The sequence below is a fragment of the Providencia sp. PROV201 genome (genome assembly GCF_028479545.1).
In the GTDB taxonomy this organism is placed as follows: Bacteria; Pseudomonadota; Gammaproteobacteria; order Enterobacterales; family Enterobacteriaceae; genus Providencia; species Providencia huaxiensis.
The window spans coordinates 1-57,671 of sequence record NZ_JAMPNW010000009.1 but is presented as its reverse complement, the minus strand read 5'-3'; the positions used below and the strand labels follow the sequence as shown (position 1 = coordinate 57,671).

At 40.6% G+C, this 57,671-nt stretch carries 46 protein-coding genes (1 of these 46 running past the window's edge); 22 read left to right on the top strand and 24 right to left on the bottom strand.

Annotation, left to right across the window (positions count from 1 at the left end; translation table 11 throughout):
* The 6 genes from artM to PR809_RS09405 form a co-directional block, all read right to left on the bottom strand.
* Positions 1-221 carry the start of an arginine ABC transporter permease ArtM gene (artM, locus tag PR809_RS09430; protein WP_102138433.1) on the bottom strand. Its footprint begins 448 nt before the window's first position, so only the first 221 of its 669 coding nucleotides appear in the window; its start codon is at positions 219-221; its stop codon lies off the left edge, out of view.
* A complete protein-coding gene (gene artQ / locus PR809_RS09425) occupies positions 218-958 on the bottom strand; it encodes an arginine ABC transporter permease ArtQ (RefSeq protein ID WP_102138434.1) in 741 nt (246 codons plus the stop codon). The genes artM and artQ overlap by 4 nt, the downstream gene beginning before the upstream one ends.
* Positions 959-970: 12 nt before the next feature.
* A complete protein-coding gene (gene artJ / locus PR809_RS09420; RefSeq protein ID WP_102138435.1) occupies positions 971-1,714 on the bottom strand; it encodes an arginine ABC transporter substrate-binding protein in 744 nt (247 codons plus the stop codon).
* Positions 1,715-1,732: 18 nt separating this feature from the next.
* Entirely contained in the window at positions 1,733-2,461 is a 729-nt protein-coding gene (gene artP / locus PR809_RS09415; RefSeq protein WP_004256404.1) for an arginine ABC transporter ATP-binding protein ArtP, read from the bottom strand.
* Positions 2,462-2,559: 98 nt separating this feature from the next.
* The gene (locus PR809_RS09410) at positions 2,560-4,041 is read right to left on the bottom strand and encodes a DUF2867 domain-containing protein (protein WP_102138437.1); all 1,482 of its coding nucleotides are present in this window, start codon (positions 4,039-4,041) and stop codon (positions 2,560-2,562) included.
* A 51-nt stretch (positions 4,042-4,092) separates the two neighbouring features.
* Positions 4,093-4,992: a lysine exporter LysO family protein gene (locus PR809_RS09405; RefSeq protein WP_166266492.1), complete on the bottom strand. Its 900-nt coding sequence runs from the start codon at positions 4,990-4,992 to the stop codon at positions 4,093-4,095.
* A 405-nt stretch (positions 4,993-5,397) separates the two neighbouring features.
* Between PR809_RS09405 and PR809_RS09400 the strand changes: the two genes are divergently transcribed.
* The 3 genes from PR809_RS09400 (at position 5,398) to macB (ending at position 10,318) form a co-directional block, all read left to right on the top strand.
* On the top strand, positions 5,398-7,062 hold the full coding sequence (locus tag PR809_RS09400) for an ATP-dependent nuclease (RefSeq protein WP_166266494.1): 1,665 nt from the start codon (positions 5,398-5,400) through the stop codon (positions 7,060-7,062).
* 203 nt (positions 7,063-7,265) lie between these two features.
* Complete coding sequence (macA, locus tag PR809_RS09395; protein ID WP_166266496.1) at positions 7,266-8,372, top strand: macrolide transporter subunit MacA; 1,107 nt, start codon at positions 7,266-7,268, stop codon at positions 8,370-8,372.
* 2 nt (positions 8,373-8,374) lie between these two features.
* Complete coding sequence (gene macB / locus PR809_RS09390) at positions 8,375-10,318, top strand: macrolide ABC transporter ATP-binding protein/permease MacB (RefSeq protein WP_166266498.1); 1,944 nt, start codon at positions 8,375-8,377, stop codon at positions 10,316-10,318.
* 63 nt (positions 10,319-10,381) lie between these two features.
* Here the strand turns inward: macB and PR809_RS09385 are convergent, their stop codons facing one another.
* The 3 genes from PR809_RS09385 to PR809_RS09375 all read right to left on the bottom strand — a co-directional run bounded on the left by PR809_RS09385 (position 10,382) and on the right by PR809_RS09375 (position 13,489).
* A complete protein-coding gene (locus PR809_RS09385; protein ID WP_272524514.1) occupies positions 10,382-11,446 on the bottom strand; it encodes a mannonate dehydratase in 1,065 nt (354 codons plus the stop codon).
* 29 nt (positions 11,447-11,475) lie between these two features.
* Positions 11,476-12,738 (bottom strand): MFS transporter, encoded by a 1,263-nt coding sequence (locus PR809_RS09380; protein WP_166266502.1) that lies wholly within the window; start codon positions 12,736-12,738, stop codon positions 11,476-11,478.
* Positions 12,739-12,805: 67 nt separating this feature from the next.
* On the bottom strand, positions 12,806-13,489 hold the full coding sequence (locus PR809_RS09375) for an RraA family protein (protein WP_166266504.1): 684 nt from the start codon (positions 13,487-13,489) through the stop codon (positions 12,806-12,808).
* Between the two features lie 199 nt (positions 13,490-13,688).
* Here PR809_RS09375 and PR809_RS09370 point away from each other — a divergent pair, with 199 nt between their 5' ends.
* The 5 genes from PR809_RS09370 (at position 13,689) to PR809_RS09350 (ending at position 18,939) form a co-directional block, all read left to right on the top strand.
* Positions 13,689-14,384, top strand: a complete 696-nt coding sequence (locus PR809_RS09370) for a FadR/GntR family transcriptional regulator (RefSeq protein WP_166266506.1) — start codon at positions 13,689-13,691, stop codon at positions 14,382-14,384.
* Positions 14,385-14,818: 434 nt separating this feature from the next.
* Entirely contained in the window at positions 14,819-16,165 is a 1,347-nt protein-coding gene (locus PR809_RS09365; RefSeq protein ID WP_102138442.1) for a purine-cytosine permease family protein, read from the top strand.
* A 10-nt stretch (positions 16,166-16,175) separates the two neighbouring features.
* Positions 16,176-17,009, top strand: coding sequence for a nitrilase-related carbon-nitrogen hydrolase (locus PR809_RS09360; protein ID WP_102138443.1), 834 nt, complete (start codon positions 16,176-16,178; stop codon positions 17,007-17,009).
* A complete protein-coding gene (locus tag PR809_RS09355; protein ID WP_102138444.1) occupies positions 17,006-17,764 on the top strand; it encodes an IclR family transcriptional regulator in 759 nt (252 codons plus the stop codon). The genes PR809_RS09360 and PR809_RS09355 overlap by 4 nt, the downstream gene beginning before the upstream one ends.
* 236 nt (positions 17,765-18,000) lie before the next feature.
* Positions 18,001-18,939: a DUF1177 domain-containing protein gene (locus PR809_RS09350; protein ID WP_166266508.1), complete on the top strand. Its 939-nt coding sequence runs from the start codon at positions 18,001-18,003 to the stop codon at positions 18,937-18,939.
* An 82-nt stretch (positions 18,940-19,021) separates the two neighbouring features.
* Here PR809_RS09350 and cspD read toward each other — a convergent pair whose 3' ends face one another.
* Positions 19,022-19,264, bottom strand: coding sequence for a cold shock domain-containing protein CspD (gene cspD, locus PR809_RS09345; RefSeq protein ID WP_102138446.1), 243 nt, complete (start codon positions 19,262-19,264; stop codon positions 19,022-19,024).
* A gap of 393 nt (positions 19,265-19,657) precedes the next feature.
* Here cspD and clpS point away from each other — a divergent pair, with 393 nt between their 5' ends.
* Positions 19,658-19,978, top strand: a complete 321-nt coding sequence (gene clpS / locus PR809_RS09340; RefSeq protein WP_102138447.1) for an ATP-dependent Clp protease adapter ClpS — start codon at positions 19,658-19,660, stop codon at positions 19,976-19,978.
* 31 nt (positions 19,979-20,009) lie between these two features.
* A complete protein-coding gene (gene clpA / locus PR809_RS09335) occupies positions 20,010-22,292 on the top strand; it encodes an ATP-dependent Clp protease ATP-binding subunit ClpA (protein ID WP_102138448.1) in 2,283 nt (760 codons plus the stop codon).
* Between the two features lie 60 nt (positions 22,293-22,352).
* Here the strand turns inward: clpA and infA are convergent, their stop codons facing one another.
* The 6 genes from infA to trxB form a co-directional block, all read right to left on the bottom strand.
* Positions 22,353-22,571, bottom strand: a complete 219-nt coding sequence (gene infA, locus PR809_RS09330) for a translation initiation factor IF-1 (RefSeq protein ID WP_004244560.1) — start codon at positions 22,569-22,571, stop codon at positions 22,353-22,355.
* 140 nt (positions 22,572-22,711) lie between these two features.
* Positions 22,712-23,413, bottom strand: coding sequence for a leucyl/phenylalanyl-tRNA--protein transferase (gene aat, locus PR809_RS09325; RefSeq protein WP_195698392.1), 702 nt, complete (start codon positions 23,411-23,413; stop codon positions 22,712-22,714).
* A 7-nt stretch (positions 23,414-23,420) separates the two neighbouring features.
* The gene (gene cydC / locus PR809_RS09320; protein WP_206276145.1) at positions 23,421-25,163 is read right to left on the bottom strand and encodes a heme ABC transporter ATP-binding protein/permease CydC; all 1,743 of its coding nucleotides are present in this window, start codon (positions 25,161-25,163) and stop codon (positions 23,421-23,423) included.
* A gap of 2 nt (positions 25,164-25,165) precedes the next feature.
* Positions 25,166-26,932 carry a heme ABC transporter permease/ATP-binding protein CydD gene (cydD, locus tag PR809_RS09315; protein ID WP_206276146.1) on the bottom strand — a complete coding sequence of 589 codons (1,767 nt, stop codon included), beginning with the start codon at positions 26,930-26,932 and terminating at the stop codon, positions 25,166-25,168.
* A gap of 414 nt (positions 26,933-27,346) precedes the next feature.
* Positions 27,347-29,026 carry a DUF7057 domain-containing protein gene (locus PR809_RS09310; protein WP_166266516.1) on the bottom strand — a complete coding sequence of 560 codons (1,680 nt, stop codon included), beginning with the start codon at positions 29,024-29,026 and terminating at the stop codon, positions 27,347-27,349.
* Between the two features lie 182 nt (positions 29,027-29,208).
* The gene (gene trxB, locus PR809_RS09305) at positions 29,209-30,168 is read right to left on the bottom strand and encodes a thioredoxin-disulfide reductase (protein ID WP_004909448.1); all 960 of its coding nucleotides are present in this window, start codon (positions 30,166-30,168) and stop codon (positions 29,209-29,211) included.
* A gap of 536 nt (positions 30,169-30,704) precedes the next feature.
* On the opposite strand from trxB, the gene lrp reads away from it, so the two are divergent.
* From lrp to PR809_RS09275, 6 genes are all read left to right on the top strand, one after another.
* Positions 30,705-31,199 (top strand): leucine-responsive transcriptional regulator Lrp, encoded by a 495-nt coding sequence (gene lrp, locus PR809_RS09300; RefSeq protein ID WP_004256338.1) that lies wholly within the window; start codon positions 30,705-30,707, stop codon positions 31,197-31,199.
* A 424-nt stretch (positions 31,200-31,623) separates the two neighbouring features.
* Entirely contained in the window at positions 31,624-35,277 is a 3,654-nt protein-coding gene (locus tag PR809_RS09295) for a DNA translocase FtsK 4TM domain-containing protein (protein WP_272524513.1), read from the top strand.
* An 88-nt stretch (positions 35,278-35,365) separates the two neighbouring features.
* The gene (lolA, locus tag PR809_RS09290) at positions 35,366-35,986 is read left to right on the top strand and encodes an outer membrane lipoprotein chaperone LolA (RefSeq protein ID WP_102138454.1); all 621 of its coding nucleotides are present in this window, start codon (positions 35,366-35,368) and stop codon (positions 35,984-35,986) included.
* Between the two features lie 86 nt (positions 35,987-36,072).
* Positions 36,073-37,416 (top strand): replication-associated recombination protein A, encoded by a 1,344-nt coding sequence (locus PR809_RS09285; protein ID WP_102138455.1) that lies wholly within the window; start codon positions 36,073-36,075, stop codon positions 37,414-37,416.
* A gap of 108 nt (positions 37,417-37,524) precedes the next feature.
* Entirely contained in the window at positions 37,525-38,817 is a 1,293-nt protein-coding gene (serS, locus tag PR809_RS09280) for a serine--tRNA ligase (RefSeq protein ID WP_004256329.1), read from the top strand.
* Positions 38,818-38,999: 182 nt separating this feature from the next.
* A complete protein-coding gene (locus tag PR809_RS09275; RefSeq protein WP_102138456.1) occupies positions 39,000-39,728 on the top strand; it encodes a sulfite exporter TauE/SafE family protein in 729 nt (242 codons plus the stop codon).
* Here PR809_RS09275 and PR809_RS09270 read toward each other — a convergent pair.
* The 3 genes from PR809_RS09270 to PR809_RS09260 form a co-directional block, all read right to left on the bottom strand.
* A complete protein-coding gene (locus PR809_RS09270; RefSeq protein ID WP_206276148.1) occupies positions 39,714-40,607 on the bottom strand; it encodes a LysR substrate-binding domain-containing protein in 894 nt (297 codons plus the stop codon). The two genes, PR809_RS09275 and PR809_RS09270, sit on opposite strands and share 15 nt — an antisense overlap.
* A gap of 151 nt (positions 40,608-40,758) precedes the next feature.
* Complete coding sequence (locus PR809_RS09265; protein ID WP_102138458.1) at positions 40,759-41,565, bottom strand: BPSS1780 family membrane protein; 807 nt, start codon at positions 41,563-41,565, stop codon at positions 40,759-40,761.
* A gap of 345 nt (positions 41,566-41,910) precedes the next feature.
* Positions 41,911-42,378 (bottom strand): Lrp/AsnC family transcriptional regulator, encoded by a 468-nt coding sequence (locus PR809_RS09260; RefSeq protein ID WP_166184659.1) that lies wholly within the window; start codon positions 42,376-42,378, stop codon positions 41,911-41,913.
* Between the two features lie 149 nt (positions 42,379-42,527).
* On the opposite strand from PR809_RS09260, the gene PR809_RS09255 reads away from it, so the two are divergent.
* Positions 42,528-42,950 (top strand): DUF2000 domain-containing protein, encoded by a 423-nt coding sequence (locus tag PR809_RS09255; RefSeq protein ID WP_102138460.1) that lies wholly within the window; start codon positions 42,528-42,530, stop codon positions 42,948-42,950.
* Positions 42,951-42,997: 47 nt separating this feature from the next.
* On the opposite strand, the gene pflA is transcribed toward PR809_RS09255, so the two are convergent.
* The 4 genes from pflA to PR809_RS09235 form a co-directional block, all read right to left on the bottom strand.
* Complete coding sequence (gene pflA, locus PR809_RS09250) at positions 42,998-43,795, bottom strand: pyruvate formate lyase 1-activating protein (protein ID WP_241098635.1); 798 nt, start codon at positions 43,793-43,795, stop codon at positions 42,998-43,000.
* 121 nt (positions 43,796-43,916) lie between these two features.
* A complete protein-coding gene (pflB, locus tag PR809_RS09245) occupies positions 43,917-46,199 on the bottom strand; it encodes a formate C-acetyltransferase (protein WP_102138461.1) in 2,283 nt (760 codons plus the stop codon).
* 70 nt (positions 46,200-46,269) lie between these two features.
* Entirely contained in the window at positions 46,270-47,127 is an 858-nt protein-coding gene (gene focA / locus PR809_RS09240; protein WP_166184656.1) for a formate transporter FocA, read from the bottom strand.
* A 462-nt stretch (positions 47,128-47,589) separates the two neighbouring features.
* Complete coding sequence (locus PR809_RS09235; protein ID WP_102138463.1) at positions 47,590-48,363, bottom strand: IclR family transcriptional regulator; 774 nt, start codon at positions 48,361-48,363, stop codon at positions 47,590-47,592.
* A 345-nt stretch (positions 48,364-48,708) separates the two neighbouring features.
* On the opposite strand from PR809_RS09235, the gene PR809_RS09230 reads away from it, so the two are divergent.
* Genes PR809_RS09230 through PR809_RS09220 form a run of 3 tightly spaced genes read left to right on the top strand, consistent with a single transcriptional unit; the run spans position 48,709 to position 52,588 of the window.
* A complete protein-coding gene (locus PR809_RS09230) occupies positions 48,709-49,602 on the top strand; it encodes a dihydrodipicolinate synthase family protein (protein ID WP_166184650.1) in 894 nt (297 codons plus the stop codon).
* 51 nt (positions 49,603-49,653) lie between these two features.
* Positions 49,654-50,967 (top strand): MFS transporter, encoded by a 1,314-nt coding sequence (locus PR809_RS09225; RefSeq protein ID WP_102138465.1) that lies wholly within the window; start codon positions 49,654-49,656, stop codon positions 50,965-50,967.
* A gap of 25 nt (positions 50,968-50,992) precedes the next feature.
* Entirely contained in the window at positions 50,993-52,588 is a 1,596-nt protein-coding gene (locus PR809_RS09220) for a UxaA family hydrolase (protein WP_206276908.1), read from the top strand.
* Positions 52,589-52,655: 67 nt separating this feature from the next.
* Here PR809_RS09220 and ycaO read toward each other — a convergent pair whose 3' ends face one another.
* Complete coding sequence (gene ycaO / locus PR809_RS09215; RefSeq protein WP_206276909.1) at positions 52,656-54,410, bottom strand: 30S ribosomal protein S12 methylthiotransferase accessory factor YcaO; 1,755 nt, start codon at positions 54,408-54,410, stop codon at positions 52,656-52,658.
* A 194-nt stretch (positions 54,411-54,604) separates the two neighbouring features.
* Between ycaO and ansB the strand changes: the two genes are divergently transcribed.
* Both ansB and chiP read left to right on the top strand, forming a co-directional pair.
* Positions 54,605-55,648, top strand: coding sequence for an L-asparaginase 2 (ansB, locus tag PR809_RS09210; protein WP_206276910.1), 1,044 nt, complete (start codon positions 54,605-54,607; stop codon positions 55,646-55,648).
* Between the two features lie 535 nt (positions 55,649-56,183).
* Positions 56,184-57,581: a chitoporin ChiP gene (gene chiP, locus PR809_RS09205; RefSeq protein WP_102138469.1), complete on the top strand. Its 1,398-nt coding sequence runs from the start codon at positions 56,184-56,186 to the stop codon at positions 57,579-57,581.
* Positions 57,582-57,671: the final 90 nt, after the last annotated feature.

Below are 57,671 nucleotides of genomic sequence, written 5' to 3'. Positions count from 1 at the left end.
AATTGGCTTGGGCCGTTATAAATTAAGAAAAATTGTACCAATAACGGCGTACCAGTAAACAGTGTAATGTAGACCTTCACTGCTTGAGAGATCACTGGCGTTTTTAGCGACAAAATTAGGGTGAATAATATGGCTAACAGAAAAGCCACAATGAGTGCGCTAAACGTCAGAGACAAACTGGTTGGAAGTCCCGGTAATATTTTTAATATTAAATCTATCATTTTGATTCACCTCGCTCAAAGCGGGTGGTACGTAGCTCAATACGCTTTAGGACTAGCTGGCTGACTAACGTAATTGCAAGGTAAATCAAACCGACAATGGCATACCAAGTAAACGGTTCCTGAGTACGGTTAACGATGGTTTTAGTTTGTAACATCAAATCATTGACGCTGATGAGTGAAACTAATGCGGTGTCTTTCAATAATACCAGCCATTGGTTACCTAGTCCTGGAAGGGCATGGCGCCACATCTGTGGCATGATAAACCGAAAGAAGATCGTGCGCTTTGTTAAACCTAATGCAAAACCTGCTTCCCACTGACCATAAGGGACGGCTTTCAATGCGCCCCTAAGCGTTTGAGATGCATAGGATGCATATAATAAGGCTAGCGCAATAACGCCACAAACAAATGGGGTATAGTCAAATTCGCCGCTATTAGCAAAGAAAATACTTGGGTCGATTTGGATGGTGGTTTGCCAAAAACCGAGGTTCAGTTCAAAACCATCACCGAGTAGATTGATGAATTGCAATGTACCGAAGTAGACAAATAAAACCACTAACAATTCAGGTAAACCGCGGATCAAAGTGACCCAGCAGGTCCCTAAAAAGGCAATTGGTTTAAAGCGGACAGACTCCCATGCAGTAAACAGCATGGCCAGAACCAAACCCAAAATCAGCGCAGAAACAGCAAGGCCGACGGTGATACCGGCGGCACTTGTTAAAAATAGAAAGTTGCTCATTAATTATATCGATTACTGTTGAAACCATTTTTTGTGGATAGCATCATAAGTGCCGTCTGCTTTAACTTCTGCTAAGGCTTTATTCATTTTATCCAGCAGCTCTTTATTTCCCTTACGAACGGCAATACCTAAACCAATACCGAAGTATTGTGGATCAGTGACTTTCTCGCCAACTGCACCTAAGTTTTCATTACCTTTCCCTTTTAACCACTCGTCAGCGACTGCGGTATCACCGAAAACGGCATCGATACGGCCATTTTGTAAGTCTAAAATAGCAGATTGGTAGTTATCATAAGGAACGGTTGTCATCCCTTTATGTTGTTCCATGATGTATTTTTGGTGAGTGGTTCCGTTTTGTACGCCAATTTTTTTATCTTTTAATTGGTCTATTGAGCTGATTTTTTCTTTAACGGCAATAAATTCCGCTGAGTTAGGGTAGTAAGTCTCAGTGAAATCTACTTGCTGTTGGCGCTCAGGGGTAATATCGATACCTGCCATTAATGCTTCAAAGCGACGGAATTTTAAGCTAGGAATTAAGCTGTCAAAAGATTGGTGAGTAAATGTACAGGTTGCATTCATTTTTTCACACATTGCATTGGCTAAATCAACGTCAAAGCCAACGATTTGGTTATTCTTATCGAACATTTCAAAAGGCGCGTAAGTCGCTTCTGTTGCAAAACGAATAGTTTCTTTTTCCGCAGCAGTTGCAGATAGGGTTACAGCGCCCAGCAGTGCAGCTAATATAATTTTTTTCATTGCTTAATCCTATATCTATTAGTGTGACAGATAATTTGCAAATGCTTCTGTTTGAGGTGCAGTGAAATGGCTTGCATCCCCTTGTTCTACTATATGGCCGTTTTCCATATACACGACACGGCTAGCGGTTTTTCGCGCAATTTCCACTTCGTGAGTGACGATGACTTGTGTAATCCCAGTTGCAGATAGTTCACGTATGATATCAACAACTTGAGCGGTGATTTCTGGGTCAAGTGCAGCGGTTGGTTCATCAAATAATAAAACTTTTGGTTCCATCATTAGCGCTCTTGCAATCGCAACACGCTGTTGCTGCCCACCTGATAAGTGTAATGGGTAGCGGTCAGCAAATTGCGACAACCGTAAGCGTTCTAATAGTTTAGAGGCTTTTGCTTGCGCTTCTTGTTTTGACAATTTTAATACGCGACAAGGTGCTTCAATTAAGTTGTCCATGACACTCAAATGAGGCCATAGATTATATTGTTGAAATACCATCCCCACATTTTGACGCAGCTCACGGATCGCTTTCGCATCTGGAGCGGAAGAAAAGTCAAATTGCTGACCCACAATGTTTAAGTGGCCTGAACGTGGCATTTCTAATAAATTGAGGACACGTAACAACGAGCTTTTACCTGCTCCGCTTGGCCCGAGTAATACCATAGTCTCACCAGCAGAACACTCTAGATTGATATCAAAGAGTGCCTGATGGGAACCATAGAAACAGTTGATGTTTTTTAATTGAATGCTCATGTGTACCAATAATATCTTTTTTCACTACCTGCGATATTAATCCTATGAGCATATTTATGCAATAATTTCTGCATAAAAATTTGGTTTTTACGCTAAAATTAGTCTGATTTAACGGTCAGTTGCTCTGCTTGCTGTTCTTTAGCGAGTTGTTTATCTCGTTCAAAAGCCAGTTCACTGATGCGTTTTGCCATGCCTTTAAAAATAAATAAATGGGCAGGCATCATGGCAAACCAATAGAGTAGGCCGCAAAAGCCAGCTGGATGCCACCATGCCCGAACATCGATTGAACGGCGGTTCCCGCTATCATGAATAGTAAAAGTTAAGCGGCCAAGCCCTGGGGCTTTCATACCAAATAACAAGCTAAGTTGTTTATTTGGTTCAAGATTAATCACGCGCCAGCCATCAATTTCATCACCGAGTTGGAGCTCTTCACGGTCGGGGCGGCCGTACTTCACTTTATTCAGCATCATATCATCCATGATGGCACGGGTTTTCCACAGACCATTGGCATAGAAATAGCCGTTTTTTCCACCGATTTGTTGCACCGTATACCAGAGCGATTCTGAACTGGCTGTTGTTCCAAGGGTTGCTCCCGCTTGTTTTGGGTAATAGCCATAACCGGGGCGCCAGCGTTTTCTGACTTCTGGGTCATACCCCCAATCTGCGTTATCAACGGCATCGGCTTCTTCTGCTAAAGTCGTTCTAACGGCATCATCAAAAGAGACTAAGGTTTGTGGGATCAGCTCTCGTAACGCTTTATCATCTGCCGGAAGGTCGTGCTGCAAGCCTTGGATTAGCTCCTTAGCAATTGATGGGGGGACGGAGGTGATCAAGCTGATGAAATGCACCGAGATCATACTAATCGGGATCGGGATAGGAATAAGTAAACGACGTTTACCACTGACCTTAATAAAGCGCTTAAATAGCTCTTGATAGCTAATAAACTCAGGGCCACCCGCATCGAAAATTCGGTTCTCGGTTGTTGGTATTTTCGCCAATTGCGTTAAATAATATAAAATATTCGACAGGGCGATGGGGGATGATTTAGAACGAACCCAACGTGGCGGGGTTAAAATGGCTAAGTTGTAGACCATATCGCGCATAATTTCGAATGCGGCAGAACCAGAGCCAACGATAATAGATGAACGAATTTCGGTAACTGGGATTTGGCTTTCACGTAAAATATCGCCAGTTAAACGTCGTGCAATTAGATGTGGTGAATAGGTATGCCCATGTTGTAATGCACTAAGATAAATAACATGTTTAACGCTTGAACCTTCAAGGACTTGTTGCACGTTACGAGCGGCGGTGCGTTCACGCTCGACCAAATTGGCTTGGTCGGCCATGCTATGAACGAGGAAATAAACAATATCAATGTCTTGCATGACATCTTTTAATGTTTCAGGGTCATGGAGATCCACATAAATGCATTGGGTATCTTGCCAGCCTTGGGATAACATCCAATCAACACGGCGTGCGCCTGCTGTTACGTCATATCCTTGTTCAATAAGTTTAGGGATCAGATTTTGACCAATATAACCACTAGCGCCCAACACTAAAACACGTTGTTTATCTGTCATGTTAATTTCCTGTTTCACGCAAATTAACGGCTATTGTGACTGAAATTTTACCTATGTAAAGAAGGCCATGAGAATTGGCGTAATAAGACTAAGTACGAAGCCATGAACAATGGCCGCAGGGACAATTGAAACCCCACCGCTGCGTTGTAAAACAGGCAGTGTAAAATCCATTGACGTTGAACCACAAATGCCAAGAGCGGTTGAACGGTAACGATTAATAATAATTGGAATGAGCATGATTGCAGCAAGTTCCCTTGCTAAGTCATTGAAAAAAGCGGCGCTCCCCATGACTGGGCCATAAGCATCGGTGATGACAATTCCTGTTAATGAGTACCAGCCAAAGCCTGAGGCGACTGCTAACCCCATTTTAACTGGGAGACCGAGTAATAACGCGGCTAACGCACCGCCCGCGAGCGCACTGACCCCCATGACAAATGCAATGGTTGTTCCGCGTCGATTGATTAAGATCTGTTTAATACTCATTCCACTATTGCGTAATTGAATGCCAACAAGTAGCAACAGCAGCATTAATGCAGCCTGACTGCCTTTATCGGCATAGTGTAAGAAATTAAAACCCGTTAACCCAACGACAAAACCCAACAGTAACACCCCACAAAGTTGCAGAGACTCTAAAACCATTTTGATCCTAGATGGCGGCTTTTCTTGTTTGTGTTGTGGGATTTTCCAAGGGTCCAATTTATCAAGTAATAACAAAGAGATAACATTTAATGAAAATATACAGCCAAAAAAGGTAATGGCATAAATTAAAATAGAAATTAAGTGAATACTTAAGTTTTCAAGCAGTGCGAGAGTTATTCCCATTAGAAATAAAATAACATATACCATCGAGTTAAGTGATTGGTGTACTCGATGGAGAATTTGTTTATTTCTAATAGTAATAAGGTAACCAAGTGTTAATGGTAGCAGTATAATCAAAAGTCCTGAATACATGGCCGGATCCTTAAAGGTTAACCCATAGACTAGGTAACTATAAACAAAGAGTTATGCTTATCTTTTTTATTTAGGTTATCGAAGCATAAACCTGATATAGCGCCGAGTAAGAAAAGAATTTTTTGTGATAAAATTTTTTTATTGGCGTCTCAATGAAAAATAGGTCAAAAACACTAAAAATGAAAGTTTTCCTATTTTATAACACTGCCATTGGATGCTCAATATAGTTCTCTGTTTTGTTATGAATAATTTTTATTTAGCATATATTGTGATAGTAATGAATGTGGTTAATCGGTAAGCTTTGGTTATTATTCTTTTATATTTTCACTTGGCATAATCATTCAGTACGTAATGGTAACTGATGAAATTGAAGGGGGAATATAAATACTTCAAGGAGAGAGTAATATGTACCTGGAACGTGTGGAAATATACGGATTTAGAGGGATTAACCGGCTTTCTTTAGAACTAAATAATAGTACGGTTTTAGTCGGTGAGAATTCCTGGGGGAAATCGAGTTTACTTGACGCACTTGATCTTCTTCTTTCCCCTGAACATACAAATTACCAATTCAGCCTTCATGATTTTCACCACCCAGCAGGGAATGATGAATCGCGTTACCGCTCATTACAGATCGTTCTAAAATTTGGTGAGCGTCGAAAAGGGCGTCATCAATCATATCGTTTTCATAATCTTAGCTCTGTTTGGGTCGATAACGGAGATGGGCTTAAACATATTTTCTATCGTGTTAGTGCAGAGCTTAAAGATGATGGCACAATCGCCGTCGATAAAAACTTTTTAAACGCAGGCGGCAATAAGCTTTCTTTGGATAATGTAGGTAAATATATCAAAGAAATTATTCGGTTATATCCGGTTATTCGCCTACGAGATGCTCGATTCTTACACTCGCTTAACCCGGAAACGATTGTTTCAGGGCAAAAAGAGGTACGTGACTTATTTAATGCCCGTATTAAGGAACTAACCAGTGCATTGGTCAACAACCCTGAACGCTTAAGTGATGAAGACCTTGGTGATGGAATTGATGCGATGCAACAATTGCTTAGCCATTACTTTTCAGGGCAAAGTTCCCATATTATTCGTTCAGATAATTCAATTGTTAAAATAGAGCCACGTAAGCGCGGCTGGAAAGCGCTTGATAATATTAGTCGCTTAATTGCTAAACCAAACCAACGCAATATTCGATTAATTATTCTAGGAATGTTTTCTTCGTTATTACAATCAAAAGGTAATATTCACTTAGATAAGCATGCTCGGCCATTGATTATTGTTGAAGATCCAGAAACGCGTTTACATCCGATTATGCTCTCCATCGCATGGGGCTTATTTAGTTTATTTTCTCTGCAGCGGATTACCACAACGAACTCAGGAGAGCTGCTTTCATTAGCACCTCTGGAAGACTTGTGTCGTCTGGTTCGCAATACCAATAAAGTTTCAGCTTATCGTTTGAATGAAAATGATTTAAGTGCTGAAGAGTTACGTAAAATTTCTTTCCATATTCGCTTTAATCGCCCATCAGCCTTATTTGCTCGTTGTTGGTTATTAGTTGAAGGGGAAACGGAAATTTGGTTGATGAATGAGTTCTCACGTCAGTGTAACTATTACTTTGAAAGTGAAGGAATAAAAGTTATTGCATTTGCGCAAAGTGGCTTGAAGCCTTTGCTGAAGTTTGCCAATAAGATGGGAATTGAATGGCATGTTTTAACCGATGGTGATGAGGCTGGGCGTAAATATGCGGCAACTGCGACGCATTATGCTAACAAAATTGATTCCTCAAATAGGGATAGGCTAACGATGCTGCCAGCACCAGATATGGAACATTTCCTATATCGAGAAGGGTTTAGAAGCCTTTATCATGAAATTGCTGATATTCCAGATAATGCAAAGGTTTCAACTAGGCGGGTGATTATCAAGGCAATTTCTCGTACATCGAAACCGGATTTAGCGCTAGCCACTGTTAATAGAGCTGCAGAATTAGGGCCAGATAGTATCCCGCTGCAATTGAAAATTATGTTTTCTCGTGTGGCATGGTTGGCAAGAGGTAAAGCAAACTAATAGAGATATTGATAAATTTTACTCGTTGTTGATTGAGTATTGAAGAATGGCTATCTCATGTTGAATCAATTGATAACTTAAGTGATATATAATTTGATAATTGTTTTTTAGCCGGCAATAAATTGGGGATCCACCTCCTTTAACAAGTTGTCAGCAATTTTAGAGGGCAACGCCCTCTTTTTGTTCATAGGAAGCAAGAAAACATGAAGGCAAAGCCTAAAAAAAAGTGGCCGATTTACTTGGTGATCATTATGTTAGCCCTAGTCACCGCAGGGTTTCTTTTAAATCGTGAAAAAGAAGCGGTTTTCCAAACCGTAGATGTCATACGAGGCGATTTAGATAAACAAGTACTGGCAACGGGAAAACTCGATGCTGTACGTAAAGTCGATGTTGGGGCTCAGGTGAGTGGGCAGTTACAAACACTGTATGTTAAAGAGGGCGATTATGTTAAAAAAGGCGACTTATTAGCGGTTATTGACCCCAAAAAAGCCCAAAATGATGTTATTGAGTCAGAAGCAACAACACGTGAACTCGAAGCCAATTTATCATTAGCTCAAGCGGAGCTTCGCCTTGCTCAAGTGACTTATCAACGTCATTTAAGCCTAGCGAAACAGCAAGCAGTTTCTCAACAAGAACTTGATAAAGCTAGAACAGATGTGGAAGTAAAAAAAGCGCAAGTCGCCACTTATCAAGCTCAAATTAAGCGTAACCAAGCCACCCTTGATTCGGCAAAAACAAATCTAAAATATACGCAAATTACGGCTCCAATGGATGGCATCGTCACCTTTATTAAAACATTACAGGGGCAGACGGTTATTGCGGCTCAGGAAGCACCAACGATTTTAACGCTTGCGGATTTGGACACGATGCTAGTCAAAGCCGAAGTTTCTGAAGCCGATGTGATTTATTTACAACCGGGTCAAGATGCCTCTTTTACTGTTTTAGGGGCTCCAGATAAAAAATTTGCGGGGCAATTAAAAGATATTTTACCGACACCTGAAAAAATCAATGATGCCATTTTTTATTATGCGCGTTTTGAGGTACCCAACCCGCAACATTTATTGAAATTACAAATGACGGCTCAGGTCACTATTGAATTAGAGTCACGTAAAAATGTGCTGTTACTACCGCTATCTGCATTAGGCAATGAGATCTCACCACAAACCTATGAAGTGGATATCCTTCAAGGCAATAAAGTCGAGAAAAAACAAGTTGAAATTGGTGGCCGAAACGATGTGTATGTGGAAATTATCAAGGGCCTAAATGAAGGTGACAAAGTGGTCATTGGGCACAGCGAGACGGAATACTAACTATGTCTGCGTTAATTGATCTTCAAGGGATCACTCGCCGCTATGGGGAAGGTGAAAACCAAGTTACGGTCTTAAAAAACGTTTCACTGCAAATTAATGCAGGTGAGATGGTGGCGATTATTGGCGCTTCGGGGTCAGGGAAATCTACACTCATGAATATTATTGGGTGCTTAGATAAACCAACAGAAGGGAATTATTGTATTGATGGCCAAAGCGTCGCAACGTTAGATAACGACCAATTGGCAGAACTGCGCCGTGAACATTTTGGTTTTATTTTTCAACGTTACCATTTATTAAACCATTTAAGTGCGGAACAAAATGTTGAGGTGCCTGCGGTATATGCAGGGGCCGGTAAAAACCAACGTCGCGAGCGAGCTGCTCAACTATTGCAGCGTTTAGGGCTCGGAGAGCGGGTTGATTACCGCCCAAGCCAGTTGTCTGGTGGGCAACAACAGCGCGTGAGTATTGCCCGGGCTCTAATGAATGGTGGGCAGATAATTCTAGCGGATGAGCCAACAGGAGCACTGGATAGCCATTCGGGAGAAGAGGTCATGAATATTTTAAAAGACCTTTGTGCCCAAGGACATACCGTAATTATTGTCACGCATGACCCTGAAATAGCTCAGCAAGCGGAACGTATCGTAGAAATTAAAGATGGCGAGATCTTGAATGACTCGGGTAGCAAAGCCACGACACGAACAAATTCATTACCAAAAGCTCCGGCAAGAAAACTTACATTAAACCAAATGTATGGTCGGTTTAGCGAAGCTTTGTTAATGGCTTGGCGTGCCATGGTTGTCAATAAAATGCGCACATTACTGACGATGCTTGGGATTATCATTGGTATTGCGTCGGTGGTATCAATAATGGTGATCGGTGATGCGGCGCAAGGTATGGTCCTTAATGATATTAAATCGATCGGAACCAATACCATTTCTATCTATCCAGGGAAAGATTTCGGTAGTGACGATGCGGAAAATAGGCAATCATTGAAATCTTCGGACATTGACGCGATTGCTAAGCAGCCTTATGTCCACGCTGTCTCTGGGGAATTGAATAGCTCAACTCGGTTAAGAAAAGGCAATTTAGATGCATCAGCTCAACTTTTAGGTGTTGGGCGTGAGTATTTTAATGTTTATGCCTCGAAGTTTTCAGAAGGAATGGGGTTTACTCAAGATATGGCGGACAGGCGAGCCCAAGTGGTGGTGATTGATGCCAATACCAAACGCCGGTTTTTCCCTAAACAAGAACATATTATTGGCGAAACTTTGCTCATTGGTAATATGCCTGCAACGGTTATCGGTGTGCTTGAAGAGAAAAAATCTGCTTTTGGCTCTAATAAGTCATTATCCATTTGGTTACCAGATACCACGGTAAATAGTAAAGTGCTTAATCGACCCTATTACGACAGTATTACTGTACGGGTTAAAGACGGTTATGACGCTAAAACTGCGGAGCAGCAACTGATCCGTTTACTGACATTACGCCACGGTAAACAAGATATTTTCACCTATAACCTCGATACCTTTATTAAAACGGCAGAGAAAACAACCCAAACAATGCAGTTATTTCTCACACTAGTGGCCGTTATTTCATTAGTGGTCGGAGGAATTGGTGTGATGAATATTATGTTAGTTTCCGTTACTGAAAGAACGCGAGAAATTGGTATTCGAATGGCAGTAGGTGCTAGAACTAGCGATGTGATGCAGCAATTTCTCATCGAAGCCGTGCTGGTATGTTTGATGGGAGGGCTAATGGGGATTGGACTATCGTATGGGATTAGCTTATTGGCTCAAATGGCGTTACCGGGCTGGACATTTTCTTTTGATCCTGTGGCGTTAGTCAGTGCCTTTGTTTGTTCAACGGCCATTGGTATTATTTTTGGTTTTTTACCTGCTCGAAATGCGGCTCGCTTGAACCCAATTGATGCGTTGGCGAGGGAATAAATTGTACATATAAAGTACTCCATGCACATTTATCAAAATAGTGCATGGAGTATTATTTATATATTATTTCAGTACTTTAAGTAATGCTTGCATATATCCCATCGCATAGGCCATACCTGCGTGCCATGGGGCACCACATGACATTTGTGGCGTATGGTCAGGGATTAATACACCGGTATAATTATTTTCTTTTAATATTGTTAATACCCTCAACATATCAATATCGCCTTCATCAATGAAGGTTTCATGATAGTGTGGCACTTTACCTTTGACGTTCCTAAAATGGACGTATGCCATCGCATCTTGACTTGCATATTGTTGCACGGCTTCGTAAACGTTACCCTCAGACATTTCAGCGATGGTTCCAAGACAAAACTCTAGCGCATTTGATTTGCTTGGTTTTATATCTAATAATTTTTGATATAAGTGGGGTTGATTGACGAGCCTTGGCTGGCCTCTGACAAACTCTAGTGGAGGATCATCTGGGTGAGCAGCTAGGCGAACGCCTGCTTCTTCAGCGACAGGGATAATATGGTTTAAGAACCAAGTTAACCTTTCCCAGAGTTGCTCTGTTGTTGTTTCAGGGCGGTAACCATCACTATGGTTATTGATTTTCATATTCCATGCCATATTATCTGGCATTGGCTCTAGAATGTCTTCGTTGATGCCAGATAAACCAACAGTTTGAGCTCCTCCCCGTGCTTTATTTTCGATAACTCGTCCTGCGACTCCTGCCAAACTGAAATTATATCCAAAGACAGGAATACCTGCTTTCCCTACATTTCTAATAATGTTTTTGACGACTTCAAGCTGTTCTAATTTTTTAGGGCCGTCGAACAAAATATCATCCCAATGGCAAGGGTCAAAATTTTCAATTGCATAAAATGTTAAGCCAAACTTTTGCATCTGATCACGGATTTTTACTAACTCATCTACAGTCCAGACGTCTCCAATAGCTGTTCCCCAGCCATCATTATCACCGATTGGCTGGTCACTGCGTGAAAATCGTTCATTACTGTTAAAGTAGTCGACCATATGAACAACGATATGAGTTGCTCCACATTGTTTTGCAAAAGCATAATGTTCATCATTAAGCATATGTCGATATAAACCAAATCCTAGTTTCATAATTATTAACCTTTTAATTTGAAAGTTTCTTAGTTAGTGAGATTTAGTGGTTTTACATATAATGCGACACTGATTGCGCCAACAATACCTATTCCTCCTGCCACAAAAAATGCGATGCTATACATTCCAGACCATTCAATGATATAACCTGTAATTATTGGACCTAAAATACCGGCGATATTTGCCATTGCGTGCACAAATCCACCAACTGCACCAATATTATTTTTTGCAACGGTATCTTGTAGGATTGCCCAATAGGTTGTAGCAGATAAATATAAGAAGAATATTCCGAATGCCATGAGTGCTACAGCACTTTCAACACTAGTTACATTACCGACAAGAAAGACAAGGATTGCAGATATTCCTAGACAACTAACCAATACAATTTTTCTAGAGAATAATGGTCTATTTGTTTTCTTTAAAACAAAGTCACAAAGTATCCCACCTAAAGCCATTCCAATAGCACCTAATAGCCAAGGTATGATACTCACTATACTCATATCTTTTATACTGAGATTTTGAACGTTAGATAAGTAACTTGGAAACCATGATAGAAAGAAAAACAAAATGTAATTTAGACTAAAGAATGCAAGCGTTGTTGCTAATATAGTCGGGCTCTTTATATAAAAAGATAATGGTTTCGAAATCGTACTTGTATTTTTTGATTCTACATTATTATCGTCAGATAAAATATATTCTAATTCCTCTTTAGATATTTTCTTATGTTGTTCTGGCTTGTCTTTAGCAATTTTTAACCATCCAAGTAGCCATATAAAACCTATTGCAGCCAGTATAAAGAATGCAACTCGCCAACCAGTTGTAATTATTAATATTCCCATTATAGGGCCTGCAATAGCGCCGCCTATCGGGTTACCTGCAGTTGCTACACCTATAGCAGTGGCAACTTCTTTTTTAGGGAACCAGTTATTAACCATTTTATTGAGTGTTGCTGCAAAGGGGCCTTCAGCTGCACCAAATAAAGTACGGATAATAAGCATAGAAATAAAACCAATTGTTACCCCGATCATGCCGCAAAAGATAGACCAAAGAGCCATACTTACGGCAAAAACTTTTTTAGGACCATATTTATCTGATGCATATCCACCAATGAAATTAAATAAAGCATACCCAATAGAAAAACTACTGAAAAGTATGCCCATTTCACTTGGTGTTAAGTTTAAATCTTTAGAAAATACAGGGGCTGCGATAGCAAATGCAGAGCGATCCATATAGTTTATCATCCCTCCAAGAGAAATGAATAAAACTAAATTCCATCTTATTTTTTTAAACATAAATCACCTTTGATATAATGATATGTTTATTATTTAATTTAATAAGACATATCTATTTTTATGTTTATCACATGACACCAAATTTATTATATGCTTCTACAGCACCCATTCCATTTGCTATTTCTTTTTGTACTTTATTCTCCATTTTTTGTTTTTCAAATGCATTCTCAATAACGTAAGACTCTACACTTTTAGGAATAATTAATACGCCTTCTTCATCAGCAACAATTAAATCACCTGGTTCAATTAAAATATTATTAATTTTGATTGGAACTCGATAGTCTAATACTTTCCCTCTTATTTTTTGATCCTGTGCATAGCTACCTAATGAAAATACAGGGAAATCAAGTTCTAGTATTTCTCTTTTATCTCTCGAATAGCCGTAAATAATAGCGCCCGCAGCGTTAAGTTTTTTAGCTCTTGTCGTCATTAATCCACCCCACAGGGCGTAGTTATGCGAGGAACCTGAAGCGATATAAACTTCACCTTCTTTTAAATTATCTAATGCTTCAAACATAATTCCGAAATCTTTATTTCCTAATGGTCCATTAGATGTAACATCAGGTGGCAACATATAGTCCGCTTCTAGTACAGGCATTGCTCGACCTACAATCTTCATATCCTCAGTCAACGGTTTGAGGATAGGAGGCAAAAACTGATGGTGTAATCCAATTTCATCTAGGATATCGCCTAAAAGAGCTACGGGTAATTCTTTCTTAATCTTATTAAACAAATCATTATCTTTATTCATCTTATATTCCTATATTCACGATCCTAATCTTCCTGTTGGGCTGTCAACCTGTCATACAGGCTAACAGTCTAGCCTTAATATTAAAAGAGGGTTAATATAGGAATTGTGATATGACTCTAGTTTTATTATTGCTTCAATCACAGGAAGATTATTTTTTTGATTTTAAATCAAATGGATATTGCTACTTTTGGGGGTTAGATTGCATCCTTTAATTGAAAAACAAACACTTTCAGAACAAGTTAGAAGCTATGTTCTATCTTTAATTTCTCAATCAAATCTAAATCCAGGTGATGAAATACCGAGTGAAAAAGAGATTATTGAACGTTTAGGGGTTAGCAGGGGCGTGGTTCGCGAGGCTTTTCAGAGTCTTTCTATATTAGGTATTTTAGATATCAGTAGCGGTAAAAAACCGAAAATACAAAGGCTTAACTCAAATCCATTAGAAACTATTTTTAATCATGCTATTGTGACTCAACAAGTTAATTACCAGCAAATTTTAGGCCTTCGACGTGCGATTGAAGTTGATTCTGCAGTATTGGCAGCTATGCATGGAAATAAAAATGATTATATCAAGTTAAGACAAATTGCAGATAAAATGCAGAAATCCCTTCTAATTTCTAATGACTGGGATTTATTCATCGAGAGCGATATTGATTTTCACTTAACATTAGCTGAAATGTCGCAAAATCCTCTGTATGCATTGATGTTAAAAGCATTAAGAGGCGCATTAGGAGGCTCTATTTCAGCCGGTTTATTGAACCAAAACAATCAAGATGAACATAAAAAAATTATTGATATTCATTTTGATATTTTAGAATCAATTGAAAAGCAAGATTTTGTGGAGACTGGGTTAAAAATGGATACTCACTTTAAATTAACCATGGACAGTTTTTAGAACAGCCACCCATAATAATTTTTCTCAGTGAGATGTTTGAGTGGCGAAGGATAAACTAAATTCCTTCGCTCTATTTTTTGTGTTAATCAGTTTTGCGAACAACGATAAATGTATATGCATGTATCGTAATAAATTTAGGTTAAATTCAGTCCCATTTTTTGGAACTGAGTTCCTCAATTAAATTCTGCTAATTAAATGCGTTATTTTTAACTCCTTAATTTTCTAATAATATTTTTTTTAATCTATATATTCCCTCGTTTCTTAAAATATTTCATAATAAAAAACTGTCTGAAAAGATAAATTCTGCTTGCGAATTGGTATCGATCATAGATATGATTTGCCCTGTAGAATAAATGAAACCCGGTTCCATATAATGGAACTTATAATAAAGCCAGTAAAAAACTAAGCAAAGACAACCACACAGCAGGTGCGATATGGCGAATAAAGCAGGTGAAGATTATTCTTTGGCTCGAGTACCCCAAAGTGCTCGTAGGCCGTTCTATGAAGTGTTAATTCTACGAATTGGTGCGCTAGCTTGTGTTTCTCAAGTGATGTTAGGTGCGGCTCTTGGTTATGGGTTAACTTTTTGGCAGGCGTTTTGGGCAACAATGCTTGGCTCTGTAATTTTACAGGTTGTCAGCTGGGGGCTTGGAGCAGCTGCATGCCGTGAAGGAATGTCGATTAGCCTACTGTCTCGGTGGGCGGGTTTTGGTAAGTTAGGCTCAGCTCTTATTGGTGGCGCGATTGCCATCTCCTTAATGGGCTGGTTTGGCGTCCAAAATGGTTTCTTTGCGGATGGTATGTATAAAGCGACTAATGTGCTAACACCAGGGACTTGGTCACTTATTACAGGTATTGCGGTGACGGTTATAACAGTATATGGGTATCGATTTTTATCTATTACTGCCAATATCTCAACGCCGCTATTTTTATTTGCGTTAGGCTGGGCGACATATAATTTATTATCAGGTCAAGATATTGGTACGCTTATCAATGACACTGAACCCGCCGGGCCATTAATGACTATGCCTGCGGCCATCACAATGGTTGCTGGTGGTTTTATTATTGCAGCAGTAACAACACCTGATATCAGCCGCTTTATGAAAGGGCCTAAAGATGTGTTTTGGATGACGCTCATCGGCACATTTTTCGGTGAGCTACTGGTCAATATGATAGCGGTACTGATGGCGCTGTCATTACGTACAAGCCAAGTATTTGATTTAATGATGGCGCTGACAGGCCTATTAGGTGCATCGATTGTTATCTTCTCAACAATAAAAATGAATGATATCAATCTGTATTCATCATCGTTAGGTTTTTCAACACTGTTAAATGCCATATTTAATAAGCATTTTGACCGCCGTTATTTAACGTGGGTGATTGGTATTTTTGGGACTATCGCTTCAATGTTAGGGATCTTAGATAACTTTATTGGTTTCTTAATTTACTTAGGAATAGCCATTCCGCCTGTCGCAGGGATCATGGTTGTTGACTATTATTTGTTGAAGCGTGACCGCAAAGAGCTAGATATCACTCGAGAACAAGGCATATTACCACCCAGCTGTGAAGCATATAACCCAGTAACACTTGTGGTATGGGTGATCGCAGTACTGGTTGGGTGGGGGACATCAGAATTAGGTCCGCTGCACGCTGACTATGGCATTCCTGCGCTTAACTCTTTAATTACTGGTGCTGTTGCTTATTGGATCGGAATGCGCTGGCAGGCGAAAGCGAAAGGTGTTGAAACGGTACACTTTCGCAAAGTGTCTCATTTAGATTAAGGATTAAACCATGTCAGGTACAAAAGTTAAAGTTGCTCTGGCTCAGTTTGATTCAGAACTTGGCAATAAAACTAATAACTTACAACGTATGGCACAATTGTGCCAACAAGCCGCGGATTCAGGAGCAAAATTGATTTGTTTCCCTGAACTGGCGACAACGGGTTACCGTGGTGACTTATTGACTACCAAGCTGTGGGATTTAAGCGATTCCATCGGAAGTGAAACTTATACGCTATTTAGCGAACTTGCTACTCGTTTAAATATCACTATTGTTAGCGGTTTTGTTGAACGCGGTGAATATTTAGGTGATATCTATAACTCTGTCGGTGTTTGGAACCCGGGGTGTGATGGTATTAGTGGCGTTTTTCGTAAAGTTCATGCCTTTGGTATAGAGAAACAGTGGTTTGGACGAGGTGATAGTTTTCCGGTGTTTGAAACCCCCATTGGTAAAATCGGTGTCATGATTTGTTATGACATGGGGTTTCCTGAAGTCGCACGAATTTTAACATTACAAGGCGCGGAATTATTATTAGCGCCTTCAGCTTGGTGCGTTCAAGACCGAGATGTCTGGGATATTAACAGCGCCTGTCGAGCATTAGAAAATGGAACTCACTTACTTGCGGTGAACCGTTGGGGCCATGAAGAAGATCTGCATTTATTTGGTGGTAGCAAGGTTTTAGGTCCTCGCGGCCAAGTACTTTGTGAAGCGGGCTGTGAAGGTGAGGAGCTATTAATTGGTGAGGTTGATTTTTTAAACCAAGCCCATACACGCTTAAATGTGCCTTATCTAAGAGACAGAAAGCCACAAAGTTATAGTGTATTAACCCAAGGTTCAGGGTCATGAGTATTTTATCTAGCGTTGTTGATGTTTACCAACTGTTCCTGCGTTCAGGGAACGAACTGACTGTGACAACGTTAGTTAATGAGTTAGGTATGCCTAAAAGTTCAGCCTCCCGTCTTTTAAAGCAAATGGCTGAACTCGGATTGCTTGAAAAGAAAAACAATGCACCTATATATCGACCGGGTTTGTTGATTATGGAATTAGCGCATCGGGCTAGAGGGATGAATCCATTAATCGATATGATGCTTGAAGCACTTGATGAACTTGCGAAAGATAGCGGGTTTACCAGTTATGTATCAGCACTTGATGATGATATGGTTCGTGTCGTTCATGCGCGCTTTGGCAATAGCATGTTACAAGTGATCACTCAGCCGGGTACGCGGTTGCCCATACTGGGGACTTCAACGGGACGTGCGTTATTAGCAAGGTTACCGCTAAATGAGCGGTCAAAAATCATCGGCCGCGAACTAAAAGAAGAGCAAGAGCAGGCTAAATTAGTTGAGCGTTTGGACATAGTGGCTGAGCGTGGCTGGGAATTTTCGATGGATGAATCTGTTGCTGGCGTCGCGTCAATATCAAGTACAGTTTTCGACCCAGCGCAAAATACGTTATATGCCCTGTGCTTAAGTTTACCTGCAACACAAATGAATGATGAGGTTATGGCACAGTTATCCATGAGTCTTTGCCATAAAGCTGCTTATCTTGGTTGTATGGTGGGTGACCCGTATTGGTTACAAAAAAGCATAAATAAGTCATGAGTTTATTTTGTTCATAAAAGTAAACAGTAGTAAGAAGTAGGTAGTAGCAGTAAGTAGTAAATTATAAATATTTATATTGTTAGTATTTTAAGTGCGTGAATACGCCTTCATCAGGAAAAATGAGACCTCAATTACGTGAGGTTTCATCTAGAGCGAAATGAGGTTAACTCGTTATTTTAGGCGAGTTAACCTCAAAGTAGCTCTTCACTCCCATAAAAAAAATTAAAGGAAGTACAATGAGTCTAAAACAAACTCTTTGCGTATATGAGCTAATCGATTGCGCTAGTGTTAAAGGTGAAGACATTGTTGCATTGTTCCAAGATTTCTCACACATTGAAGTTATGTCTAAAACGGTTAAGGATCACAAAGGACAAAGCGATTTTGTTCGCATTCTTATTCCTGGAACACAAGGTAAATCACAGCATAAAGATGCGCCAACACTGGGGATCATCGGGCGTTTAGGTGGAATAGGTGCTAGGCCTTCTCGAATCGGTGTTGTGTCTGATGCAGATGGCGCAATTGCCGCACTTGCAGCAGCGCTTAAACTGGCACAAATGCATGAAAAGGGCGACCGATTACTCGGCGATGTCGTGATCACAACCCATATTTGCCCAAATGCACCAACACGTCCACATACACCTGTTGATTTCATGGACTCCCCCCTTGAAGATGCCACGATGAATCAACATGAGGCGATCCCAGAAGCGGATGCTATTTTGTCCGTAGATACCACAAAGGGAAATCGCTTACTCAATCATAAAGGGTATGCACTGTCTCCTACAGTAAAAAATGGTTGTATTTTACCCGTATCAGAGGATTTAATTCGTTTGATGGAGTGGAGTAGTGGCCAAAAAGCGGTGACATTCCCACTATCAATTCAAGACATCACGCCATATGGCAATGGCCTACATCATATCAACAGTATATTGCAACCTGCGGTATCAACATCTGCACCAGTGGTTGGTGTCGCTATTTGCTCAGAGACTGTGGTGCCAGGTTGCTCTACAGGAGCTAGCCATGAGGTTGATATTGCGGCTACAGTAAAATTTATGATAGAAGTTGCGAAAGAGTTTACAGCGAATCAGTGTGCATTTTATGATGTTGAACAATATGCATTATTAACTGCACTGTATGGTGATATGTGTCATCTGCAAACAGCGGGTAATCGTACTTAGTCATTTCAGAGAATAGCCACAGTTAATTATTAGCCTCATCAATGTAATTGAAATAATTAACTGTGCTCTATTGAGTAAAAGCTTAGCTCGATTCGCTGTTATTAGCGGAATTGTCTTCAGCTTCAATAGGGATGATAAGCTCAGCGTGGTTGCCTTTTGGCCCAATGGTTAAACTGAACTGAACTTTTTGGCCCGCTTTTAGTGTCCTGTAACCGTCCATTTGGATACAGGAATAATGTGCAAAAATATCTTCTCCGCCATCAGCTGGGCAAATAAAGCCAAAGCCTTTTGCGTTATTGAACCACTTAACGATACCTGTCTCCATATTTCATCCTTCAAATTTACCAATATTTGCGTTTAGAGCTATGTATAAAAAACATACACCGAATAAGTATAAATACCGTGTTATTTGTTTACAAAATATACTGTAATAAATTGCCTTCTAAGGTCAAGAGGTGAGGCTCAGGAATTAGTGGAAAGTGTTCAGAATTCGCTAATCAATCGCGCTCATTTTTTGTAATATTTGATATGGTTCACAGATTGCTAACCATGGAAGCAAAGATGATTCCCATGCTACACTGTCATTTAATGCAATATAAACAAAAAATATCATAGTGACTAAATGGTATAGTTTTATGACGTTATCAATATGATTGATAGAAATCGTTGATAATAAAGACTATGCTTAAATTGAAGTTAAACACTGAGCAAGCAAGTAATGAGTGATTTTCTGGGCACATTTAAAACTGACGTCATTTTTAAAGATGAAATAGATCAAACCTTACAGCCACCATCGATGTATAAGGTGCTATTAAATAATGACGATTATACTCCGATGGATTTTGTTGTCGAAGTGTTACAAAAATACTTTTCTTTTGATGAAGAACGCGCTACACAGATAATGTTAGATGTCCATATTCAAGGAAAGGGAGTTTGTGGAATTTTTACTGCAGAGGTTGCTGAAACTAAGGCGGCACAAGTCAATACTTTTGCTCGTGAACATGAGTACCCTTTGCTTTGCACTATAGAGAAAGTCTAATTTGGCTTAATATCAATTTTGGGAGGTGCTTATGCTCAATCAAGAACTGGAGCTTAGTTTAAACGTAGCTTTTACGAAAGCGAAAGACAGTCGCCATGAGTTTATGACTGTAGAGCACCTATTGCTAGCGTTACTGAGTAATATCTCTGCTCGCGAAGCTTTAGATGCTTGTAAGGTTGATCTTGTTGCATTACGTCAAGAACTTGAACACTTCATCGCGCAAACTACACCTTTGTTACCCGAAAATGATAGCAGAGACACCCAGCCTACGTTGAGTTTTCAGCGTGTATTACAGCGTGCTGTTTTTCATGTGCAATCATCTGGGCGCAACGAAGTCAGTGGTGCAAATGTATTAGTGGCGATTTTTAGTGAGCAAGAGTCCCAAGCTGCGTACTTATTACGTAAGCATGATGTTAGCCGCTTAGATGTGGTTAATTATATTTCTCATGGCACGATAAAAGGCGAAGAGTCGTCATCAGAACAAGATATCTCTTCTAATAGCGTGCAAAATGAAGAGCAGCCGGTCTCAGAAGACCATATGGACAACTTTACGAGCAACCTGAACCAACAGGCCAAGAAAGGGAATATCGACCCACTGGTAGGGCGTCAGGCCGAATTAGAGCGTACTATTCAAGTATTGTGTCGCCGTCGTAAAAATAACCCATTATTAGTTGGCGAGTCTGGTGTCGGTAAAACCGCTATTGCTGAAGGGCTAGCGTGGCGTATTGAGCAAGATGATGTACCTGACGTCATGAAAGGCTGCACAATTTATTCATTAGATATTGGTTCATTACTGGCAGGAACCAAATACCGTGGTGACTTTGAGAAACGCTTCAAAGCATTACTGAAAATGTTGGAAAAAGATCCAAAAAGTATTTTATTTATTGATGAAATACACACGATTATCGGTGCAGGAGCAGCATCTGGTGGGCAAGTTGACGCGGCTAACTTAATTAAGCCGTTGCTATCAAGTGGCCGAATTCGTGTTATTGGTTCTACAACATACCAAGAATTTGGCAGTATTTTTGAGAAAGACAGAGCTTTGGCGCGTCGTTTCCAGAAAATTGATATTGTAGAGCCAACTCCAGAAGAAACAATTCGCATCATAAATGGGCTAAAACCTAAATATGAAGCGCATCATGATGTTCGTTATACCGCAAAAGCAATTCAAGCCGCGGTGGATTTATCTATTAAATATATCACTGATAGGCATTTGCCAGATAAAGCCATCGACGTGATTGATGAAGCAGGGGCGCGAACGCGACTGGTTGCACCAAGTAAACGTAAAAAAACCATTGGTGTACCTGAAATTGAAACTGTCGTGGCACGCATTGCCCGCATCCCTGAAAAAACCGTTTCCTCTAGCGATAAAGACAAACTCAAGACACTTGATTCACGTTTGAAAATGTTAGTTTTTGGACAAGATAAAGCGATAAATTCGTTGTCTGAAGCAATCAAAATGAATCGCGCAGGCTTAGGGTTAGAAAATAAACCAGTGGGCTCTTTCTTATTTGCTGGGCCGACGGGGGTGGGTAAAACGGAAGTCACGGTCCAGTTAGCTAAAGCACTGGATATTAAACTATTACGTTTTGATATGTCTGAGTATATGGAACGCCATACTGTTAGCCGTTTAATTGGTGCTCCTCCTGGCTATGTTGGCTTTGATCAAGGTGGCTTACTGACGGATGCAGTTATTAAACATCCGCACTCAGTGGTATTGCTAGATGAAATCGAAAAAGCCCATCCTGATGTGTTTAATATCCTCTTACAGGTCATGGACCATGGTACTCTAACGGATAACAACGGTCGTAAGGCTGATTTCCGTAATGTTGTAGTGGTAATGACAACCAACGCAGGGGTACAAGAAACTCAGCGTCGTTCTATTGGTTTTGCAGAGCAAGATAATAGCACTGATGCGATGTCTGAGATCAAAAAGGCATTCTCACCAGAGTTTCGCAACCGCCTTGATGGTATCATTTGGTTTAACTCATTAACTCCAGAAATTATTACGCAGGTCGTTGATAAATTTATAGTGGAATTACAAGTTCAACTTGATGAGAAGGGCGTCTCAATTGAAGTCAGCGCTGCGGCTCGCCGTTGGTTATGTGAAAAAGGCTATGATAAAGCGATGGGTGCCCGACCTATGGCTCGCACCATTCAGGACAACCTGAAAAAACCATTAGCAAACGAGCTGCTATTTGGTTCATTAACGAATGGTGGCTCTGTAAGTATCGGGCTTGATGAAAAAAGTAACACACTGACATACAGCTTCAGTAGCGTGCACAAGGCCTCTCCGGAGGATGCGGTATTCTGACGAATAGACCACAGGTGTATTAATGCACCTGTGGTTGTCAGGCCTTGCCTGAAGAGAATATCAACGGCTACGGAAAATGATTCGGCCTTTGCTCAGGTCATAAGGTGTTAACTCTACAGTTACCTTGTCGCCTGTCAGGATGCGGATATAGTTTTTACGCATTTTTCCAGAAATATGAGCAGTCACCACGTGACCGTTTTCCAGTTCAACACGGAACATTGTGTTTGGCAGGGTATCTAACACAGTGCCCTGCATTTCAATATTGTCTTCTTTGGCCATCTAATCCTCTAAGTTTAATAACCTGATTTTTAACGGGCAAGATAATGCCCAAAAACCCACACTAAGTAAAGAAATGTCGCATTTTAACGCGATCTTTATTTTTACATGAGGGTATAAATTTACTATAAAACCAAAATTCGTTACTCGAAAATTGGCGGTATTTCAATCGATTGCGGTAACCAGCAGGCGGGGTCAATCGCTTTGTCACGCCACCGGTAAAGAATATGTAAAAAATCCCTACGGGATATCTCTTTTGCGCCCATTGAGGCAGTATGGTGGTTAAGTACCTGACAATCAAAAAGCTGCCCATTATAGCGCAAAAAATGAAAATAGAATGTAATAAAAGCAAATTTGGATGCATCATTCATTCTGCTAAACATGGATTCCCCACAAAATAGGTGCCCCATGTTCACGCCATACAGGCCTCCAACGAGTTTACCGCCATACCAAGCTTCAATGGAATGCGCCATCCCCGCTTGGTGTAATGCCAAATAACCTGCTTGCACTTCGGGTAAAATCCATGTGCCCTCTTGGCGTATAGAGCAAGCTGCAATAACTTGCTCGAAAGCATGGTTAATAGTAATGCGATAAGTCTGCTTTTTTAATACTTTTTTCATTGACCGGCTAATATGTAATTCACCAACCATGAGTACGGCTCTAGGGTCTGGAGACCACCATAAAGGCATCTCTCCAGGATTAAACCAAGGAAAGATACCATCATAATAGGCAGCTTGCAGCCTTTTTGATGAAAGATCTCCACCAATCGCTAATAAGCCATTGGGTTCCCGCATCGCTTCAGACACGGGAGGAAACAAATAGGAGTCATCATCTAATTGGTACATATACGCCTCAGAGCGGTTGCTGTGCCCAGTGGCGCTGGCGGAACTGATAATATTGGCCTTGCATACTCAACAGCGCTTGATGGGTACCTTGTTCGATGATTTTACCATTATCCATCACACAAATGTTATCCATTTCCTCTAAGCCTTGCATACGGTGAGTAATGACAATTAATGTCTTATCAGCACATTTTTCCTTGAGCAGCGCTAAAATCTGCTGTTCAGTATGCGCATCAAGCCCTTCCGTTGGCTCATCCATAAGAATTAATGGTGTGTTATGTAACAACGCACGGGCAATGCCTAAGCGGCGTTGTTCCCCGCCAGAAAGTTGTCTACCGCCTTCACCCATCCACGCATTAAGCTTTAATTCGTTTTCTAATAAATTACCTAATCCAACTTGCTGTAATACTTCGTTTAATTCGATATCAGAGGCTTGTTCATTGGCGAGCAATAGATTATTGCGCAATGTATCACTAAAGACATGAACCCGTTGTGGCACAACAGACATCATATTGCGTAACGATTTTTCGCTAAATTCGTTAATAGGCGTGCCATTTAAGTAAATGGTTCCGCTATCAACATCCCAAGCCCGGGTTAATAACTGCAGAAGAGTGGATTTACCACAACCTGTTTTGCCTAATAAAGCAAGGTGTTGGCCTTTATTTAACGTTAAAGATACATTGTGAAGAACAGCAAATGGCTGTTCTGGATAGGTAAATGAAATATTATCGACAGTCAGATTTTCTAATGTTGTGATTGAAGGGCTTTCACTTGGGAAAGTGACCTCTGGTTTCGCGGTCATTAATTGGGAAACGCGAGTAGCAGATGCAATCACTTGACCCATATGTTGGAAGGCAACAGCAACAGGGCCTAATGCTTCGAAAGCCGCTAGCGCACAGAACACAAATAAAGCAATCAGTGCTCCCGGTTTTGTGTCGCCCCCTACATGGTCGGCAGCCATCCAAAGAAGTAGTGTTGCTGTAACACCAGAGGCAAATAAAATAATGGCTTGAGATAACCCAGTGAGGGCCGCTTGCTGTTGTTGGCGCACTTGCCACTTATTTTCGATATTAAGCAAGTTTTGGCGAAAACGTTCAGTGGCACCAAATAATGTTAACTCAGCTTGCCCTTGCAGTGCTGAGGTTAAAATAGTGCGATAATTTCCACGTAATTCGGTTAGCTCACGACCAATGGGCTTTCCTGCACGATAAAATATAAATGGCATCGTAAATAGCAAGAACAGCATGATGCCACCCAGTGTCCAAGCAAGACGTGGGTCGAGGTAACTTAAACCAAAAATAAGGACAAAGGTAACAAAAAATGCTGTAATGATCGGCGATAAAACCCGCAAATAGAGGTGATCTAGGGTCTCTACGTCAGCGACCAGACGATTGAGTAACTCCCCTTGGCGAAAACGGCTGATCCCCCCCGGCGAAAGGGGCAATACTTTACTAAAAGCAAAAACTCGTAAATGAGCAAGTACCTTAAAGGTCGCATCGTGGCTAACTAAGCGTTCTCCATAACGGCCTGCGGTACGAAAAATTGCAGCACCACGGACACCTGCAGCGGGTAACATGTAATTAAAATAATAAAGACCCGGAAACCCCGCAATTGCGGTTCCAGCTAAAAACCAACCAGAAAGGGTAAGTAAACCAATACTCGCCAGCAAGGTCACAATTGCTAATATGATGCCTAACGTAATTAAAAACCAATGGCGGCGGTAAAGGGCTAAGAAAGGTAATAGAATTTTCATTATCAAAGCTCCTCGCTGCGATGGGCAAGTAACTGGGCAAAAGCGCCTTCTGACTGACTCAATTGTGTGTAATTACCTTGCTGAATGATTTGCCCATTAGCCATTACCCAAATTTGGTCGTAATCCAGGGTTTCTTCCAGTAAATGGGTGACTAAGAGGGTCGTTTGCTGGCTTGATAGCTGGTTAAGTGTCTGCATGACACGTTGCTCACTGTGGGAGTCTAGGCTTGCAGCGGGCTCATCTAAAAGTAGCATACGAGAGGGTTTCAACAGGGTCCGAGCAACGGCAACTCGCTGAGCTTGGCCGACCGAAAGACGGGCAGCATAGTCACCGAGTTTGGTATTTAGGCCGTCAGGTAAATGAGCTAAGAATTCGGAAACATAGGCATTATCAATCGCCTGTTTAATTTCTGCTTCTGTAGCATTTGGCTTGCCTAAACAGATATTTTCAATCAATGTTTGTTCTGGAAGGTGGGGGTTTTGCCCAACCCAACCCAGTAATTCACGCCATTTATCAGGGCATAATTCGCGAAGTTCAACGCCATTTATGGTGATGGAGCCGCGATAAGGTAGAAAGCCTAACAATAAATTCAGTAATGAGCTTTTCCCTGCACCACTTTGACCGACAATAGCAATACGTTGTTGTGGTTCAATATTGAAATCTAATGGCCCTGCAAGGCGCACGCCATCATGGGATAAAATTTCTAATTGTTTAGCTTGAATATAGATAGCTTCATCGCTCAGTGTTTGGGTGCCTTGTTGAGCTTTTTGTTCCCCCTCACTGTTTAATAGCGTTTCGAGTGTTTCAGCGGCACCAACAGCTTGTGCTTTAGCGTGGTAGTATGTGCCAAGGTCACGTAATGGTTGGAAAAACTCTGGAGAAAGTATCAAAGCAAGGAAGCCAGCAAACAGTGTGACAGGTAAGCCATAGCTACCAAAGTTCATTTCACCAAGGTAGGAAAATCCAAAATAGACGGCAACAACAGCAATCGAAATCGACGCAAAAAACTCAAGTACGCCTGAAGACAGAAATGCCATTCTGAGTACTTCCATCGTTCTGGAACGAAAATCCTCTGTTGACTCGCGAATTTGCTTAATTTCTGCTTTCTCACGAAAAAATAACCGTAAGGTATCTAGGCCTCGTAACCTATCAAGAAAACTGCCACTTAAACGGCCTAATGCAATAAAATTACGACGGTTAGCGTCTGCCGCACCTAAGCCAACTAATGCCATAAAAATCGGGATCAGCGGGGCAGTGACAAATAAAATGAGGGCGGCTGCCCAGTTAAATGGGAAAATAGCAATCAGGATCATAATGGGGATGATCCCTGCTAAATACATTTGTGGAAGATAGCGTGAATAGTAATCTTGCATGTCTTCAATTTGTTCAAGAATAATCGTAGCCCAACTCCCCGCAGACTTACCTTTAACCCATACAGGGCCAAGTTCTTGAAGTTTATCGAGTACCATGGTGCGTATTTCTTGGCGCACCACTTGGCCACAACGAAAGCCAACACGTTCTCGTATATAAGTGACAATTGCGCGTAAGACGAAAACGCAGATCAAAAGCATAAAAGGGGTTAATAGCTGTTCTCGAGGAACGTTATCCATAATCAATGCTTGTAAGATAACAGCTAAGAACCAGGCCTGAGCAATAATCAGTAATCCGCTCAAAATGCCTAGTAACATAGAGATCCGCAACCAGCGCTTGGCAGGGGCACTGTGTTGTTTTAACCAACGTACCAATTCAGTCTGTCTTGATTTATCCATAATGATTTAGTTAGCAGGTGTAGTTTTAATGTCATTGAGTATAGTTAGGAAATACCAACCTAACGTTGCTTTTACCATGCGTTATATTGCAGCTGGGCTGTTTTAAACCGCATGAGAACGATAACTTTTTGATCGGGTCACGCAATGGGTGATTATAAGAAAATCTGCGTTTTTGATCTTACCCATAAATTCGAGTATTAGGCTACATCATAACAGCTTCACCACCATATGTTGCATAATAAAAGTGGGTAATTTAAAGTGATTTGTGTTTTGTTATCAAATTGTTTTGTAAAGGTAAATTTAATATTTCAGTAGAGCTTGAGATGTAATAATATTGGGATGTTACTGTATTTTTACGTAATGAAAAGGCGGCTTAACAAAGAAATGTTAAGCCGCCTGCATTTTTAATTAGAATTAAGAAGAGGGGTCTATCATTAACCATTCTTTAGGCTTCAATTTAAAGTTTCCTTTCAATAAATTATCCCAAGCCTGATCTTTTTCTTTTATGGTATCAAATGAGTGAGTTTGCGTATCCATTAACTCCCAGCTTTGTTCCGTTTGTTGCCATATATGGCAATCAATATTAGAGCCACTTGGGTAGGAATAGCACATAACCACATCATCTTGATTGTTTTGGTTAATATCGGCCATAAAGCCAACACATGGGTATGGGTCGTATTGTGAAGTACAATACCATGCACTGCTAAGGTTCTCCCCGAGGTCGAACCAACTATCGGGTATTGTAGGGCTATTTTGAGCTTGAATTAAAACTGACTTTAGCGGTTTTCGCTGTTCTTCTTCATAAGGGCTAGTTTGGAATAGCTTTTGATATTCAGGGTTCTTATTGAGTTGTTCAAAAGCCTGTAGTCCTTTTTCACCTAATTGTTTTAAGTCATAAGCAAGGGAGCTATTGACTTTAATTTTGCCATTTTCAATACCTGCAAGAATACTGTTCAGTGTGATGCGTTTAAAATCAGCTATTGGGCTGTTAATAACTAATATAATGGCAATCAGAGATAAAATTCCTGCTTTATTGATAGACCCCAGATAGGACATCCAAGCTGATTTTTTATAGATAATGGCAATGCTATAAGCAAAAACCAGTGCAAATAGGAATAAGGCAATAGTAAAGGCATACAGGCGTTCAATACTCCAACTATACTGGTTTACTCGCACCAAAATGCCATAAAGAGAAAGCACTGAGAATGCATTGAGTAGAATAATGCTAATTAAAACAAAACCATTTAGGCCTGCACGGAATTGATATTGCGTTGTGCCATCGCCATACACAAAATTAATAAAAATGAGGTTTAAAATTAAAAACCATAGCATCACTGCGGAGCCTAAACCCGCAGAGGTTAAACCTGAAAAATGAGAAACAACGAAACCACCCAAGAAAATAACGGCAACAATATTTAAAAGAGGTAAGAAAAAACGAGCAATAAAGCTAACAAAATTACTGAGTTGTACATTCAATGTTGCGCGTAAAAAAGCTAAACTTACGTTGAAGCCAAGTGCAAAGCTCACCCAATAGATAACGTCGTTATCAAGAGCTTCACTCAAAAAAGTTAGGTTAACAATACCAAATAGAAAACTGGCTATTTTTACGATTAAAGTGAGTAACCCACCTATTGCAGAAGCTAGAACACCTAAAAAGGTATTTTTAATATATAGCCCCATCAAGCAACCGTAGTCGATTTTCCATGTTCTTGTGGTTTGCCACGATTGCATCCAAGGAAGCATAAAAAAGAGTAGAACAGTTAGGGTGATAAAGGCGAAGAATGGGTCTGCATCTGTCGGATTTTGAAAGTCTTGGGAATGCCAGTAATTGAGCCAGAAAATTAACCCAATAATGACAGCAATGTTGAGATAGAAAATAGCGGATTTTGCATTGGTAATTAGGTAACTTATTGCTGAAGGAACAAAAATGGCGAGCAAAATAGGTAGATACAGAGTGGTGGCGCTAAGTTGGCTTTCTAGACGGGTAGAGTAATCAGTCGTGGCTGTGATGACGATGCCTTGAATTACGGCAAGTATGACAATAATAAAATAAGAATAACCGCGAATGACATCACGTTCTGATTGTTGCCCCATACCTACACCTTATATTAATTAATGTTATGTAAAAACAGTATAGGCAGTATTAAAAAAGTACAATATAAACTTGGTCTTAAAAATATATGTAAAACTAATAGTTAAGATGGTTAACATAGGTCATAAAAAAGGCTTCAATTGAGGAAAAATTGAAGCCTATCTAAATCACAATAACTTATTGATTATTTAGATGCTAAACCATCAAGGTAGCGTTCTGCATCTAAGGCTGCCATACAACCTGTACCCGCAGAGGTAATTGCTTGGCGGTATATATGGTCCATGACATCACCTGCAGCGAACACACCTTCAACAGACGTTTGAGTTGCATTGCCTTGAGTGCCAGATTGCACTTTAATATAACCGTTGTCTAAATCTAATTGGCCTTCAAAAATACCGGTATTTGGGCTGTGGCCGATGGCAATAAATGCCCCCATAACAGGAATATCTTCTGTTACATGTGTTTTCGTACACTCTAAGCGCACACCCGTTACGCCCATATCATCACCTAATACTTCATTTAATGTACGGTCGGTATGTAGAATAATATTACCGTTCTCAACTTTATCCATTAAACGATTAATCAGGATTTTTTCTGCGCGGAAACTATCACGGCGATGAATTAAATGGACTTCTGAAGCAATGTTAGAAAGGTACAGTGCTTCTTCTACTGCAGTATTTCCACCACCAACGACAGCGACTTTTTGGTTACGATAGAAGAAACCGTCACAGGTTGCACAAGCTGAAACGCCACGGCCTTTGAACGCTTCTTCTGAAGGTAGGCCGATATAACGAGCGGAAGCCCCTGTCGCAATAATCAGTGCATCACAGGTATATTCATTTTCATCGCCAATTAAACGGAAAGGGCGTTGTTTTAAGTCCACTTTTTGGATATGGTCAGATATGATTTCGGTGTCAAATTTTGACGCGTGCTCATGCATGCGTTCCATAAGCCCTGGACCGGTTAAACCTTCTGGGTCACCAGGCCAGTTTTCAACTTCAGTTGTGGTGGTCAATTGACCGCCTTTTTCCACCCCAGTAATCAATGCTGGGTTTAAGTTTGCACGTGCAGCATAGACAGCCGCAGTATAGCCCGCAGGGCCAGAACCAAGAATGATTAACTTGCGATGTGTTGTTGTGCTCATGAATTCCTCTTTAATCTAAAAAGCATTTACGAGATTGTAGGAGAAATAAGAGGCTAACAAAAGTGGTTTAAGTGTAAGTTAGTTTCATTTAGCTTATTTCATCAATAGGTAATACCGACAAAATGTAAGAAAATGTGACAAAAAGTTGCTTGTGTCACGCATCACAATTTTTAGGAATTATCTTGAATTAAGGCTGCGAAACGTTTTACTGGAAAAAAAAGCGAAATCTTGTACTGATTTTTATTCATTTGCTTTGACAATCGGCTGCGCATTTGCGAAAACATCAGTGTAAGAGTTAATTATCTAGCAGATCAATGGAAATGGCGCATTTTTGTTCTTACTGGAAAATTAACTTTACACTACTTACAAATTTAAAATACAAGTAAAAATTGTGGGTGATAATTACATTCACGCGAACTTCAGCATTATGAATAAAATTTGCTCCTGAACACGAATTCCTAAATAAATAGAGGTGGTGACTAAGGTGCTTATTTTTAGATGTAGAAAATAACAATTAGAGAAAGAGAGATAAAGAGATGATTGACAATAAAAAGCGTCCTGGCAAAGACCTTGACCGTATCGACAGGAATATATTAAACGAACTACAAAAAGACGGGCGAATTTCTAACGTAGAGCTATCTAAACGAGTTGGTTTATCTCCAACACCTTGTTTAGAGCGTGTACGTCGTCTTGAGAGACAAGGATTTATCTCTGGCTATACGGCGTTATTAAATCCACACTACTTAGATGCATCTTTGCTCGTGTTTGTTGAGATTACACTCAACCGTGGCGCTGCAGATGTGTTTGAGCAATTCAATACTGCAGTTCAAAAACTGGAAGAAATTCAGGAATGTCACCTAGTTTCTGGTGACTTTGACTACCTGTTGAAAACGCGTGTGCCAGATATGTCCGCATATCGTAAACTGTTAGGTGAAACTCTGTTACGTTTACCAGGCGTGAACGACACTCGTACCTATGTAGTTATGGAAGAAGTTAAACAAAGCAATCGCTTAGTGATCAAAACTCGCTAATTATTGCTTTTTAACCTCGATTCAGCACAGCATTTCAGCTTTGTTGCCGCACTGCAGTTTCAACGCTGAGTTTACTCAGCGTTGTTCCGTTTTTCTTACCCCATCTGTTGTTTTATCAAAACATCATGCTTTGTCGTTTAACTGCTTCAACAGGCTACTATCTGAGCCTTTCTATTGTGTTTTACGTAAATTACTTAGCAACTGATAAGTTTTATTTCCAATTTATTGATTCTAAAGCTATAAATATTTAGGATTTTTGACGAGAAATAGAAATTGAATCATCATACATTAGATGGAATACTGCATCTTAGTGCTTTGGTGAGGCCCTGATTTCCCTTAGTCGTTGTAAAGCAGGCAGAGTCAGGCGTTTAATGATAGAATAAACCTAGGTTAGTCAAGAACATCAGTTAGCAAAGAAACAATAATGAGCCAAGAATATACAGAAGATAAACATATCAAATTTAAAAAACTAAGTAGCGGAAGACGGCTATTAGAGGTTATTTTGCTCGCAATATGCTTGAGCGCACTCTTCTTAATGGTGGCTTTATTGAGCTTCAGCCCTTCAGATCCAAGCTGGTCACAAACGACTTGGAATGCCCCTGTGAAAAATTTAGGGGGGAGCGTTGGTTCATGGAGTGCAGATATCCTTTTCTCTGCTTTTGGTATTCTTGCATTTGCAATCCCTCCATTATTGCTTTTAGGGTGTTGGGCGATTTTCCAATATGAAAGTCAACGCCGATATATTGACTTTTTCTCTTTATCATTAAGATTAATTGGTGGGCTAGCGCTTATTTTATCCTCTTGTGGCCTCGCAGCTCTCAATTTTGACGACTTACCTAACTTCGCCTCTGGTGGTGTGATTGGCAGTGTATTTAGTAGTGCAATTATGCCGTGGTTCAACTCATTAGGTGCCACTTTAGCATTACTGTTTTTATGGGCGATAAGCTTTACGCTGTTTACTGGGTGGTCATGGCTTACCATTGCAGAAAAAATTGGTGCAGCCGTCCTTCTCCCGATTACGTTGCTAACAAATCGAGCAAGGGGAGACGATTTAGATGATTATGATTACGATGTTGAAGAAACTGAAGGGGCTTTACAGCGTGCGCAAGAAGCAGAGCACAGAGCCAATGATGACTTAGAACACATTGATGTTGATGATGTTTTATTTTCTGCACCCACAGTGGCTGAATTAGTCACAGAAGTCGACCCAACAACGGTAAAAACGACGAGCGAAGCGATTACAGCGCCAGAAAATCCAATCCCTTCGGTCAATCAAAATGAATTAGAACAAGATCCAGAACCCGCTTTCTCGACAGTGGATGAACCGAGCACATATCATTTTGAAGTACCAGAAGATTACCAACCTAAGCTCGGTGCTGGTTTTGATGCAATATCAGAAACAGCTAATGAGCCGTTAGTTCAATCGTCTGCGTATGTTGCACCAGAAGAACCGATGTTTGGTGTTCATCATAATCAACAAACAGAGCCTCAAAAACACGATAATATCGCTTCTCCAGGGTACTCGAATAATCAGGCAACATCTGTTAATCAAGCGGCGTTTGAACCACAGGCGACATCAGTGTCATCACTTGATCCTTCAAATATAACGCAAAACATTATTCCGTCATCTGTCACTGAAAGGGTTTCTAACCCGGCTGCATTAGCGGCTGCAGGTATTTCAGCCGCGGCACTGGAGCGTCATGCTCAAGTTAAACAAAATATGGAGCCAGAGCTTCCGCGACCTAATCCTGTTCGTTTACCGACGCGTCGTGAATTATATGGCATTCGCATTCCGTCGTTACGTGATGCAGAACTACAACGGCGTGAAGAAGAGGCCTCTAAACGTGAGCAGGTATATCAGCAGTGGTCTGCAAGTGAGTCTGACGAATCTGCAATTGATGATGAAGCGCAACAAGACGAATTATTACGAGCGCAGTTTTTAGAACAGCAACGCGAACGTTATGGTGATGTTGATGAAACTGATTATGAAGCACCGTTAAATAGCGTGCATTCTAATGAAGACCAATTGCAAAATGAGCCAATGGCAGAAAATAAAGCCAGCGCATTTACGCAGCCAGAGATTGAACACCGCTGGGCGTCGGCTTCACAACAATCTAATAATACACATACAATTCCAGAGCCTGAGGAAGTCCCACCAACACTGGATAACAGCTATCAGCCGCAGTTTACGCAAGCGTATTCTTCTCAAGAACAAGAGGACTTTGAGCCTAAGATTGATTTAAGAAAAGAGTTTTCTGTACTGGATAGTTTTACTCCTGTTGATGATTTGGTTGACAATGAGCCTGCAGACCCATTATTTATGCCATCATTTAGCGCGACTTCCGTTCCACCTGCAGTTCCACAAAATAATATTGCAGAAGGGCTTGGCAATTCACCGTCAATAACTCAAACTTTTGCACAGCCACAGCAGCCACAGCAGCCACAGCAGCCACAGCAGCCACAGCAGCCACAGCAGCCACAGCAGCCACAGCAGCCACAGCAGCCACAGCAGCCACAGCAGCCACAGCAGCCACAGCAGGATAGCTTATTCCACCCGTTCTTAGTGCGTAATGACCAACCATTACCAAAGCCAACAACCCCAATGCCGTCTCTTGATTTGCTGGCAAGTCCGCCAGCGCAAGAAGAGCCAGTGGATATGTTCAAACTAGAACAAACAGCAAGGTTGATTGAAGCAAGGCTAAATGATTATCGTGTTAAAGCTGAAGTGGTTGGGTTCTCTCCAGGTCCTGTTATTACTCGGTTTGAACTTGACCTAGCACCGGGAGTAAAAGCAGCACGGATATCAACATTGTCACGTGACCTTGCTCGTTCATTATCAACCGTAGCTGTACGCGTTGTAGAAGTGATACCGGGTAAACCTTATGTGGGCCTTGAACTCCCTAATGAGAAACGGCAAACCGTTTATTTAAGTGAAGTTTTAGATTGCGATGACTTCCGTAAAAATCCGTCACCACTGACAATCGTGCTAGGTAAAGATATTGAAGGCGACCCCGTTGTTGCTGATTTAGCGAAAATGCCGCACTTACTCGTTGCGGGGACAACCGGCTCTGGTAAGTCGGTTGGGGTGAATGCAATGATCCTCAGCATCTTGTATAAAGCGAAACCAGAAGATGTCCGCTTTATCATGATTGACCCGAAAATGCTCGAGTTATCCATTTATGAAGGTATCCCGCACCTATTGACGGAAGTGGTTACTGACATGAAAGATGCAGCGAATGCTTTGCGTTGGTGTGTGAATGAAATGGAACGCCGTTATAAACTGATGTCTGCGTTAGGGGTACGTAACCTCGCGGGGTATAACGAGCGCATCAAAGCGGCAGAAGAAATGGGGCGGCCAATCCCTGATCCACATTGGAAACCCGGTGATAGCATGGATGTCGAACATCCAACGCTGAAAAAAGAGCCTTACATTGTCGTCATGGTTGATGAATTTGCTGACTTAATGATGACGGCAGGTAAAAAAGTGGAAGAGTTAATTGCACGGTTGGCTCAAAAAGCGCGTGCAGCAGGTATTCATTTGGTATTGGCAACTCAGCGGCCATCGGTTGATATCATTACTGGACTAATCAAAGCAAATATTCCAACGCGGATTGCATTTACGGTATCCAGTAAGATTGACTCACGCACGATCCTTGACCAAGGTGGAGCTGAGTCGTTATTAGGTATGGGGGATATGCTGTATTTACCACCAAACTCTTCAATTCCTGTGCGGGTACACGGTGCCTTTGTTCGTGACCAAGAGGTTCATGCTGTTGTGAATGACTGGAAAGCTCGCGGTAAACCACAATATATTGATAGCATCACAACCTGTAGTGATGATAGCGAAGGTGGTGGTTATGATAGCGGAGGTGAAGAGCTCGACCCACTGTTTGACCAAGCAGTTGAGTTTGTTGTTGAGAAACAACGCGTTTCCATTTCTGGGGTTCAACGCCAATTTAGGATTGGTTATAACCGAGCTGCAAGGATTGTCGAGCAAATGGAAATCCAAGGTATTGTCAGTGAGCAAGGGCACAATGGTAACCGTGAAGTTCTGGCTCCTCCGTCAATGGGACATTAATAATTTAGTGTGCTAATTGCTGGTTTAATTTAAGGGGTGTATAAAGACGTAACACCTCTTATGGTAATAATTTTAAGGTCTTTCATCGATGAAAAAAATGATGTTATTGGGTGCGTTAGCCCTAAGTTTACATATTGGCCAAGTATTGGCAGACGCAAGCCAAGACCTTCAAGAACGTTTGAATAAGGTCAATAGCTTCCAAGCTAGCTTCTCGCAGAAGGTGACGAGTCCTGAAGGGGATTTGGTTCAAGAAGGTGTTGGGGACTTATGGCTTGAGCGTCCAAATTTATTTAATTGGAACATGACATCACCGGATGAAAGTGTACTTGTGTCTGATGGAAAAAATTTGTGGTTTTATAACCCGTTTGTCGAGCAAGTGACCGTGACTAATTTAGCGGATGCCACGCAGGATACGCCATTTTTACTGATTACGCGTAACGACCCGAAAGATTGGAAACAGTACTCAATCATTCAGCAGGGAAATACGTTTGATTTAAAACCAAAACAAACTAGTGGAACTTTAAAACGTTTTTCCATTACGGTTTCTCCCGAAGGGACGATTGAGCAGTTTTCAGCGGTTGAGCAAGATGGCCAAACTAGCGCTTATCAATTAAAAGAGCAGAAAAATGGTCGCGTTGATGCAAGTAAATTCAAATTTACAGTACCAAAAGGCGTCACTTTAGATGACCAGCGCTCAAATACCAAATAAGATTGATTAGAGAAAATATTAACCAGCAGTATTCATATTTGCTGGTTAATATATAAGATATTTTAAGAAGTAAAAAAGAGGATATTGTGGGTAACCTGTCTCTTGATTTTTCGCAGAATGAATTTCAACCTTTAGCAGCAAGAATGCGGCCTGAAACCCTTGAGCAATATATTGGGCAAAAGCATTTACTGGCAGAGGGGAAACCGTTGCCACGTGCGATTAAAGCGGGTCATCTGCACTCCATGATTTTATGGGGGCCGCCAGGAACAGGTAAAACAACGCTTGCTGAAATTATTGGTAATTATGCACAAGCCGATATTGAACGTATTTCAGCAGTCACCTCTGGTATTAAAGAAATTCGAGAATCCATTGAAAAAGCTCGGCAAAATCGCAGTGCAGGGCGAAGAACCATTTTATTTGTCGATGAGGTTCATCGTTTTAATAAAAGCCAGCAAGATGCATTTTTACCACACATAGAAGATGGCACGATTACATTTATTGGTGCGACAACAGAAAATCCATCATTTGAATTAAATTCTGCATTGTTATCGCGTGCTAGGGTGTATTTGCTTAAATCCCTTGAAGAAAATGATATTGAACAGGTATTGTTGCAAGCACTAGCTGACACCTCTCGTGGCCTTGGAGGGCAAAATGTTGTTCTGCCTGATAGCACGCGCAAAATGGTTGCTCAGTTGGTTAATGGGGATGCTAGGCGTTCATTAAATCTGCTGGAAATGATGGCGGATATGGCCGAAGCGGATAGCCAAGGGCAGCGTATTTTATCCGCTGATTTATTAAAAGAAGTCAGTGGTGAACGAACAGCAAGGTTTGATAACAAAGGCGACCGTTATTACGACTTAATTTCTGCTTTGCATAAGTCGATTAGAGGCTCAGCACCAGATGCCGCACTGTACTGGTTTGCAAGGATCATCACCGCGGGTGGTGACCCACTGTATGTTGCTCGCCGGCTACTTGCAATTGCATCAGAAGATGTGGGTAATGCGGATCCTCGAGCGATGCAAGTCGCCATTTCAGCTTGGGATTGCTTCACGCGTGTGGGGCCAGCCGAAGGTGAGCGTGCGATTGCCCAAGCCATTGTTTATTTAGCATGTGCGCCGAAAAGTAATGCGGTTTATACCGCCTATAAGGCAGCGATTAAAGATGCGCAAATGCAGCCGGATTACGATGTGCCAGAACATCTTCGAAATGCCCCAACTAAACTATTAAAAGAAATGGGTGCAGGGAAAGAATATCGTTATGCGCATGATGAACCGAACGCATATGCTGCGGGGGAAAACTATTTTCCTGAACCTATGCAAACAACGCGTTATTACTACCCTACGAAGCGGGGTCAAGAAAGCAAGTTTGCTGAAAAACTAGACTGGTTAGCCCAACAGGATCAAATTAGCACCACAAAACGCTATCGCTAAACTGGGCAATGCGGTAAGGTTATATAGCGAAATACTTTACTTTATTTGTTGTGCTGGAATGCACCTCAAAAAGTGTCATTAATTACTAACAATAATCACAGGATAAGCATGCTCGATCCCAATTTACTGCGTACGGAGCTAGACGCGGTTGCTGAAAAACTGGCTCGCAGGGGTTTTACCCTTGATGTGGAAAAGCTGCGTGAATTAGAAGAACGCCGCAAAGTTTTACAAGTTGAAACTGAAACCCTGCAAGCAGACCGTAACTCGCGATCGAAAACTATTGGTGCGGCGAAGGCACGTGGTGAAGATATCGAACCATTACGTCTGGAAGTTAACCAATTAGGCGAAAAATTGGATTCTGCAAAAGCAGAGTTAGATAAGCTGCAACAAGAAATCCGTGATATTGCCTTAAGTATCCCGAATATCCCAGATGACCAAGTGCCTGATGGTAAAGATGATTCTGACAATGTTGAGGTTGCACGTTGGGGCGAGCCTCGTCAGTATGATTTCGAAGTTAAAGACCATGTCAGTCTTGGCGAGTTATCCGGTGGCTTAGACTTCCCAGCTGCGGTAAAACTGACTGGCGCTCGTTTTGTTGTTATGAAAGGGCAAATTGCTCGTATGCACCGTGCATTGGCACAATTCATGCTTGATTTGCATACTGAACAACATGGTTACCAAGAGCTGTATGTTCCGTATTTAGTCAACCATGACACACTGTACGGAACTGGCCAATTACCAAAGTTTGGTGAAGATTTGTTCCATACTAAACCATTGGAAGAGGAAGCGGACAGCAGTACTTATGCGTTGATCCCAACCGCAGAAGTCCCGGTGACTAACTTAGTTCGCGATGAAATTTTAGATGAAGACTCACTTCCTCTGAAAATGACTGCACATACCCCTTGTTTCCGTTCTGAAGCAGGGTCTTATGGCCGTGACACACGCGGTTTGATCCGTATGCATCAGTTCGACAAAGTTGAGTTAGTGCAAATCGTTCATCCAGAAAAATCCATGGATGCATTGGAAGAGCTGACTGGCCATGCCGAAAAAGTATTACAATTACTGAACTTGCCTTATCGTAAAGTGATTTTATGCACTGGTGATATTGGTTTTGGTTCACGTAAAACCTATGACTTAGAAGTGTGGTTACCAGCGCAAAATACGTATCGTGAAATTTCATCTTGTTCCAACATGTGGGACTTCCAAGCGCGTCGTATGCAAGCTCGTTTCCGCGGTAAGAGTGATAAGAAAACACAACTTGTTCATACTCTGAATGGTTCTGGTTTAGCGGTTGGTCGTACATTGGTGGCGATTTTAGAAAACTACCAATTAGCAGATGGCCGTATTGAAGTTCCAGAAGTATTGCGCCCATATATGAAAGGGTTAGAGTTCATCGGTTAATTTCCGTTACTCCTTCAAACATAAAACGCGACTGATGGTAGTCGCGTTTTTTTGTGTAATTTAAAGTGTTTTGGTAAAAACATCCTCAGGCTAAGCCTGATCCCACCTCAATATTTTCCAAATAGCGACATTTAATGTAGGACATTAATCTACGGTAAAGTAAATTTATCGGAGTGATATTGATGGGTGTAATTATTGGTGTTTTCTTATTAGCAGGTATTGTAAAAGGAGTGATTGGACTAGGGTTACCAACAATCGCAATGGGGTTACTCAGTACGTCAATGGAGCCTGTTGCCGCTGCTAGCTTGTTAATTATTCCTTCGTTAATCACGAATATATGGCAATTATTAATTGGTCCACAATTTATGGCGCTAATCAAACGGCTCAGTGGTTTTATTATTGGGGTCATGCTTGGCACATTATTCAGTTTTTTACCTTCTTTAACCTCGGCATCTCGCTGGACACTCCCTGCACTGGGTATCGTACTTATTATTTATGGGATATGGGGTTTAGTGGCTAAAAAAATGCCATCTTCCGAGAAATATGAAACATGGCTTTCCCCTACAGTGGGGTATATCACAGGTGTGATTACGGCTGCTACCGGAGTATTTGTTATTCCAGCTGTTCCATATTTACAAACATTAAAATTAAATAAAGATGAGCTTATTCAGGCTCTAGGGTTAGCATTTACCGCATCAACAGTTGCATTAGCCATTAGATTATCCATTGACCAGCAACAGTATGATATTAATTGGAGTTTATCTGCCTTTGCCTTAATTCCTGCTATTGGTGGAATGTATCTTGGCCAATATTTTCGCCAGATCATTAGTGAAAAGGTATTTCGTCGTTGCTTTTTTATTGGGTTAACAGGATTAGGGATTTACATGGCGGCAAACTTAGCTTTCAGATGACCAGTTAATTAAAAAATGAATAAACTCGTTGGTATAATCAGGTAATTGGCTGAAATCTCGTGCGCAGATAACTAATTTTCGACATGCCCAATCTTCGGTCAATTGCACTATTTTAGTAGTAGAAAGTTGACTACGCTGCGCCGCTTGTTTGGGAATAATAGCAATGCCAATGCCATCATTAACCCCTTGCATTACAGCATCTAGAGTTGGCATGCGTACCCGGTAGTTGAGCCGTTTGCCTTGTTGTTTGGCATTATTATCAATATGTTTTTGTAATGGGTTATCTTCTATCAACCCCACAAATTCAGCATCAATAATATCAGAAAATGGAACACTCTTTTGGCTCGCCCAAAAGCTATCTTTATGGGCAAAAACGACTAATTCATCTGAGCTGAATGGTTGAATATCCAGACCAGTGAGGTCAGTAGAATCTGCGATAATACCAATATCTGCAATTTTATTTTTGATGGCAGTGACGATGTTAGCACTTGGCATTTCCTTCACGGATACAGACATAATGGGGTGTTGTCGTAAATATGTGCTAATACGGGCGGGTAAAAATTCCATTTGGGCAGAAGTATTACAAAGAATATTAATATGCCCACGCAGGTGTTGACTATATTGTCGCAGTTCATCTTGCATTAATTCAATTTGCTGCAAAACTATTTTCGCATGCTCAATAAATACATGGCCTGCATTCGATAATGAAACACCTTTCACTGAACGAATAAATATAACGATGTTTAATTCGTTTTCTAGCCCACGTATTCGTTCACTTGCAGATTGCAGTGTAATATAAGTTAGTTTCGCTCCTTGGGTGATACTTCCTGCATTGGCGACATTAACACACAGTTTTAAATCAGTGATATCGAAATACATGGAAAACAACTCCAATTTATGAAAAGAAGAGGGAAATTATCATTTAAAGGAATATATGTGAATTTTTTCGGGATAGCAAAAAGGAAAGCAAATGCTTTCCTTTTTTTAGAACTAATGATTTAACAAAGTCGTCAAATCATCATATTTTGGTTTATTTTACTTGCGAGAAAAACAGGCTACGGTAGCTGCTGTAATAGCAAACATACATAATTGGCATAGAAACTAATAAACCTAAACCTAATGGAATAACTGAAATTATCATTAAGATAGAGATAACGATAAAGAACAGAATACCTGGCAGGATGTTTTTCTTAACGGCTTGTAAGCTTGCAGAAATTGCAGCACCAACCGTGAAATCATGGTTCATCACTAATGCAGGAGCAAACCAAGTTAAGGCTGTACCCACTAATGCAGCAACGGCCATTATGATGATTGCAAAGAAGAATGTACCTGAAGAGGCAAGGATAGCGGCATCTGATGGCGCACCATATTGGTTGCTTTCCATCAGTAAACCGAACATTGCAGAACCACCGATAATAAATGCGATGATCATACCAACTAAGTTAGCAGCAAAGTTGATTGCGCCTACAGCAAACAACGTACCAAATTTATTTTGGAAGCCTGCAAATAGTAAGCCGATTTCTGCTTGACCTGTTTTACGTTGATTTTCACTGATAGCAATAATACCACCGATAAAAATAGGTGTAATAAATGTAATTAATAAATTTAAGAATGGGATCATTGAAATGATAAAGATCACAGCAAACAGAACAATGTTAATCAAGATCCACATTCCCAGTTTTTCTTTAACGAGAGACCATGATTGGCTGATCCAGTTAACACCTTCGCCTGCATCTACTGCACGCGGTTCTGCGTGAAAAACAAATGTATCAGCTTGCGTTTGCGCATTAATTGTAGGTGCAGGGTTGTTATCTGCACTGAAGTTTTCATTATTCATAATAAAAAAGGAACCTGTTAGTCGTAGTGAATTAGCGATTAATTATTATTAATAAGTTTTTTGAGCTTATACTCATTCTTGTAACTTATCGGCATTAGTATGCAGATAAGTTAGCTTATTATAAAGCAGACTATTCTGGTAAGGTATTTTTGATTAGAATTTTCTTGTATAAAATATTTTCTATCGAACTAAGATAGTTATCTATGCCTTAATGCACTGAATAGAATACGAATATTTAGTATATTTAGTGAAAAAAGCTATTTTGGGTTCTATCAATAAGGTTGAATCGTCAATTAAATAATCACGATTCATAATAATTAAGTAAGATTTTATTTAATTTAAAAGCTAAATAAGTGATATTGGGTAAGCATCTAACGGCTTAATTTCTTTAAGTACAAACATACTTTGCATTTCTTTGATACCTGGTAGCCGGCGAATAACCGTCATAGCAAAGTCGGCATAGGAGTCTAAATCATGGGATACAACCTGTAGTAAAAAGTCAGAATCACCACCAATACTGTAGCAAGCGACGACATTTTCTAGCTCAGTCACTTCTTGTTCAAATTTTTGTGCTTCAGCCTCGCTATCACTATCAATAATGACGCGAACAAAAACCATGACGCCTAAGCCAATCTTTCTACGATTGAGAATGGCGCGATACCCTTGAATAACATTTTCTTCTTCTAATTTTTTAACCCTTCGCCAACAGGGAGAGGCCGACATGCCTACTTTTTCGGCAAGTACTTGGTTAGTTATTCGAGCGTCATCCTGTAGTAACTTCAGTATTTTTATTTCTGTCTTGTCTATTGCCATAAATGGAAAGCTCTACCTTGAAAGTGCTTTTAATGGGATAAATTTACCTAAATCTTAGCGTGTAATGACTGAGTTAGAAAGCCTATTTCTTTCTTTAAATGTCATAATTATTGGGAAATTGAATACACATAAAATAGTAGGGGACAGGAATGATATTTAATCCAGCTGAGCATCGTTGTGCTATCGTCGTTAATCAGGATTTATCTAACGGGTTGGCAATGAATGCCGCTAGTGTGATTGGTGTGAGTTTAGGAAATAAAGTTAATAATATAGTAGGGGAAGATTTGAATAGCACAGATAATATTAATTACCCCGGGGTGATTTATGTGCCATTACCGATTTTAAAATCACCAGAGCAGTATATTAAAGAGATTGAAGTGGCTGCATTAAAGGTAAATGAAATATACGTTATTCCTTTTAGTTTGCTCGCTCAGTCTTGCCGTACTTATGATGAATATCAGCAAAAACTATCTGAGCAGCAATATAAAGATATTCAATTGGCAGGGATCGGCTTGGTGGGAAATAAAAAGGCAGTTACTCAGCTAATTGGCCATTTACCTTTGTTTAGATAGGAATAATAGCAGATAAAGTAGAGGCTCTATAAAGAGCCTCAAATTGGTTAGTACATCACTTTGTGACCATAACTTTCTAGAATACTTTTAACTCGTTCCATCACTTCTTTTGATGGTGGTCTAACGCCATCTAGTTTGTATTCTTCACCCATGGTTTCCCATTTGTGTTTACCGAGTTCGTGGTAGGGCAGTAATTCGATTTTTTCGATATTGCTCATATCTTTGGTAAATTCGCCCAGTAAATGTACTGAATGGTCGTCATCGCTCCAACCTGGCACGACAACATAGCGTACCCAAGTTTTCTGGTTGCGTTTGGCAAGGTAACGAGCAAATTCCAAAGTACGATGATTAGAAACACCTACTAATTTTTGATGAATATCGTCATCGATTTGTTTTAAATCTAACATCACCAAGTCAGTGACATCCATCAGTTCATCAATCACTGGGTCGTAGCGGCGCACGAATCCATTGGTATCAAGGCAAGTATGAATATTCTCTTTTTTACAGGCACGGAACCAGTCACGTACAAATTCAGCTTGTAAGATAGCTTCTCCGCCTGAGGCGGTAACACCTCCGCCAGTCGCATTCATAAAGTGGCGATAGGTTACGGCTTCTTTCATTAATTCTTCAACGGTAACAATGTTGCCACCGTGGGTATCCCAAGTATCGCGGTTATGGCAATACAGGCAGCGCATTAAGCAGCCTTGAAAAAATACAATAAAACGGATCCCAGGGCCATCGACGGTTCCGCATGATTCAAATGAATGAATACGGCCGAGTGTGGTTGGGGTTTCTGTCACATTAGTCGTCGTTATTGTTTTGGTTTTAGTATCATCGATAGACATAGCAGGCACTCCAAAATATCCTTCATACCGCAAAATTTAGAGAAAAATATCGTTGCTGGTATAGATAAAAAGACCCCGTAAAGCGGGGTCTTTAATTTACTTTATTTTAATGAGCTAATTATTACATTGTACTGGTGAAAGTACGAGTAATAACGTCTTGCTGTTGTTCTTTAGTCAGTGAGTTGAAACGTACAGCATAACCAGATACACGGATAGTCAGTTGTGGGTACTTCTCTGGGTTTTCCATTGCATCTAACAGCATTTCACGGTTCATAACGTTAACGTTTAGGTGCTGGCCGCCTTCAATAGACGCTTCGTGGTGGAAGTAACCATCCATCAGACCCGCTAAGTTAGTTTTACGAACGTCGTCATCTTTACCTAATGCATTTGGTACGATAGAGAAAGTATAAGAAATACCATCTTTCGCGTAAGCAAATGGCAGTTTAGCAACAGAAGTCAGTGAAGCTACCGCACCTTTTTGGTCACGACCATGCATTGGGTTTGCACCTGGTCCGAATGGCGCACCTGCACGACGACCATCTGGTGTATTACCTGTTTTCTTACCATACACAACGTTAGATGTGATGGTCAGGATTGACTGAGTTGGTACCGCGTTACGGTAAGTAGGCAGTTTCTGAATTTTCTTCATGAAACGTTCAACTAAGTCACACGCGATATCATCTACACGAGAGTCGTTGTTACCAAATTGTGGATATTCACCTTCGATTTCGAAGTCGATAGCGATACCGTCTTCATCACGAATTGGTTTAACTTTCGCATATTTGATTGCAGACAGTGAGTCAGCAGCAACAGATAGACCCGCGATACCACAAGCCATGGTGCGGTAAACATCACGGTCATGTAGTGCCATCAGTGAAGCTTCATAGCTATATTTGTCATGCATAAAGTGGATGCAGTTCAGTGCAGTGACGTACTGAGTTGCTAACCAGTCCATGAAGTGGTCCATTTGGTTCATCACAGTATCGAAATCTAAGACTTCATCCATGATTGGCGCATGTTTAGGACCTACTTGCATTTTCAGTTTTTCATCAACACCACCGTTGATGGTATACAGCATGGTTTTCGCTAAGTTTGCGCGAGCACCGAAGAACTGCATTTGTTTACCAACAATCATTGGGCTAACACAGCATGCAATTGCGTAGTCATCGTTATCGAAATCTGGACGCATCAAGTCATCGTTTTCATACTGAACTGATGAGGTATCGATAGACACTTTCGCCGCGAATTTTTTGAAATTCATTGGCAGTTTTTCTGACCACAGGATAGTCATGTTTGGCTCAGGAGATGGGCCCATGGTATACAGTGTGTTCAGGAAACGGAATGTGCTTTTCGTTACCAGAGTACGACCATCAAGGCCCATACCCGCTAATGATTCAGTTGCCCAGATTGGGTCACCAGAGAACAGCTCATCGTATTCAGGCGTACGTAAGAAACGTACCATACGCAGTTTCATGACTAAGTGGTCAATCAGTTCTTGCGCTTGTTGTTCGGTGATTTTACCTGCTTCTAAGTCACGTTGGATATACACGTCTAAGAAGGTAGATACACGACCAAATGACATTGCAGCACCGTTTTGTGATTTAACAGCGGCTAAGTAACCGAAGTAAGTCCACTGTACTGCTTCTTGTGCGTTTGTTGCTGGTGCAGAAATATCGTAACCGTATTTTGCAGCCATTTCTTTCATTTGACCCAATGCACGGTGCTGTTCAGCAATTTCTTCGCGCAGTTGGATAGTCATTTGTAAGTCTTCACCTTTTTCTAATCTTTCTTGCAAAGAGGTGAATTGGTTAAATTTGTCTTTCATCAGGAAATCAATACCGTACAGTGCAACACGACGGTAGTCACCGATGATACGACCACGACCATATGCATCAGGCAGACCCGTTAAGATACCTGATTTACGGCATTTTAAGATGTCTGGCGTGTAAACGTCGAAAACACCTTGGTTGTGAGTTTTACGGTATTCAGTGAAGATTTTTTTGATTTCTGGATCTAAAGTACGGTCGTATGCTTTACATGAGCCTTCAACCATTTTGATACCACCGAACGGGATAAGACCACGTTTCAGAGGTGCATCAGTTTGTAAACCAACGATTGTTTCTAATTCTTTAGTAATATAACCAGCATCATGGGAAGTGATGGTTGATGCGACATCTGTGTCAAAATCAACTGGCGCATGAGTGCGGTTTTCGATTTTGATCCCTTCCATGACTTTATCCCACAACTTGTCAGTTGCTGGAGTAGAGCCTGCTAAGAAAGATTCATCACCTTCATATGGAGTGTAGTTTTTCTGGATGAAGTCACGTACATCGACGTTGTCCTGCCAGTTACCTTGGTTAAAACCTTGCCATGCTAAAGCGAATTTTTCATTTAACTCGGACATGATACTTTTACCTTTTAACAATGGATCTTTTAGGGATCTTAATAAATCTTTTCGTGTGTGTCAGTGGCTATTAGTGTTTTTGGCCACTACGTAAATGCATAAACCAATAAATGAGGCCGACTAAAATCGCGCCGCCAATAATATTCCCGATAGTGACTGGAATTAAGTTATCTGTAATAAAATTACCAACCGTTAGATGTGAAAATTGGTCTGGAGACATATTTATTTGAGACCAATATTCAGCAGGAGCGAACTCTTTAATCATAATGCCTAACGGGATCATGAACATGTTTGCGATACTATGCTCAAAACCGCTCGCCACAAACATCGCGACAGGTAAAACTAAAACGACCAGTTTATCAGTTAAACTACGGCCGGAGTAACTCATCCAAACCGCAAGGCAAACCATTAAATTTGCTAAAATTCCTAATGCAACAGCTTCAATAAAGGTATGGTGTAATTTATGGCTGGTGGTTTGTAATACATTTAACCCCCATTGGCCATTGGCTGCGGTGTATTGCCCTGCAAACCAAATTAGTGCAACAAAGAATAACGCACCAATTAAGTTACCAATATAGACATTAAACCAGTTGCGGAACATTTGCCCCCAAGTAATTCTACCTGTGGCTTTTGAGACGATAGTGAGTACGGTGGAGGTGAAAAGGTCTGCGCCACATACAACCACTAACATCAGACCTAAGGAGAAACAAATCCCGCCAATAAGTTTAGTGAAACCATAAGGCGCTTCAGCTGCCCCAGTTGTTGCTGTGATATAGAATACAAACGCAATAGAGATAAAAATACCGGCAGTGAATGCTGACAAGTAAGTAATTGCAGGATGTTTATTTGCCTTATAAACAGAGGCATCATCCGCGACTTGCGCCATTACAGCTGGTGGCAATAAATTAAAAGGGTTGTCAGCTTTCATACCAACACTCTCTTACAAAGTTGATTAATTATAGCACGCAATAATAGTAACAAAGGGGATAAATGGGAAATTTGATATGGATCATGAACTCGCTAGAGAGAGAGGTAAAAATGGTTAATGCAATGTTAAAATCAAGCGTAACCTAATGAAATTAATGATAAAAATATTTTTTAAAATTTATTAAAAATTTTTATAAAGTCAATTTTAAGCATCAGAATAAGTAAAAATATACGCGTAAATGTTAACTATTTAACATGAATATGATCCCTTTGGCATAAAATTTAACTTATGTTTGCATAATACCCTATTTAATTAGGGGGGATCCCGATATATCTTTCTTAGCTAAACTGTCTTTTTGCAATATTTATCTAACAATTATGCAAATAATAAAAGATTCATATAAATTAATCTATGAATTAAAGTGATATGTCTTAATGAAGTAATCCGTTTTTATCGTTATGGCTAGGTATAAAACTCAATATTTTCCAGTGTATTCAGTTCTTGCTCGATGCGTTCACGGCTCGTTAATAGTATTTTGATGACTTGATCGATTTTTTGCTCATTGATACGGAAAGTGGGGATAGACACGCTAATTGCTGCTATGATTTTATCCCGCTGACGTAACGCGACAGCATAACAGGTTGTCTCTTCATTTATTTCTTTATTATCAATTGCATAGCTGTTTTTTCTGACGTCATCAAGTTGCTGGCGTAGTTCCGCTAGAGTTTGCACACTGTATTGAGTTAAAGGGGTAAAACCCGAAGGGTAAAGCTGGGAAATTTGCTGGTCACTGTAATTGAAAATCATGGCCTTACCCAGTGCAGAATATATAGCAGGTAAGCGAGTACCAATATTAGAGATTAATTGAACTTTTTGCGCTGATTGAACTTTATCAATGTATAGCACATCAGCACCATCTAAAATCCCCATTTGGCACACTTCATTGCATTCATCTACGATATGTACCATTTCCCGATGAACCATTTTGAGCCAATAGGATTTTTCGAAAAATGAGCGGGAAAGGAGCGAGCAGGCGATACCTAAATAATATAGTTGGCTATTGTCATCATAATTAATATATCGATGTTCAACCAACGTTTTTAAGATAGGATAAATCGTCCCCTTTAAGATTTGTGTTTTATCAGAAAGTTGTGTCAAAGAAAGCCCGGTATTTTCAGCCGATAAAACTTGCAGTATTTCTAATACCCGAATTGTCGGCATGTGCCCCGTAGACATTAAACTACCTCCCTGATTAATTTTGTCGCTATTCTAGGTTTAAAATACCACTATGTAAATCATCTCAGAAATACCTTTAGTCTCAATTGGTCATTCTTAATGATGGGTAAAGTCATCCAAAAGGCGTGAGCTTGCTCAAAATTTAGTAATAAAAAAAACAACTCCCAGCCAGTTTAATGGCTATTTTCTCACTTTAAATTCCTTTTTAATCAAATTGTTATGTTTGGACTATATATGGATTGAATGAATTTGACTCAATCAGTAATTCATGATTTCTTGTTGTTTGTTTTTATTTGTGAATGCAGTTTGTATATATGAACAATAATCAGCAAGGAGATTATCGGTATGGAAAGTCGTTATATCACGCCAGTAGTGACCATTTTTGATGACAAAGGTCGAGTGGATACAGAACAAAACATACGTGTTTATGACTCATTGAAAGGCAAGGTCTCTGGTTTTGTCACTATGGGCAGCACGGGGGAATTTTTTGCGCTCAATATGCAAAGCTCAAAAACATTAATCGACCTATGTGGTCGTTATCCAAAGGAGGAAATGCGTGTTTATGCAGGGGCAAGCCGCCTTGATGTGCAAGAGTCGATTGAATTAGCTAACTACGCATACGAAAAAGGAATTGATGGAGTGATGATTATCAGTCCATATTATTTTCCGTTGGATGATGAAGGTGTTTTTCGTTTTTACAGTACGATAGCAGCAAAAACATCTGCTAACATTTTCATTTATAACTTTCCTGAACGAACAGGTTATTCTGTCTCTCCAGATGTTTGCCTACGTTTAGCGGATAAATACCCCAATATCATCGGGTTGAAAGATACCATTCCTGATACGACTCATACTGCCCAAGTAATTGAAACGGTGAAATCACGCTTGCCTCATTTTGAGGTATACGCAGGTTACGATAATAACTTTGCTCATGTGGTGCTATCGGGAGGAAATGGTTGTATTGGTGGGCTTTCAAATATTGTTCCGCAATTTTTCGCATCATGGATGCAGGCGTTTACCCAAGGTGATTTAGCGTTAATAGCGAAACACCAACAACGAGTAGACCAATTGATGGCTATATATGGTGTCAATGCGCCATTTATCCCAACCTTTAAAAAAGCGTTGCAACTAAAAGGTGTGATTAATTCAGACTATTGTACAGCTCCATTTATTGGGTTGAACAATAAACAGGTTGAGCAACTTCAGCAGTTATTAACCCTTGCTGATTCACCACTCTGACTTTTCCTGAATCAAACACAATAGAACATCTTATCAACAGGGAAAAATATCATGGCGACAATCAAAGCTTATAACAATCCTGTTTTAAATTCTGCGATAGCTAAATCGTGGAAACGTTTAGTACCTCTGATGTTTATTTTATATTTTGTTGCATTCATTGACCGGGTCAATGTGGGTTTTGCTAAAGATGCAATGCAAGTCGACATTGGTTTGTCTGATTCTGCGTTTGCTTTTGGTGCAGGTATTTTCTTTGCGGCATATGCGCTGTTTGGTATTCCCGCTAACTTAATTTTAAACAAAATTGGCGCACAAAAATGGCTGAGTATTACCACGGTAATCTGGGGCGTTCTGTCTGCAATGACAGGTTTTGTCACCAATGAGACGCAATTTATTATTTTACGCTTCTTATTGGGGTTGGGCGAAGCCGGGTTTTATCCAGGTATTCTATTATTAGCTTCCATTTATTTCCCCAACAATGTACGCGGCTCTGTAATTGGGATCTTCGTTTTAGGCGTACCTTTGGCGTTGACGCTGGGCTCACCATTATCAGGCGCATTACTGGAATTGCATGGCTGGTTAGGTCGGCCGGGTTGGTTCTGGATGTTTGTTATTGAAGGCCTTCCTGCTGTTGTGATTGGTATTTTTGCTTTCTTTTATTTGGATGACAGCCCTGAAAAAGCGCGTTTTTTAACTGAAGAAGAGAAAAAGGCCCTAATAGAACAATTAGCAAAAGAAAATGCAAAAACGGAAACCACATCGGTATCATCCGCACTGAAAAATATCAAAGTTTGGCACCTTGCACTGATTTACGGCACGATCCAAATTTCAGTATATGGTTTGATGTTCTTTCTGCCTTCCCAAGTTGCATCCTTAATGGGAGAAAGTTTAGGCTTTAAACAATCATTAGTTGCTGCAATACCTTGGGCTTGTTCTGCATTTGGGGTGTATTACATTCCTCGTTTTGCCGACCGCCATCCAACCCGTCGCATCGAAATCTCAGTTTTGTGTATGTTAGCTGCCGCATTAGGCTTGGCATTGTCAGCATTTGCTAGCCCTGTTTTTGCTATTGCGGCGTTATGTTTAAGCGCGGTTGGCTTTTTATCCGTTCAACCAGTATTTTGGACGTTTCCACCTCAGTTATTAAGCGGCCCTGCATTAGCGGCAGGAATTGGTTTCTGTACCACTATGGGGGCATTTTGTTCATTCCTCGCACCAATAATTCGTGTTGAAGTCGATAAAATGATGAATAGCAATACCGCAGGTATCGTGACATTAGCGGTGATCACCGTCGGTTGTGCCATCTTAATCGCATTACTTAAAAAAAACGCCCACAACAATAACATAAAGGCTTTGTCATCCCATTAATGGCATGCTTTCTGGAAGGTGAGATATGCAAAAAATATTAAGAATCGATGAGAGCGACAACCTAATTGTTGCCTTAAAAGACCTGCAAGCAGGAGAGGCTTATCGCTGGGGAAATGAAGACGTGACCCTAGTGACAGATGTTAAAGCAAAACATAAGTTTGCGATGGAAGCGATACCTATTGATGGCATTGTTTCGATGTATGGCACCGCAGTAGGAAAAGCCACAAAGCCAATCGCAAAAGGAGAAGTTATCACCGTTGATAATATTCGCCATTACGCAGTCCCAGTTTCTTTAGAACAAGACGTACCATATGAGTGGAAAGCCCCTGATGTGTCTGCATATCAAGGGCGCACGTTTAAAGGCTATGTCCGTGAGGATGGGCGAGTGGGAACCGCAAATTACTGGCTGATCTTTCCATTAGTATTTTGTGAAAACCGCAATGTAACAAAACTTACTGATGCCTTAAATGAAGCATTAGGCTATACCAATAATAGTTTGAAAAACTTTGCATTAGATTTAACTGTGGGTGAGCAAGGGGGCGTCGCAAAACCTAAATTATTCCCACATATAGAAGGCGTGCGCTGCATTACGGTCACGAGTGGTTGCGGTGGCGCGACCTCTGACAGTAAGACCATGTGTGATGTGCTTGCTGCCTATGCGGATCACCCCAATGTCATCGGTATTACCGTCTTCAGTTTGGGCTGTGAAAAAGCACAGCGCAAAATGTTTAAAGAGTCACTCACCGCTCGTAACCCCAATTTTGCTAAACCTGCACTTTACTTCCGCCAGCAAGAATGGAATAGCGAAGAAGAAATGATGCAAACCGCTTTGAAGCAAACTTATGAATGCATGAAGGCTGTCATACCGCAATCACGTATGGATGTTCCGTTGTCCCATTTAAAACTCGGTGTGAAATGTGGTGCTTCTGACGGTTTTTCTGGGATTTCGGGTAATCCAGCGATGGGGCTAGTCTCTGATTGGCTCGTCACGTTGGGGGGCGCATCTGGGTTAGCTGAATTCCCTGAATTGTGTGGTGCAGAAGGGGATATGGTGAAGCGATGCATCTCTTTTGAGGATAAGAAAAAATTCTTAGACTTGATGGAATGTTATGAAAAAACAGCGAATTTCTTTAATACTACGATTGCTGATAATCCGAGTCCCGGCAATGTTGCGGACGGATTAATAACCGACGCGATTAAATCGACGGGAGCGGCTAAAAAGGGTGGAACCTCACCAATTAGTGCGGTATGCGACTATGCGGAGCCAATGCCAGACAGCGGGTTATCATTAGTTTGCACGCCGGGTAATGATGTTGATGCGGTCACTGGCCTTGTTGCTGCAGGCTGCAATGTGGTTATTTTTTCAACAGGCCTCGGAACTCCCACAGGGAACCCGATTGTGCCAGTTTTAAAAATATCGACCAATAGCGCAATTGCAACACGTTTGTCAGACATGATTGATTATGATTGTGGGCCAATTATTGATGGGGTTCCATTACCTACAATAAGTAAAGGGTTATTTGAACGGGTGATTGAAACGGCAAGTGGTGACTATCAGGTCCAAGCGGATCGGCTAGAGCAGTTTGATTTCTTATTATGGAAACGTTCATTGGATTTATAATTAATATAAACCAATAAAATGTAAAAATGTTGACGGGGTGATCTCCCCGTCAACGAATCAATTCACATTATGCATTGTCACGCTTTGCTTTTTGCAGTTTTTCATAAGCTGCCAGCAAGGCTTGGTGCGCAGGAAGTGTTTTCAGTTCTTCGTCAATCGACCACAAACCATAAAAGCATGCTTCCCCAGCGATAGCAGCGGATGCCGCATCTACTGCTTCTTGCCCATACATACGTACAAATGCGTTGTAGTATTGCGCAGGGTCACGCTCTTCTTCTTGGGATAACAACAACAGGGTTTGCAAGCAACGATAATAATTTGCCCGCTCAGCAGTAAATACCGAACTATTGAAGTCTTGCGTCCATTCAACCCAAGCCAGTGCTTGCTCAAGATCACCACCCGCCAGTGCCAACATAGATTTTAGCTCGCCAATGCGCAGGTTACTCCACCCATTGTCTTTACCTACAGCCAAACCGAGTAATTCACGAACACGGGTAAAATCATCTAAACCGTCATCATCTAGTTGCTCGATAAGGGCAAGATAATCTTGTTTTTCCCATTGGCTATCAGGCAGGTTGATAATGGTGTCGCGTAAATAAGCGCCCATCGCGTTATTTGCGATATGTAAATCTTCTACTGGGTAAATATCAGACATACCCGGGACTAAAATACGGCAAGCGTAGACACCCAAATGGTTATAATCTGCAATATAGACTTCAGCATCTAATGTATTGAAAATACTGATAAGTGTTGCAAATTCCTCTTGAGTTGTGCCTTTAAAGCTCCAATCTGCAAAGGCATAATCGGCATCATCTTTAAACAAATCCCAGCTAATTAAACCGCTTGAATCAATAAAGTGTGTTTCAAGGTTTGTGTGTTCAGCCACTTCCTCGTCATCAAAGGTCGGCGCATTAAACACATCGAGGTCTTTTAAGCCACGGCCTTGCAGCAATTCGGTGACGGTACGCTCAAGGGCAACACCAAAGTCAGGATGAGCACCAAATGAGGCAAAACAAGTCCCGTTCTGTGGGTTAAATAATACCACACAAATTACAGGGTATTGGCCGCCCAGTGATGCGTCATAACAGAAAATTGGAAAACCTTCTTTTTCTAAGGTTTCAACGGCTTCAACTACTGCAGGGTAGCGTGCCATGACGTCAGCAGGGATAGCCGGTAAGCTAATACTTTCAGCAATGATTTTATTTTTTACAAAGCGTTCAAAGACTTCGGAAAGGCCTTGTACACGGGCTTCGTTGGCGGTATTTCCCGCAGACATTCCGTTAGAAACATATAGGTTGCCAACGATATTCATTGGAATGTACACGGTTTGGTTGTCTGATTGGCGGGTAAATGGCAGAGCGCAGATACCACGTTCTTCATTGCCGGACTGTAAGTCAATTAATTGGCTAGCGGCTAAGGCGTTGTCGGGGTCATAAAACTTAATCAAACGATTGTCTAATAGCCCTTCAGGTAAACTGTCATCTTCGGTTAATGGGAACCATTTTTCATTAGGATAATGAACAAAATCCCCTTCAGCGATAGATTTACCGAGGTAAAAGTCCGCAAAGAAGTAATTCGTTGATAAACGCTCAAAATACTCACCAAGCGCTGAGGCTAATGCGGCTTTTTTGCTCGCCCCTTTACCATTAGTGAAGCAAAGCGGGCACGCTTTATCGCGAATATGTACAGACCAAACGTTGGGAACAGGGTTTAACCAAGAGGCTTCTTCAATATCAAACCCTAATTTCTTTAATTTGGTTTGAAATGCATCGATGGAATCTTCAAGAGCGGCATCTTTGCCGGGAATAAAAGTTTGGCTCATTGTCAGTCACTTGTGAATAGAGTGTTTCAAACGGCCTATGATACGGATTTTTGTCGTAAGCCTCACGCTTTTTATTTATTCACAGATAAATCATCTTAAAATTCATTATTTATCCTAAAATAATTGTATAGGTCACATAAAATTCAGCATAATTCCACATAATAACTGAAGTTTATTAATGAAAGGAAAATAGGATGAAAAACAGAAATAAAGCGCTTTTAGCGACATTGGTTTCACTGTTTGCCGTATCTGCTATCGCTCAACCGAATATTACGGTATTGGCGACAGGGGGAACGATAGCAGGTGGCGGTGATTCAGCCACATCTTCCAGTTATCAAGCGGGTAAAGTCGGGATTGATGCTTTAATTAATGCCGTGCCAGAAACCAAAAAAATTGCCAATTTAAGTGGTGAGCAGTTGGTGAATATTGGTTCACAAGATATGAATGACCAAGTCTGGCTGACACTGGCGAAAAAAATTAACCAAGATTGCGATAAAACAGATGGTTTTGTAATCACTCATGGTACTGATACTTTAGAAGAAACGGCATTTTTCCTTGATTTAACCACGCAATGTAAAAAGCCAATTGTCTTGGTTGGTGCAATGCGTCCTTCAACAGCTTTGGGCGCTGATGGTCCTTTGAACCTGTATAATGCAGTAGTTTTAGCGACGGATAAGTCTGCTGGAGAGCGTGGTGTTTTGATGGCAATGAACGATAAAGTCGTGCAAGGCCGTAATGTGATGAAAATGAGCACCACTGAAGTACAGGCATTTGATGCCGTTAATAGTGGGGCAGAAGGTTTTATTCATGATGGTAAAGTCACCTATTTCCAAGCACCACAACCACGTGGTGACAAAGCGGCATTTGATGTAAGCAAACTCGAAAAGCTCCCTGCGGTAGGTATCGTTTATAATTATGCGAATGCATCAGCAGCTCCTGTGAAAGCCTTGAGAGAAGAAGGGGTTGAAGGAATTGTAAGCGCAGGTGTGGGTAACGGTAATATGTATAAAGTGGTATTTGACGCTTTAGCAAAAGCAGCGAAAGAAGACGTGGTTGTCGTTCGTTCAAGCCGTGTACCAACAGGTTATACAACAAGAAATGCTGAAGTAGATGACAATTTATATGGTTTTGTAGCTTCAGAAAGGTTGAACCCGCAAAAAGCGCGTGTATTGCTGCAATTAGCCTTAACCCAGACTAAAGATCCCCAGCAAATTCAGGCATTATTTGAAAAATATTAATTATCAAAACAAGTGTTAATTCAATACAGCGGGGTGCAGTAGCCTGTACCCCGTTAGTTTTATTGTTGCTAAGAAATTTCATATTTATGTATGTTATTTTTCAGCATAACAACATTTATCCTAAGCATTTCACTCAATATCTGATTTTTTTTAAGACAATTAGGTCAATGTGGTGATAGAAATTAGAGAATTCTTATCAAACAGCAAAAATTAAGGTCCAAAGGGTTAATTTACAGATTTTATCTTAAGCCCCACCGAATGTGTTTCTCTTCATTATTTTTCATATTTATCAATATATTAAATTTTATTTTTAGTAAGGTCATCACCGGTGATAATGGCAGTTAATTAAAATTAATGTGCCGTTGATCATATTTTGGCAACAAAGCCTGTATCTGTGTTGATAATTCGCGTTGCAAAAAATAGGCTAAATACATCGCAAGAGGCATAACTCATTGTGAATATTTAGATTTAAATGGAAAGTTAAATCGTATTTCGGCCGAAAAATAAAATTAAAAAATATTAGAGGAATACAAGAATGGTTAATAAAAATGTCAATACTGGCAGGAAATTGCTCGTCTTAAAAATTGCAATAGCGATGCTTCCTATTGGTTACCAGCCAATTATGCATGCGGAGCAATTTCTTGAAGATTCAAAACTTACTGGTGGCCTTTACTACTGGCAACGAGATCGTTCACGTAAGGATTTAGACCCAAATAGCGATAAATATAAAAAATATGCGGATAATCTTAAACACTCAACGTTTAATGCCAGCCTAGATTTCTCATCCGGCTACTTCCAGGACATCATTGGGCTTGATTTAGCCGGTTTTACAGCTATTGAGCTATCAAATAGTGGGCCTGCTGCGCCAAATGAAATCGGCTTTAGTGATGCGAAATCACGTTGGGATGAAAAATGGACAGGGGATCGCAGTGGTGTGACTTTTTATAAGGCTGCTGCAAAATTGAAATATGGCCCTTTCTGGGGGAGAGGCGGCTATATTCAGCCAACGGGGCAAACGCTTTTAGCATCCCATTGGAGTTATATGCCTGGAACATACCGCGGATTAGAGCTGGGTGGGGTGTTTGATTTTGAGCAAAATGGTGAACTCAGCATGTCTTATATGTGGACCGACCGCTATAAAGCGCCTTGGTACCGTAGTATGTATGACTTTCGTGAAGCGGATGGTAAAACTGGGATCAGCTATTTACACTCAATTGGCTTTAAATATGACTTTAAAAACAATCTAGTCCTTGAAGGTGCATATGGGCAAGCTAAAAGTTATATGGATCAATATTTTGCCAAGGTTTCCTATGCTACTCCTGTTGTAGGCCGTGACTTACGTATGTCTTATCAATTTTATGGAGCAAAAGACAAGGTTTCAGACGGCGGAGTTAACGATGTTTATGACGGTTTAGCTTGGTTGCAAGCGATGACATTAGGTTACACCTACGATGAATTTGATTTTAAAGTTGAGGGAACCTATGTAAAAGCTAAAGGCAATCAAGGTTATTTCCTACAGCGTATGACCCCTGGCTGGGCAACATCAAATGGCCGTATGGATATTTGGTGGGATGGCCGTTCAGACTGGAATGCTAATAATGAAAAAGCAGTAATGGCAGGTGTCATGTATGATTTAAAAAATTGGGATTTAGCCGGATGGAAGGTCGGAACCTCATATATTTATGGATGGGATGCAAAACCAAGTACGAATAGCCAATATGCTCAAGATGTACGTTTGAAAGAAAGTGCATGGAACTTTGATATTTTATATACCGTACAGTCAGGTAGAGCGAAAGATACGTTGTTTAAACTGCATTTTACCAAATATGATAACCATACAGATATTCCGAGCTATGGCGGTGGTTACGGAAATATCTTCCAAGATGAAAAAGATATTAAATTTATGGTGATGATGCCATTTACTGTATTTTAAAGTATAAAACATTTTAGTCACAATGACTGCTATAGGGGAAACCATGGCAGTCATTAAAGGGTATTACCTTATATTTTTAATAATGAATGT

What these genes read in the sequence shown, in the direction of transcription:
- PR809_RS09265 (WP_102138458.1), bottom strand. Translation starts at nt 41,565, where the DNA reads ATGAATAATGAAAACTTCAGTGCAGATAACAACCCTGCACCTACAATT.
- PR809_RS09350 (WP_166266508.1), top strand. Translation starts at nt 18,001, where the DNA reads ATGAGTCTAAAACAAACTCTTTGCGTATATGAGCTAATCGATTGCGCT.
- ycaO (WP_206276909.1), bottom strand. Translation starts at nt 54,410, where the DNA reads ATGAGCCAAACTTTTATTCCCGGCAAAGATGCCGCTCTTGAAGATTCC.
- artP (WP_004256404.1), bottom strand. Translation starts at nt 2,461, where the DNA reads ATGAGCATTCAATTAAAAAACATCAACTGTTTCTATGGTTCCCATCAG.
- pflA (WP_241098635.1), bottom strand. Translation starts at nt 43,795, where the DNA reads ATGTCTATCGATGATACTAAAACCAAAACAATAACGACGACTAATGTG.
- macB (WP_166266498.1), top strand. Translation starts at nt 8,375, where the DNA reads ATGTCTGCGTTAATTGATCTTCAAGGGATCACTCGCCGCTATGGGGAA.
- PR809_RS09275 (WP_102138456.1), top strand. Translation starts at nt 39,000, where the DNA reads ATGGGTGTAATTATTGGTGTTTTCTTATTAGCAGGTATTGTAAAAGGA.
- PR809_RS09380 (WP_166266502.1), bottom strand. Translation starts at nt 12,738, where the DNA reads ATGTTTAAAAAAATAAGATGGAATTTAGTTTTATTCATTTCTCTTGGA.
- PR809_RS09230 (WP_166184650.1), top strand. Translation starts at nt 48,709, where the DNA reads ATGGAAAGTCGTTATATCACGCCAGTAGTGACCATTTTTGATGACAAA.
- trxB (WP_004909448.1), bottom strand. Translation starts at nt 30,168, where the DNA reads ATGAGCACAACAACACATCGCAAGTTAATCATTCTTGGTTCTGGCCCT.
- cspD (WP_102138446.1), bottom strand. Translation starts at nt 19,264, where the DNA reads ATGGAGACAGGTATCGTTAAGTGGTTCAATAACGCAAAAGGCTTTGGC.
- PR809_RS09225 (WP_102138465.1), top strand. Translation starts at nt 49,654, where the DNA reads ATGGCGACAATCAAAGCTTATAACAATCCTGTTTTAAATTCTGCGATA.
- PR809_RS09260 (WP_166184659.1), bottom strand. Translation starts at nt 42,378, where the DNA reads ATGGCAATAGACAAGACAGAAATAAAAATACTGAAGTTACTACAGGAT.
- artJ (WP_102138435.1), bottom strand. Translation starts at nt 1,714, where the DNA reads ATGAAAAAAATTATATTAGCTGCACTGCTGGGCGCTGTAACCCTATCT.
- PR809_RS09360 (WP_102138443.1), top strand. Translation starts at nt 16,176, where the DNA reads ATGTCAGGTACAAAAGTTAAAGTTGCTCTGGCTCAGTTTGATTCAGAA.
- serS (WP_004256329.1), top strand. Translation starts at nt 37,525, where the DNA reads ATGCTCGATCCCAATTTACTGCGTACGGAGCTAGACGCGGTTGCTGAA.
- cydD (WP_206276146.1), bottom strand. Translation starts at nt 26,932, where the DNA reads ATGGATAAATCAAGACAGACTGAATTGGTACGTTGGTTAAAACAACAC.
- PR809_RS09410 (WP_102138437.1), bottom strand. Translation starts at nt 4,041, where the DNA reads ATGACAGATAAACAACGTGTTTTAGTGTTGGGCGCTAGTGGTTATATT.
- pflB (WP_102138461.1), bottom strand. Translation starts at nt 46,199, where the DNA reads ATGTCCGAGTTAAATGAAAAATTCGCTTTAGCATGGCAAGGTTTTAAC.
- PR809_RS09385 (WP_272524514.1), bottom strand. Translation starts at nt 11,446, where the DNA reads ATGAAACTAGGATTTGGTTTATATCGACATATGCTTAATGATGAACAT.
- focA (WP_166184656.1), bottom strand. Translation starts at nt 47,127, where the DNA reads ATGAAAGCTGACAACCCTTTTAATTTATTGCCACCAGCTGTAATGGCG.
- PR809_RS09375 (WP_166266504.1), bottom strand. Translation starts at nt 13,489, where the DNA reads ATGAATAAAGATAATGATTTGTTTAATAAGATTAAGAAAGAATTACCC.
- PR809_RS09220 (WP_206276908.1), top strand. Translation starts at nt 50,993, where the DNA reads ATGCAAAAAATATTAAGAATCGATGAGAGCGACAACCTAATTGTTGCC.
- macA (WP_166266496.1), top strand. Translation starts at nt 7,266, where the DNA reads ATGAAGGCAAAGCCTAAAAAAAAGTGGCCGATTTACTTGGTGATCATT.
- aat (WP_195698392.1), bottom strand. Translation starts at nt 23,413, where the DNA reads ATGTACCAATTAGATGATGACTCCTATTTGTTTCCTCCCGTGTCTGAA.
- PR809_RS09235 (WP_102138463.1), bottom strand. Translation starts at nt 48,363, where the DNA reads ATGTCTACGGGGCACATGCCGACAATTCGGGTATTAGAAATACTGCAA.
- PR809_RS09270 (WP_206276148.1), bottom strand. Translation starts at nt 40,607, where the DNA reads ATGTATTTCGATATCACTGATTTAAAACTGTGTGTTAATGTCGCCAAT.
- chiP (WP_102138469.1), top strand. Translation starts at nt 56,184, where the DNA reads ATGGTTAATAAAAATGTCAATACTGGCAGGAAATTGCTCGTCTTAAAA.
- ansB (WP_206276910.1), top strand. Translation starts at nt 54,605, where the DNA reads ATGAAAAACAGAAATAAAGCGCTTTTAGCGACATTGGTTTCACTGTTT.
- PR809_RS09355 (WP_102138444.1), top strand. Translation starts at nt 17,006, where the DNA reads ATGAGTATTTTATCTAGCGTTGTTGATGTTTACCAACTGTTCCTGCGT.
- PR809_RS09295 (WP_272524513.1), top strand. Translation starts at nt 31,624, where the DNA reads ATGAGCCAAGAATATACAGAAGATAAACATATCAAATTTAAAAAACTA.
- PR809_RS09405 (WP_166266492.1), bottom strand. Translation starts at nt 4,992, where the DNA reads ATGTATTCAGGACTTTTGATTATACTGCTACCATTAACACTTGGTTAC.
- cydC (WP_206276145.1), bottom strand. Translation starts at nt 25,163, where the DNA reads ATGAAAATTCTATTACCTTTCTTAGCCCTTTACCGCCGCCATTGGTTT.
- lolA (WP_102138454.1), top strand. Translation starts at nt 35,366, where the DNA reads ATGAAAAAAATGATGTTATTGGGTGCGTTAGCCCTAAGTTTACATATT.
- PR809_RS09255 (WP_102138460.1), top strand. Translation starts at nt 42,528, where the DNA reads ATGATATTTAATCCAGCTGAGCATCGTTGTGCTATCGTCGTTAATCAG.
- PR809_RS09400 (WP_166266494.1), top strand. Translation starts at nt 5,398, where the DNA reads ATGTACCTGGAACGTGTGGAAATATACGGATTTAGAGGGATTAACCGG.
- PR809_RS09365 (WP_102138442.1), top strand. Translation starts at nt 14,819, where the DNA reads ATGGCGAATAAAGCAGGTGAAGATTATTCTTTGGCTCGAGTACCCCAA.
- PR809_RS09310 (WP_166266516.1), bottom strand. Translation starts at nt 29,026, where the DNA reads ATGGGGCAACAATCAGAACGTGATGTCATTCGCGGTTATTCTTATTTT.
- clpA (WP_102138448.1), top strand. Translation starts at nt 20,010, where the DNA reads ATGCTCAATCAAGAACTGGAGCTTAGTTTAAACGTAGCTTTTACGAAA.
- lrp (WP_004256338.1), top strand. Translation starts at nt 30,705, where the DNA reads ATGATTGACAATAAAAAGCGTCCTGGCAAAGACCTTGACCGTATCGAC.
- artQ (WP_102138434.1), bottom strand. Translation starts at nt 958, where the DNA reads ATGAGCAACTTTCTATTTTTAACAAGTGCCGCCGGTATCACCGTCGGC.
- infA (WP_004244560.1), bottom strand. Translation starts at nt 22,571, where the DNA reads ATGGCCAAAGAAGACAATATTGAAATGCAGGGCACTGTGTTAGATACC.
- clpS (WP_102138447.1), top strand. Translation starts at nt 19,658, where the DNA reads ATGAGTGATTTTCTGGGCACATTTAAAACTGACGTCATTTTTAAAGAT.